Origin of the sequence: Crenobacter caeni (assembly GCF_010435965.1) — a bacterium.
In the GTDB taxonomy this organism is placed as follows: Bacteria; Pseudomonadota; Gammaproteobacteria; order Burkholderiales; family Chromobacteriaceae; genus Craterilacuibacter; species Craterilacuibacter caeni.
This window is the reverse complement of sequence record NZ_JAAGAA010000014.1, coordinates 1-56,016: the sequence shown is the minus strand read 5'-3', so window position 1 is coordinate 56,016 and position 56,016 is coordinate 1. Positions and strand designations below refer to the sequence as shown.

Genomic DNA, 56,016 nt, shown 5'->3' with positions numbered 1-56,016 from the left:
CTTGAAACTACCAACAAAAAACGCTGCCGATGGCAGCGTTTTTTGTTGGTAATGCAGTCGTTTGCCGGACATCAGGCGGTGGCGCGCCAGCTGCAGGCTGGCTGCTTCTTCGCCGACCCGTACAGCTTTTGGCAACGGGGCTGCAACGAGCATTTGAACGGGCTGGTACGACAACACTGACCGAAAGGAAAGACCGATTTTACGAAAGTGACGCAGACGGAGCTGGACGAGGTCGAGCGGAAGTTGAATCATCGACCGAGAAATCGGCTTGGCTGGCATTCGCCAGCCAAGGTCTTCCACGGGGGCAAGCCGGCCTGCAGCGCGTTCCACTTACTTTTTGAATCTACCAATCCGCAGACCTCTGCAGCCCCCATCTCGCGAGGGTGCCGATGATAGTGAAAGCGCAAAAAGCGCCGTACCCAATAGACGTATTGCTGCTCGGTGCGCAGGCTGTAATGCCTGACTCGCAGCGTCTCGCGCAACACATCGAGCAAGCGTGGCGCGGCAGTCCCATCTGGCTGTGTACTTTCAGGCATTGGCAAACCCAATGGCTTGTAAAACAATGAGAAATACGCATATCATACCGAGTTATACACACAGACAAACCAAATATACACCTACAAAGGTGTATATTTCACGCTAGATTGCTGATCATGAATGACCCAAGAACCGAACCACTTTTAGAATGGAACAGGCTCGCCAGAGAGAACACGGAGAATGCCATTGTTTCCTCTATGTTCGAGGCAACAGCCCAATCAAGCACTTCAGTTGAGAGCTTCTCGACTTGGCTTTTAGTTGGTACGGCAGCTGTTGCGTCATTCTTCATTACTAATGCGCAAGGAATCCTACCCTTTATAGGCAAAGAAGGGTTCTTGGTATGTGGTGCATTCCTATGTGGCTCCTGCTTTTTTGGCCTTCTCTCCAAGATTTATGCCCTCAGCTGCAAGATCGGAATTGAGGTTGGTGCATCCATTCGTAAAACCTTTCTAGAACATCTTGATAAGCATGAAGCAGAGGAAGAAAAAATTAATGAAAGTGCTGAGCATTGGGGAATCACCCTAGAAACGGGCGTCCGTATTGAGCGTATTCTTCATGAGTATTACTCTCCACAGCCAAAATATGTTGGGTGGCTAGCCTTCAGGCATTTTAAAAAGAATCAAGGCAATCCTCAGATTGGCCATTTACTTTCTATTAGAGCTCTTCACAAGCAAGGGTTATTCACAAGCTTACAGGCACTTTCAGTTCTTGGCTTTCTAATTGCTGGGTTCGTGTATGTAGCCGCAATCTAACAAGTCAATGCAGCCGACCCCGTACCGGGGCGGCTGATTTCCAACGTCAGGTAAAAGCATAAGGAGTCAGTTAAATGACTAGAAAACAGAAGGGAAAATGCCCATTCTGCCTAGAAAGCATCACTCCCGTTCTAATTGAAGAAAACACAATCCGTCGTGATAAGTGTAAATGCCCAAAATGCGACGAAGAAATTTATCTCTGTCGTTCTCCGGGGTGCCATGATTTTGCAAAAGGCACATCAGTTTATGATCACGAGCTCTGCCCTTCTTGCACTGATTCTGTTTCTTCAGCAGCTGGCGAGGTCGGGAAAGCTGCCCTCAAAGTTGGCGGAGCTGTTCTAACCGCAGTTCTAGTAGCTGCAGCAAGCAAAAAGAATAAATAGCCTTTTACCTAACAAGTCGTCCAAGCCGATGCCTAACGGCGCGACTTAACTCCAACGTTAGCGCTCAACACACAAGGAGTCTTAGTTGATCGATTTCATTCTGAAAAACAAAGAATGGTTATTTTCCGGTGTAGGAGTGAGTGCCATATTGGTAATTGGAGGCTGGCTATTTAAGCGTTCTAGGTCGGAGCCAATTTCAACCCAACCAAACCCCACTTCAGCGGTGCGGGTGGAAGTTGTTCAAACGCAACCTCTACCTGCTAAAAACATTCAGCCGAATTCAGAAGTCGCAAGCATCGTCAAGCGGTTCAACCAAGTTCTCGACCTGCTGAACGAGAAGAGAACTTATGGCAAATACACCATTGCTGGCTTGGCACAGCTGATGAAACTTCACTCCGTCGGCGAACTTGAGTGTGTGTTTCTTGGCAACAAAGAACCGTCATTTGAATTTATTGACCATTTTTGCGCCACATTTGGGGTAAATCGAAACTGGCTTATTGAGGGAAAGGAAGCACCTTTCAGAGAATCCGGCGGAACACATTTCGATCCGCTAGATTACTTGGATGAAATTGAGGCTCTGGCACCAAACAGGCTCTATTTCATTAGGTCGGCATCGGAAGCGGGAGAAGTCTTTCTGCTGCTTAAGTTGTCCGACTACAAGTACAAGATTGTCAGTCGAGTCTGGCACATTAGTGCCCATGTTGGCGCTGGTGGCCAAAGTCAAATATTCGGAATGTACCGACTAATACTGGCACTCCAAAAGAGTCGACTCAGCACCTCCTGCGGAGGAAGAATTCTGCCGGAAGATAAGTTCAACGATCTTCTCAGCGGAGAAGTATTTCCAGGATCGGTAATCGATTTTCCAGCGCAAGAAAATCCATGGTGGGATGACTTCGTCGATGTTCACCATAAATATCCGATTTCATCGAGCTACGAGGCGTGGTACGGAAAAGGGTTTATGGCTGCCCAATCAATAGTTCGCTGGAAGCTAAAGGAGAATACGGAGCGTCAAAGCGCTAACAATTTGCTCAACTCGGACGCGCCGTCAAGCGGCGCGCCGGTTAGCTAGTACGTTAGCTCGCCTCCCCCACCGCGACGCCGTGGCAGGCTTCCGGCGGGATGGACAGCGCGGCGACGCGCGCGCGCTTGGCGGCGAAAGCCTCAGTCTGGCAATGCGCGCGCCAGGCGTCCGGCGTGCCCTGCCCCTGCATGCGTGCGAGGCGCGCGGCGAGTGCCGGCAGCGCGGGCGGCTGCAGGGTCGCCAGCAATTCGTCGGCCAAATCCGGCTGGTTGCACACCAGCACCATGTCGCAGCCGGCGGCAAACGCCGCGTCGGCGCGCGCGCCGATATTGCCGACGCCGGCGGCGCCTTCCATGGTCAAATCGTCCGAGAAGATCACCCCGTCAAAACCCAGCTCGGTGCGCAGGATGTCCTGCAGCCACACGCGCGAGAAGCCGGCCGGCAGGCTGTCGACCGCCGGGTAGACCACGTGCGCCGGCATCACCGAAGTCATGCCGGCGGCGGCGAGCGCGGCGAAGGGCTTGAGGTCGTCGGCCCTGAGTGCATCGAGGCTGCGCGCGTCGACCGGGATCACGTGGTGGCTGTCGCCCTCGACAAAACCGTGACCGGGAAAATGCTTGCCGCAGCTGCCCATGCCGCCGGCGGCGAGGCCCTGCTGCAAGGCCACCGCCAGCTGGGTGACCACCTGCGGGTCGCGGTGGAAGCTGCGGTTGCCGATCACCGCGCATTGGCCCCAGTCAAGGTCCAGCACCGGCGTGAACGAGAGGTCGACCCCACAGGCGGCAAGCTCCGCCGCGAGCACTTCGCCGACGTCATGCGTGAGCGCGAGCGCCGCTTGCGGGTCGGCGTCAAACGCCTCGCCCAGCATCTGCATCGGCGGCAGGCGGGTGAAACCGGGCAGGAAGCGCTGCACGCGCCCGCCTTCGTGGTCGACCGCGATCAAGAGGTGCGGCGAGCGCAGCGCGCGGATTTCGGCGGTCAGCGCCATCAGCTGCTCGACCGACTCGAAGTTGCGGCGGAACAGGATCACGCCGCCGATGAGCGGGTGGCAAAGGCGCGCGCGCTCGGCGGCTGTCATGGTGCAGCCTGCGATATCGGCCATCACCGGGCCGCGCGGCAGCTTAAGAGTGGTATCCATCTGGGTATCCTTGGGCTTTGCGTTCACGGCGACTCGGCGACGACGAACGCGAGCGCGTGCGTCGTCTCGTCGCTGACGGAGAGGTGCAGCCGCGCGACGCCGCGCGCGGCGACGAAGGCGGCAAGTTCGGGCGACAGTTCAAACAGCGGCTTGCCCAGCGCGTCGTGGCCGACGGCGATGGCGGTAAGCAGCACCGGCGCGCGCACGCCGGTGCCCAGCGCCTTGGCCAGCGCCTCCTTGGCGGCGAAGCGCTTGGCGAGAAAGCGCGCCGGCTCGGCGCTGGCGGCAAAGTCGGCCTGTTCGGATGGCGCAAGCAGGCGCCGGCCGACAGCCAGCCCCCTGCGCGCGATCATCGCCTCGAAGCGGTCGATCCGCGCCAAATCGGTGCCGACGCCGACGATCATTCGCCGCGGCGCCCTTCGAGCATCAACTGCTTCATTTCCTTGACCGCCGCCGGGAAGCCGACGAACAGCGCGTGCGACACCAGCGCGTGGCCGATATTGAGTTCGGCGATTTCGGCGATGGCCGCCACCGGCTTCACGTTGTGGTAGGAGAGGCCGTGGCCGGCGTTGACGACGAAGCCCAGGTGGTCGGCGAACACCGCCGCCTCGCGGATGCGGGCAAGTTCGGCCAGTTGCTGCTTGCCGTGCGCGTCGGCGTAGGCGCCGGTGTGCAGTTCGATCACGCGCGCGCCGGTGTCAAAGCCCGCCTCGATCTGCGCGCGGTCGGCGTCGATGAACAGCGACACGCGGATCCCCTCGCCTTGCAGCACGCTGGTGAAGCGCTTGACCTCGTCGAAGTAGCGGATCACGTCGAGGCCGCCCTCGGTGGTCAGCTCCTCGCGCTTTTCCGGCACTAGGCACACGTCTTGCGGCATCACCTTGAGCGCGTTCTCCAGCATCTCTTCGGTCAGCGCCATCTCGAGGTTCATCCGCGTCTTGATCACCTGGCGCATCGCGAACACGTCGGCGTCCTGGATGTGGCGCCTGTCTTCGCGCAGGTGCAGGGTGATCAGGTCGGCGCCCGCGCTCTCGGCGACCAGCGCCGCCTCGATGGGGCTCGGGTAGCGGGTGCCGCGCGCCTGGCGCAAGGTGGCAACGTGGTCGATGTTCACGCCCAACTGGATCATGCTGAGTCTCCGTTCTTAGAGGGGCGGCGCGGGCAAGGGCTCCGGCGCCACCAAGGATGGGTCTGGCAGAAGCGCACGGCTGGCCAGGTGCGCGTCGCCCAGGATATTCGCGAGCATCAGGCGGGTGACCTGCCGCGCCTCGCGCCGGCTGTGCGCGTCGGCGAGCACGCCGCCGGCAAGCGCGAGCAGGGTCGAGCCGCGCACCACCGCGTGCTCGGCGGGCAAGGCGCCGCCTTCCCAGCGCTCGGGCGAGGCGTCGGCGTGCACGCGGTAGAGCGCGCCAGCGTCCAGCGGCACGCCTGCGGCGTCGCTTAAGAGCGCGGGTGCGTAACCCTGCGCCTGCAAGAGCTTGATCTCATAGCGGCGCAGCACCGCCGCGTGCGATGCGCCGGGGGACGAGAGCGCGCGCACCGCCTCGTCGTACGCAGCGAACAGCGCGTCGGAAGGCTCGTCGCGCACGCTCAGCCTCACCGTCAATTCGTTGAGATAGAAGCCGCACACCAGCGCCTGACCGGACAGCATGCGCACGCCGCCGACCCAGTCGGCGCCGTGTACGGTCTTCACCTCGTTCTTGCCGAACCAGGACAGGCGCAGCGGCTGGAACGGCATCAACAGCCCGCGCAGCTCGGCACGCGGGCGGCGCGCACCGCGCGCGACCAGGGCGACGCGGCCGTAGGCGGCGGTCAGCACGTCCAGCAGCAGGCTGGTTTCGCGGTAGGGCTGCGCGTGCAGGATATACGCGCGCTGCTTGTCGACCTTGCCCGGCTGCATCAGCCGTGCGTCCACGCGTGGTCGCGTTCGACGCGCGCCACCCGGGTAAACAGGGCCGTGTACCAGCGCGCGTAGCCTTCGGCCTGCGCAAGGCGATGGCGGCCTTCAGCCTTCCACGCGGCAATCGCCTCTTCGCTTGCCCAGTACGACACGGTGATGCCGAAGCCGTCCGCCCCGCGCACGCTCTCGACGCCGAGAAAGCCCGGCTGACACGCGGCCAACTCGACCATCTGGTCGGCGACGCGCGCGTAATCCGCGTCGACGTCGCTGCGTTGATTGGTGAAGATCACCGCCCAGTAAGGCGGCTTGGGCGTTTGCGCGAACATCGCTCAGTCGAGGCCGAATTCCTTCAGGAAGCGCACGTCGTCGGCCCAGCCCGACTTCACCTTGACCCACACCTCGAGGTAGACCTTGGTGTCGAACAGGGCCTCCATGTCGAGGCGCGCCTCGGTCGAGATCTTCTTAAGCTTCTCGCCGCCCTTGCCAATCACGATGGGCTTCTGCCCTTCCTTGTCGACCAGGATCGCCACGTGGATGCGGTAGAGCGCGCCGTCGACCTCGAACGACTCGACCTCGACGTTCATCGAGTACGGCAGCTCCTCGCCCAGGTAGCGGAACAGCTTCTCGCGCACGATCTCGGCGGCGAGGAAGCGCTGGCTCTTGTCGGTGACCATGTCTTCCGGGTAGAGCGGCACCGACTCGGGCAGCAAGGGCTCGACCTTGGCCAAGAGCTCGCTCAGGCGCTGGCCGTGCTTGGCGCTGACCACCTCGGCGTCGGCGAAGTTGAATTCGGCGCGCACGTCGTCGATGAAGTTGGCGAGCTCGACCTTGTCTTTGGCCTTGTCGACCTTGTTCACCACCAGGATCACCGGGATGTTCTTCGGCAGCAGCGCCATCACCTCGCGGTCGGCGGCGGAGAAGCGCTTGGCCTCGACCACGAACAGCACGCAGTCGACGTTGGACAGGGTGTCCTTGACGCTCTTGTTCAGCGCCTCGTTCAGCGCGCCCTTGTGGAAGGTCTGGAAGCCCGGCGTGTCGACGAACACGAACTGCGCGGCATCCGCCGTGTGGATGCCGGTGACGCGGTGGCGGGTGGTCTGCGCCTTCTTGGAGGTGATGCTGATCTTCTGGCCGATCAGGTGGTTCATCAGCGTCGACTTGCCGACGTTGGGACGGCCGACGATCGCGACAAAGCCGCAGCGGAAATCGGTTTCGCTCATTTGCTGCCTTTCTTGAACACGGACTCCAGACGCTCGAGCGCGGCCTCGGCGGCCTGTTGCTCGGCACCGCGACGGCTGCTGCCCTCGCCGGTGGTGTCGATGCCCAAGTCGCCCAGTTCGCAGGCGACGATAAAGTGTTGTTCGTGTGCCTCGCCGCTTTGCGAGACGATGCGGTAGCGCGGCAGGGGGTAGCGCCTCGCCTGCAGCGCTTCTTGCAGGCGGGTCTTGGCGTCCTTGGCGTGGCGGGTCGGGTCGATCGCGGCGACGCGCGCATCATACAGGCGCCGCACCACCGCCTCGGCAGTGCTGAAGTCGGCGTCGAAGGAGACGGCGGCGAAGGTCGCCTCCAGCGCGTCGGCGAGGATGGACGGCCGGTTGAAGCCGCCGCTCTTGAGCTCGCCCTCGCCCAGGTACAGCTCGTCGCCCAGCTTGAGCACGACGGCGATCTCGCTGAGCGTCTGCTGGTTGACGAGGTTGGCGCGCAAGCGCGAGAGCTCGCCCTCGCTCAGCGCGGGGAAGCGGTCGTACAGCATGCGGGCGACGGTGTAGTTGAGGATGCTGTCGCCGATGAATTCCAGCCGCTCGTTGTTCGGCGTGCCGAAGCTGCGGTGGGTCAGCGCCTGGCGCAGCCAGGCAGGTTCGGTAAAGCGGTAGCCGATGGCGTCGCTCAGCCGCCGGAACCGGGTATCACGTTGTTGGGTCACTGTAGGATTTGCTCGCCGGCCTTGTTGCCGGCTTTCACGTTGAAATCAAAGACGAGGCTTACGTTGTAGGCCAGCGGCACCTCGCGGCGCCACGCGGCCTGGATCACCGGGCTCACGCCGGCCGGCGCGACGATCAACAGGTCGTTCGCGCGCACCGACTTGATGTCGGCGACGCCGGCGCGCTGGGTGAAGTCCTTGCGCACGCCCCATTCGCCTTCGCGCGCGGGTTCCTTGACCATGTCGTTCAGTGCGTTCTTCACTTCGAAATATTCGGCGTACACCGGCACGACCTTGAAGAAGGTCAGCAGCACGGTGCCCGCGACCAGCAGGAAAGCGAGCAAGGACATCAGGGAAAGGCCGGCTTGGCGGTGGCGCATGGTGTCTCCGGTCAGGGTTGGGTAGGCGTCCATTCTAAACGTCCTCGGCGCTTTGCGCATGCGGCTACAAAAAGACAGACCCCGCCTGCGCGGGGTCTGCCGGCCGCCGGGACGGGCGCTTTAGTGGATCTTCTGGCCGATGCGCGAGAAGTCCTTGAAGTTCATCCAGATCAGGAAGGCCTTGCCGACCAAGAGGTCGTCGGACACGAAGCCCCAGTAGCGGCTGTCCAGGCTGTTGTCGCGGTTGTCGCCCAGCATGAAGTAGTGGCCGTCCGGCACCTTGCAGGTGAAGCCGTCTTCCTCGTACTTGCAGTTGTCGCGGTACGGGAAGTCGCGCACCTGCTGCGGGTCGTACACCGGCGTGTCCGGCGTGGTCACCACCTTGTAGCTGCGCGGTTGAGGCGCACTCGGCAGCTTCTCGACGAACTGGTCGGTGCGGATCATCGCGAGGCCCTGCTCGAGGTACTCGTAAGTACCGTCGTCGACGTCCGGCACGCTCTGCCCGTTGATGGTCAGGCGCTTGTTGCGGTACTCGACGGTGTCGCCGGGCAGGCCGATCACGCGCTTGATGTAGTCGACCCGCGGATTGGGCGGGAAGTTGAACACCACCACGTCGCCGCGCGCCACTTCGCCCACCGGCACCATCACCTTGTTGAGCACCGGCACGCGCAGGCCGTAGTCGAACTTGTTGACGAGGATGAAGTCGCCGACCACCAGCCCCGGCCGCATCGAGCTGGACGGGATCTGGAACGGCTCGACCACGAAGGCGCGCAGCAGGAACACCACCAGGATGATCGGGAAGAAGCCCTTGGCGTTGTCGATCACGTGGCCCGGCTCCTCGCCCGGCGCGCGGCGGCGCGCGAGGTAGAAGCGGTCGAGCGCCCAGCCGAAACCGGTGATCAGCACGATCACCAGCATCACCGCGCTGAAGCTCATCCAGTTGGACAGCACGCCGAAGAAACCGGCCAACAGCAGGATGTAGCCCCACTGCACCGACGCCGGCCACTCCTTCTCGCCGGGCGCCTTGTGCTTGCCGCCGGAGGCGATCATCAGCACGCCGGCGACCATCGCCACCACGAACATCCAGAAATAGCCGGCCACTTACTTGTCCCCTACCTGCAAGATGGCGAGGAACGCAGTCTGCGGAATTTCCACGTTGCCCACCTGCTTCATGCGTTTCTTACCGGCCTTCTGCTTTTCGAGCAGCTTGCGCTTACGGGTGATGTCGCCGCCGTAGCACTTGGCCAGCACGTTCTTGCGCAAGGCCTTGATCGTCTCGCGCGCGATGATGTGCGCGCCGATCGCCGCCTGCACCGCGATGTCGAACATCTGGCGCGGAATCAGCTCGCGCATCTTGGCGGCCACCGCGCGGCCGCGGAACTGCGCGCTCTGGCGGTGCACGATCAGGCTCAGCGCGTCGACCTTCTCGCCGTTGACGAGGATGTCGAGCTTGACGAGGTCGGACGCCTGGTACTCCTTGAACTCGTAGTCGAGCGACGCGTAGCCGCGGCTGGTCGACTTGAGCTTGTCGAAGAAGTCCATCACCACTTCGTTCATCGGCAAGTCGTAGGTGAGCATCACCTGGCGGCCGAGGTACTGCATATTCTGCTGCACGCCGCGCTTCTGGTTGCACAGCGTCATCACCGAACCGACGAACTCCTGCGGCAGCAGGATGTGCGCGGTGATGATGGGCTCGCGCAGTTCCTCGACCTTGGACGGGTCGGGCAACTTGGACGGGTTCTCCACGTGGATCACCTCGCCGTCCTTCATCAGGAGCTCGTACACCACCGTCGGCGCGGTGGTAATCAGGTCCATGTCGAACTCGCGCTCGAGGCGCTCCTGCACGATCTCCAGGTGCAGAAGACCGAGGAAGCCGCAGCGGAAGCCGAAGCCCAGCGCCTGCGACACTTCCGGCTCGAACTTGAGCGAGGCGTCGTTCAGCTGCAGCTTCTCCAGCGCGTCGCGCAGGTTGTCGTAGTCGTGGCTCTCTACCGGGTAGAGGCCGGCGAACACCTGCGACTGCACTTCCTTGAAGCCGGGCAGCGCTTCGCTTGCCGGCGTCTTCACCAGCGTGATGGTGTCGCCGACCTTGGCCGACTTGATGTCCTTGATGCCGGCGATGATGAAGCCCACCTCGCCCGCCTTCAGTTCCTGGCGCTGAACCGACTTCGGGGTAAACACGCCGACCTGCTCGACCAGGTGCTCGGCGCCGGTGGCCATGAACTTGATCTTGTCCTTCGGGCGGACCACGCCGTCCTTGACGCGCACCAGCATCACCACGCCAACGTAGTTGTCGAACCACGAGTCGACGATCAGTGCCTTGAGCGGCGCAGCCTCGTCGCCAGTCGGCGGCGGGATCTTGGCGATCACGGTCTCGAGGATGTCCTCGATGCCGATGCCGCTCTTGGCGGACGCGCGCACGGCGTCGGTCGCCTCGATGCCGATGATGTCCTCGATCTCCTGCGCCACGCGCTCGGGCTCGGCCGCCGGCAGGTCGATCTTGTTGAGCACCGGCACCACCTCGACGCCGAGGTCGATCGCGGTGTAGCAGTTGGCGACGGTCTGCGCCTCGACGCCTTGCGAGGCGTCGACCACCAAGAGCGCGCCCTCGCACGCGGACAGCGAACGGCTGACCTCGTAGCTGAAGTCGACGTGTCCGGGGGTGTCGATCAGGTTCAGGTTGTAGACCTGGCCGTCACGCGCCTTGTAATGCAGCGCAGCGGTCTGCGCCTTGATGGTGATGCCGCGCTCTTTCTCGATATCCATCGAGTCGAGCACCTGCGCGCTCATTTCGCGCAGCTCGAGACCGCCGCAGAACTGGATGAAGCGGTCGGCCAGCGTCGACTTGCCGTGGTCGATGTGGGCAATGATCGAAAAATTACGGATATGTTTCATCGGCTCGCAGGCAAAAAGATGAGGGCACCCCAGGCGCCCTCGTCGTTGGATTGTTGGTGGCGGATTCTAGCGGATTTCCCCGGCCTTTGCAGCCAGCACGGCGGCAAGCTTCGCCTCGTCAAGGTGCCAGTGGCAGATCGGCTCGCCGTCGATCTCCAGCGCCGGCACCAGCTCGTTGTAGCGCGCTTCGAGCACCGGGTCGTCGTCGACGTCGAGCACCGCCAGCTCGAAGCCGTAGCGCGCCTGCCACGGGGCGAGCGCGTCGCGCATCGCGTGGCACAGCGAACAGTACTCGCGAAAATACAGCGTCAGCTTCACGGTGTCCCCTTCGGTACTTCCAGCGGCACGAACAGCAGGTTGCCGCGCCGCCACAGCTGCAGCGCAACCACGTCGCCCGGCTTCACCACCGAGAGCAGTCGCTGGAACTGCGCGCGGCTGCTCAGCGCCTCGCCGGCTACGCCGACGATCACGTCGCCGCGGACGATCCCCGCACGCGCGGCCACGGCACCTGCGTTTTGCACCACCAGCGCGTACGGCACACCGACCTGCTTCAGTTGCGCGGCGTTAAGCTCCGCCAGGGTCAGGCCGAGCTTGCCCTGGTCGATGCGGCCTGCTTCCTCGGGCGCACGGTACTCGCGCTCGGCAAGCCTGGGATCGGCTTCCTTCAGTTCCTCGGCGCGCACCGACACAGCCAGCGGCGCGCGGTTGCGCCACAGCTGCAGGTTCACCGTACTGCCCGGGCGGATCATGCCGATCGCCCGCTGCAGGTCGGCGCCATTCGCGATCGGCTTGCCGTCGATGGCCAGCACGATGTCGCCGGCGCGCACGCCGGCGCGCGCGGCCGGGCCACCCGGCTCGACCGAATTGATCAGCGCGCCCTCGGGCCTGGCCAGCCCGAACGACGCGGCCAGGTCCTTGTTCACCTCCTGTACCGACACGCCGATGCGCCCGCGCGCGACCTTGCCGGACTTTTTCAGCTGGTCGGCGACGTCCAGCGCGACGTCGATCGGGATCGCAAAAGAGATGCCCATGAAACCGCCGGAGCGGCTGTAGATCTGCGAATTGACGCCGACCACCTCGCCCTTGAGGTTGAACAGCGGCCCGCCCGAGTTACCTGGGTTGATCGCCGCGTCGGTCTGGATGAACGGCACGTAGCTCTCGTCGGGCAACTGGCGCCCCTTGGCCGAGACGATGCCCGAGGTGACGGTATTCTCGAAGCCGAACGGCGAGCCGATCGCCAGCACCCACTCGCCGACCGCGACGTCGTCCGCCTTGCCCAGCCTCGCCGCGGGCAGGCCGGTCGCGTCGATCTTCAGGAGCGCGACGTCGGTACGCGCATCCGAGCCGACCACCCGCGCCTTGAATTCGCGCTTGTCGCCGAGCGTGACCTTGATCTCGTCGGCGCGCGCGATCACATGCGCGTTGGTCAGGATGTAGCCGTCCGGGCTCATGATGAAGCCCGAGCCCAGGCTGGATGCCTGATACTCGCGCGGCGGCTGCGGCGGCGCAAAGCGGCGGAAGAACTCGAAGAACGGGTCGCCTTCCAGCCCCTGCGGCAGGCCGGCCTGTTCGCGCACGGTCTGCGTGGTGCTGATGTTGACGACCGAGCGGCCTTCATTCTTGACGAGTTGGGTAAAGTCCGGCAAGGCGGCCGGGGCGGCAGCAACGCCGCCCGCAGACACCGCGCAGGCGAAGGCCAGCACGCTGGCCGCGGCTACTTTCCTGATCTGCATCTACGGGGCATCTCCATCGTTGACAAGGTGGGATCGAAACGGCGGGTGATCGCGGGCACGTAGCGCGCGTCACCCGCGAGAAGCGCTGCGCGGCGCCGCGCCCAGAAAAGTGCGGCTGCGGCGCCCAGCACCGCGCCGGCCACGGCGAAGGCTTCGCCGGCGATATTGCCGAGCAAGGCACCGGCGACAAGGCCGCTCAAAGGCGCGAGGTACATCAGGAGCGCACTGCCGAGCACACCACCCTCTGGCACGCTGACGAACACCTTGTCGCCCGGCGCAACGCCCAGCGGGTCGAGCACCCGAAAGCGGGTCGCGCCGCCGAACAGGCGGGCGATGCTCATCGAGCGGCAGCCGTTCACCGGGTCGCAATGGCCGCACGGCGAGTGCGGCTGCGGCTCGACCCAGGCGTGGCCGGGCTCGACCGACAGCACGCGTGCCTCGGCTTCGGTCATGGTTTCTTGCTGATGCGCAGGCCGCGCGCGATCGCGGCGAGCGAAGCCTCGGGCAGTTCGCCGACCAGCGTGAGCTGGTAGTCGCCCTCCGGGTCGGACACCACGGACAGCGCGCCGTAACCGTGCGCGCCGGTGGTGCGCGCCTGCGCGCCGGGCTCGGCAAACACCGACAGCATCACCAGCCCGTCGCTGTAGACAAAATGCTGAACCGGCGCCGCCCCCTCGTCGCCGGGCAGGCGGCGCTCGCCGGCCTGCACCAGCGTGAAGCCGGCCGGCATACCGCGCAACTCGAGCGCGGGGGTCGGCGTGTCTGCCGCCGCGCGCTGCGCCGACGACTTGGCCGACAGCTTGTAAGCGGGCTTGACGTCGACCTTCAGCTTGCCGACGTTGAGGTTCAGGTCGATGAAGCTGAACGACTCGACCACCTGCCCCTGCGGGGTCAGCGTCATCGTCTTGAGCGGCAGGTGCGACTTGCCGTCCACGCACAGGCGCAGCGCGTAACGCTGGCCGGCCTCGCGCGGCTTGAGTTCCAGCCACTGGCAATCGCGCATGGCGACGCGCGACTGCCCCAGCCGGGTCAGCGTGTAGCCTTGCTGCAGCGCGTCCACGCCCTCGGGCAACAGCGCAGGGAAGAGCTTGACCGAACTTGCCTTGGCTGCCTGCAACGCACGCGGGTCGGGCCCCGCGCTGACGACGGCGTCACCGTTGCGGATCACCTCGCGCGGCAGGCCGTCGAGCGAAACGCGCCGCTCGCGCACCTTGCCGTGCGCCTGCGCGCGTTCGATGCGGAAAGTCTCTGCGGCGCTGCCGACCTGGTGCAGATAACTGCCGGCGAGCGGCTGCGTGCGGGCAACAGCCGCGGCCTTGCCGAGCAAGGCCCAGTCGTCGGCTGCTGACGCATGAACGGAACCGGCACCCAGCAAGGTGACGGCAAAAGGCAACAACAAGCCGCGCATCAATGTGCCACCTTGGCACCGGCGGCCATGCTGACCCGGACCAGGCCGCCACCGGCGGCCTCCTGATGCGCGGCAAGGTAAGGCGCCTCGACGCCGGAGACCGGCGCGAACACGTCTTGAGAGACCGGGACGGCTTGTGCGACGACCACCTGGGACGCCGGGTCCTGCCCGAAGCCGACCCAACCGACCGCCGCGGCAAACGCGACCGTCGCGGCCATCGCCGCGTAGCGGCGCACCGGACGCTGGCGCAGCGGGGCGCGCGGCGAGAGCACCGTCGGCTCGTCACGCAACCGGGCAGATACTTTTTCGCGCACGTCCAGCGTCAGCACGCCGTTGCGGCGCATCGCCTCGCCGATCAGGTGATACTCGCTCCAGCACGCCGAGAGCGACTCTTCGGCGAGCAGCGCGTCGCTCACGTCGTCGACTTCGTTCGGCGAGAGCTCGCCGTCCATCAATGCGGATATTTTTTCGTTCATCTTTACCACCTTTTGTCTTTCGACGTATCCAGCAGCGGACGCAACTGCGTCGCGATCGCCTCGCGTGCCCTGAAAATGCGCGAACGCACGGTGCCGATCGGACACCCCATCACCTGTGCGATCTCGTCGTAGCTCAAGCCGTCCATCTCGCGCAGCGTGATCGCAGTGCGCAAATCCTCCGGCAGGGCCTCGACCGCCTGGTTGACCGTCGCGAGGATCTGCTGGTTCATCAGGTCCGCTTCGGGCGTGTGGAAGTCGGGGACCTGGCTCGACAGATCGAGCGTCTCCCCGTCCTCGTCCTCGACCCCGGCGTGGACCATGGGCTTTCGACCGTTGGCGACCAGAAAGTTCTTCGCCGTGTTGATCCCGATGCGGTAGAGCCACGTATAGAAGGCGCTTTCGCCCCTAAACGACGGCAGCGCACGGTACGCCTTGACGAAGGCTTCCTGCGTGACATCCTCGACGTCGGCGCTGTCCTTGATGAAGCGGGACAGCAACCGGCCGAGCCGTTTCTGGTACTTGGCGACCAACAGGTCGAACGCGCGCTTTTCCCCGCGCTGCACGCGTTCGACCAGCTGCTGGTCAAGTTCCCGCTCACTCATGGGCCGCGCGCGCCCCCTGCCGCAAACGCGGGCCGACGCGGCCGCCAATCAGTCTCTCAGGTGTGACTCGCATATATCCGATTAGTTCTTGCGCAAAAGTGCGCACACCTTAGCAGACCCTGCTGCAAAGCAAAACAGGCGCCGCCACGCGCTGCCCAACCGCAGGCTTCCTGCAGCATCCGCGCCAATATTCCGATTGTCATTTTCACCAAGCACTTGCTAGAATGTCGGACAAGCACCCAACCACATACAAAGGAAAGCCTCGATGTCGCTCTTACCGGGTCAACGCTTCCGCCTCGCCGTCGAGCAGGAGAAACCCCTGCAGGTCGTCGGCGCCGTCAACGCCTATTTCGCCCGCCTTGCCGAGCATTCCGGCTTCAAGGCGCTGTACCTGTCTGGCGGCGGCGTCGCCGCGTGCTCGTGCGGCATCCCCGACCTTGGCATCACCACGCTGGAAGACGTGCTGATCGACGTGCGCCGCATCACCGACGTGACCGACCTGCCGCTGCTGGTCGACATCGACACCGGCTGGGGTGGCGCCTTCAATATCGCGCGCGCCGTGCGCAACCTCGAGAAGGCCGGTGCCGCCGCCGTGCATATCGAAGACCAGGTCCAGCAAAAACGCTGCGGCCACCGCCCGAACAAGGCCATCGTCAGCAAGGACGAGATGGTCGACCGCGTGAAGGCCGCCGTAGACGCGCGTCGCCAGGACATGGTGATCATGGCGCGCACCGACGCGCTGGCGGTCGAGGGGCTGGACGCCGCGATCGAACGCGCGATCGCCTGCGTCGAGGCCGGCGCCGACATGATCTTCCCCGAGGCGATCACCGACCTTGCGATGTACAAGCAGTTCGCCGAAGCGGTGAAAGTGCCGGTACTCGCCAACATCACCGAATTCGGCTCGACCCCGCTCTATACCACCGAAGAGCTGGGCAAGAACGGCGTGGGCCTGGTGCTCTACCCGCTGTCCGCCTTCCGCGCCGCCTCCAAGGCCGCGCTTGGCGTGTACGAGACGCTGCGCCGCGACGGCACGCAGGCGGCGTCCGTGCCGGCCATGCAGACGCGGATGGAGCTCTACGACCACCTCGGCTACCACGCGTACGAGCAGAAGCTCGACGCGCTGTTCGCCGAAGGCAAGAACAAGTAAGGCGGCTACGCCGCAGCAAGCAACAACGAGAGCAAGGAGAACGCAATGAGCGAAGTGGTCATCACCGGCAAGCCGAAGAAGTCGGTTGCCCTCTCCGGCGTCGCCGCCGGCAATACCGCGCTGTGCACGGTCGGCCGTAGCGGCAACGACCTCAACTACCGCGGTTACGACATCCTCGACATCGCCGATCGCTGCGAATTCGAAGAAGTCGCCTACCTCTTGGTGCACGGCAAGCTGCCGAACAAGGCTGAACTTGCCGGCTACAAGCAGAAACTCAAGGCACTGCGCGGCCTGCCCGCTGCAGTGAAGGCCGTGCTCGAGGCGCTGCCGGCGTCCGCCCACCCGATGGACGTGATGCGCACCGGTGTGTCCGCACTCGGTTGCACGCTGCCGGAGAAGGACGACCACAACATCGCCGGCGCGCGCGACATCGCCGACCGCCTGATGGCGAGCTTCGGCTCGATGCTGCTCTACTGGTACCACTTCAGCACCAACGGCCGCCGCATCGAAGTGGAAACCGACGATGACTCGATCGGCGGCCACTTCCTGCACCTCCTGCACGGCGAGAAGCCGTCCGAGCTGTGGGTGCGCGCGATGCACACCTCGCTGATCCTGTACGCCGAGCACGAGTTCAACGCCAGCACCTTCACCGGCCGCGTGATTGCCGGCACGGGTTCGGACATGTACTCGAGCATCACCGGCGCCATCGGCGCGCTGCGCGGCCCCAAGCACGGCGGCGCCAACGAGGTGGCCTTCGAGATCCAGAAGCGCTACGAGACGCCTGACGAGGCGGAAGCCGACATCAAGGCCCGCGTCGAGAAGAAGGAAGTGGTGATCGGCTTCGGCCACCCGGTGTACACGATCTCCGACCCGCGCAACAAGGTGATCAAGGAGGTCGCGCGCGAGCTGTCCGAGTGTGCCGGCGACACCAAGATGTACGACATCGCCGAGCGTCTGGAGAGCGTGATGTGGGACATCAAGAAGATGTTCCCCAACCTCGACTGGTTCAGCGCTGTGTCCTACCACATGATGGGCGTGCCGACCGCGATGTTCACCCCGCTGTTCGTGATCGCCCGCACCAGCGGCTGGAGCGCGCACGTGATCGAGCAGCGCATCGACGGCAAGATCATCCGCCCGAGCGCGAACTACACCGGCCCCGAAGACCGCAGCTTCGTGCCGATCGAAGCGCGCTAAGCGCCCAGGCGTGATCGCCGCGTGTCGGGGAGCCGGGCCTTGCGCCCCGCTCCCCGCACGCGCTGAACCAACCGGACAACAAAGAACGAAACCATGAACCGTCAATACCGCAAACCGCTGCCGGGCAGCTCGCTCGACTACTTCGACGCTGCCGCCGCCGTCGACGCCATCGCCCCCGGCGCCTGGGCCCGCCTGCCGTACACCTCGCGCGTGCTCGCGGAGAACCTGGTGCGCCGCTGCGAACCGGCCGCCCTCACCGACTCGCTCACGCAGCTGATCGAACGCCGCCGCGACCTCGACTTCCCGTGGTTCCCGGCGCGCGTGGTCTGCCACGACATTCTGGGCCAGACCGCGCTGGTGGATCTGGCCGGCCTGCGCGACGCGATTGCCGACCAGGGCGGTGACCCGTCGCAGGTCAACCCGGTGGTGCCGACCCAGCTGATCGTCGACCACTCGCTCGCCGTCGAGTGCGGCGGTTTCGACCCGGACGCCTTCGCCAAGAACCGCGCGATCGAAGAGCGCCGCAACGAGGACCGCTTCCACTTCATCGACTGGACGCGCACCGCGTTCAAGAACGTCGACGTGATCCCGGCCGGCAACGGCATCATGCACCAGATCAACCTGGAGAAGATGTCGCCGGTGATCCAGGCGCGCGACGGCGTCGCCTTCCCCGACACCTGCGTCGGCACCGACAGCCACACCCCGCACGTGGACGCGCTGGGCGTGATCGCCATCGGCGTCGGCGGTCTGGAAGCCGAGACCGTGATGCTCGGCCACCCGTCGATGATGCGCCTGCCCGACATCGTCGGCGTCAAACTCACCGGCCACCGCCAGGCCGGCATCACCGCGACCGACATCGTGCTCGCGCTGACCGAGTTTCTGCGCAAGGAGCGGGTGGTCGGCGCCTACGTCGAATTCTTCGGCGAGGGCGCGGACAGCCTGTCGATCGGCGACCGCGCGACCATCTCCAATATGTGCCCGGAGTACGGCGCGACCGCGGCGATGTTCTACATCGACGCGCAGACCATCGCCTACCTGAAGCTGACCGGCCGCGACCCCGAGCAGGTCGCGCTGGTGGAAAACTACGCCAAGACCACCGGCCTGTGGGCCGACGCGCTCGTTAGCGCCGACTACGAGCGCGTGCTCGAGTTTGATCTGGCGAGCGTCGTGCGCAATATGGCCGGCCCGTCCAACCCGCACCGCCGTCTGCCGACGTCCGCGCTGCAAGAGCGAGGCATCGCGGACGAGACCAAGCTCGCCGCCGCCCGAGCCGAGGAAGCCAAGGGCCTGCTGCCGGACGGCGCGGTAGTCATCGCCGCGATCACCAGCTGCACCAACACCTCCAACCCGCGCAACGTGGTCGCCGCCGGCCTGTTGGCCAAGAAGGCCAACCAGCTGGGCCTGATCCGCAAGCCGTGGGTGAAGTCCTCGTTCGCGCCGGGTTCCAAGGTCGCCGAGCTGTACCTGAAAGAAGCCGGCCTGCTGGGTGAACTGGAGAAGCTGGGCTTCGGCATCGTCGCCTTCGCCTGCACCACCTGCAACGGCATGTCCGGCGCGCTCGACCCCAAGATCCAGCAGGAAATCATCGAACGCGACCTGTACGCGACCGCGGTGCTGTCGGGCAACCGCAACTTTGACGGCCGCATCCACCCCTACGCCAAGCAGGCCTTCCTCGCCTCGCCGCCCTTGGTCGTCGCCTACGCGATCGCCGGCACCGTGCGCTTTGACATCGAACAGGACGTGCTGGGCGTGGTCGACGGCCGCGAGATCCGCCTGCAGGACATCTGGCCGTCGGATGAAGAAATCGACGCCATCGTCGAGGCCAGCGTCAAGCCCGAGCAGTTCCGTCAGGTCTACATCCCGATGTTCGACCTGGGCGAGGCAGAGCAGGCGGAAAGCCCGCTGTACGCCTGGCGCCCGATGAGCACCTATATCCGCCGCCCGCCCTACTGGGAAGGCGCGCTGGCCGGCGAGCGCACGCTCCGTGGCATGCGCCCGCTGGCGCTGTTGGGTGACAACATCACCACCGACCACCTGTCGCCGTCCAACGCGATCCTCGCCAGCTCCGCCGCCGGCGAGTACCTGGCAAAGATGGGCCTGCCCGAAGAGGACTTCAACTCGTACGCGACGCACCGCGGCGACCACCTCACCGCGCAGCGCGCGACCTTCGCCAACCCCAAGCTCGTCAACGAGATGGCGGTAGTGAACGGCGAGGTCAAGCAAGGCTCGCTCGCCCGCGTCGAGCCGGAAGGCCGGGTGATGCGCATGTGGGAAGCGATCGAGACCTATATGGGCCGCAAGCAGAACCTGATCATCGTCGCCGGCGCCGACTACGGCCAGGGCAGCTCGCGTGACTGGGCGGCCAAGGGCGTGCGTCTGGCCGGCGTCGAGGCCATCGTCGCCGAGGGCTTCGAGCGCATCCACCGTACCAACCTGGTCGGCATGGGCGTGCTGCCACTGGAGTTCAAGCCGGGCACTGACCGCAAGACTCTACAACTTGACGGCACCGAGACCTTTGACGTCAAGGGCGAGATCGTGCCGCGCGGCGAGCTGACGCTGGTCATCCACCGCAAGGGTGGCGAGACGGTCGAAACCAAGGTCACCTGCCGCCTCGACACCGCAGCCGAAGTGCGCGTCTATAAGGCCGGCGGCGTGCTGCAGCGTTTCGCGCAGGACTTCCTGGCGTCGACCACACGCGAAGCCGAACCGGCGTAAGCCTCATGGGCAGGCGGCTCGCCGCCTGCCCAACCCCAACCTTTCAGGATTGATGCCATGAGCCATCCTCCCCAGCAACGCGTCCCCGCGACGTATATGCGCGGCGGCACCAGCAAGGGCGTGTTCTTCCGCCTGGAAGACCTGCCCGCCGCCTGCCAGAGCCCCGGCCGCGCGCGCGACGAACTCTTCATGCGCGTGATCGGCAGCCCCGACCCCTACGCCGCGCATATCGACGGCATGGGCGGCGCCACCTCCAGCACGTCCAAGTGCGTGATCCTGTCGCGCGCCAGCGTGCCCGGGCACGACGTCGACTACCTGTACGGCCAGGTTTCGATCGACAAGCCCTTTGTCGACTGGTCGGGCAACTGCGGCAACCTGTCCACCGCCGCCGGCGCCTTCGCCATCCACGCCGGCCTGATCGACCCCGCGCGCGTGCCTGACAACGGCGTCTGCACGGTACGCATCTGGCAGGCCAATATCGGCAAGACCATCATCGCCCACGTGCCTGTGAGCAACGGCCAGGTGCAGGAGACCGGCGACTTCGAGCTCGACGGCGTGACCTTCCCGGCCGCCGAAATCGTGCTCGAATTCATCAACCCGTCCGACGACGGCGACGACGGCGGCGCGATGTTCCCGACCGGCCATCTGGTCGACCAGCTGGAAGTGCCCGGCGTCGGCACCTTCCCGGCGACCATGATCAACGCCGGCATCCCGACCGTGTTCGTCAACGCCGAGGACATCGGCTACACCGGCACCGAACTGAGGGAAGACATCAACACCGACGCGGCAGCGCTTGCGCGCTTCGAGGCGATCCGCGTCGCCGGCGCCTTGCGCATGGGGTTGATCAAGACTGCGGACGAAGCCGCCACGCGTCAGCACACGCCGAAGATCGCCTTTGTCGCGCCGCCGAAAAACTACACCGCCGCCAGCGGCAAGCCGATCGCCGCGACCGACGTCGACCTCCTGGTGCGCGCGCTGTCGATGGGCAAGCTGCACCACGCGATGATGGGCACCTGTGCGGTGGCCATCGGCACCGCCGCGGCGATTCCAGGCACTCTGGTCAACCTCGCCGCCGGCGGCGGCGAGAAAAGCGCGGTGCGCTTCGGCCACCCGTCGGGCACCCTGCGCGTCGGCGCCGAGGCGAAGCTGGTTGATGGAGAATGGACCGTCACCAAGGCGGTGATGAGCCGCAGCGCACGCATCCTGATGGAAGGCTGGGTGCGGGTGCCCGGCTGACGGCTGCCCGGCACTGTGGTATCGACGCCTGCCTTGTGCAGGCGTTCTTTATCAAGCTTTACCTAAGACATATATGCTGATTTAATAGCGTCGAATTTAATCCATTTTTTTGAAGTGGGCATCGCCTATGCGCAAACTCGCCGACTGGCCGATCTGGCTGCGCCTTACCCTCGCCATCTGGTGCTGCCTAGCCGTCGCCTGGGGCAGCCTGATCGCCTGGGAGGTCAAGGTCAGCCGCGAGATCGCCGTCGACCAGGCCAAGGATCTCGCGCACAGCATGAACGAGATGACGCTGGCCGGCCTCACCGGGATGATGATCACCGGCACCGTCGGCCAGCGCGACGTCTTCCTCGACCAGATCCGCGAACTGTCCGCCGTGCACGACTTGCGCGTGCTGCGCGGCGACGGCGTGAACAAGGTGTTCGGTCCGGGCAACGCCGGCGACAAGGCCAAGCCGGGCGACGACGTCGAACGGCAGGTGCTCGCGAGCGGCCAGCCGCATGTGGCGATCGAAAGCACGCCCGAAGGCGAGATGCTGCGCGTGGTCTACCCGACCCTCGCGTCAAAGAATTACCTGGGCAAGGACTGCATCAGCTGCCACCAGGTCGCCGAGGGCACGCCCTTGGGTGCGGTCAGCATGCGGGTATCGCTGGCCAAGACCTACGGCGCGGTCGACGACTTCCGCAACCAGAGCATCGCCTTCGCCCTTTTCCTGTCGCTGCCGCTGATGGGCGTCGTCTATTTCTTCATCCGCCGCTTCGTCAGCCAGCCGCTCAAGCGGATGTCGCAGGGGTTGGCCGAACTGGCCGAGGGGGACGGCGACCTCTCCCGCCGCCTGCCGGTCACCCGTCGCGACGAGATCGGCGTCGCCGCGTACCGCTTCAACCGCCTGCTCGAGACCATCACCGCGCTGGTCGGCGACGTCAGCCGCACCGCCGGCGCGGTCGCCGCCTCCGCCCGCACGCTGACTTCGCACGCGGGCAACCTGACCGAAGGCTCGGCCCGGCAAAAGGCGCAGTCGGCAGCCGCCTCCGGCGAAGTCGACGCGCTCGCCCGCCATATCGCGCAGATCGCCGAACAGGCCGACCAGGTGCGCGAAGGCTCGTCGCAAAGCGCCGGCCACGCCAGGGCCGGCCGCGACAGCATGCAGAAGCTGCAGGAGGAAGCCGAAGCAGTCGAACGCGCGATCCGCCTGATGGCCGACGCCGAAAACGACTTCATGCAGTCGACGCACGCGATCAACGACATGACTCGCCAGGTGCGCGAGATCGCCGAGCAGACCAATTTGCTCGCGCTGAACGCCGCGATCGAGGCGGCACGCGCCGGCGAAGCCGGCCGCGGCTTCGCGGTGGTCGCCGACGAGGTGAGGAAGCTTGCCGAAAAATCCGCCGCGTCCGCCGCGCAGATCGACCGCGTCACCACCGCGCTCGGCCCCCAGTCGGCGACGGTGCGCAAGGCGCTCGAAGAGAGCCTGGGGCTGCTGGAGGCGAGCCGCCACTCGACCGAGACGGTCGCCGGCCGCCTGACCGCATCGAGCGAGGCGGCCAGCGAAGTGAGCCGCGAGCTCGACGCGATCGTCGGCGTCACCGAGCAGCAGTCGCAAAGCAGCGCGGCGGTATCGCGCCACATCGAAGCGATCGCCGAGCGCGCGCAGGAAAACGACGCGTCGATCGCGCAGGCGGTGCAGTCGGTCGACGAACTGTCGCGTCTGGCCAAGGAGTTGCAGGCGTCGGTCGCGCGCTTCAAGGTGTAAGAGCGTGTTCACGGTCTCGCGAGCGAGGGCGAGACCAGGCGAAAACGGCTGAGAAAGCGGAATGTACAGCTCGTACATGAGCCTCGAAGCCGTTTTTAACGCCGTATCGGCGATGCGCAGCAGACCGTGAACAGGCTCTAAGCCGGACCGGGTGCTGCCATGCACCACCCGTGCGCCTTCGGCACCTTGCTGCACCATGAAGAGGCATGCACGACGCTGGGCTGGCACACTGCAGCGCACGGCGCAGGCATGGACTTTGCGTGAATCGGGCATTACCGATCAGGAGGCCTTCATGACACTCCCCCTGAAAAGCCGGCGCATGGCGCTTTCCGAGGCAGAGCGCGGCTGGCTGCCCGTATTCGGCCGCACCGGCAAACTCGCGATGCGCGCCGCCTGCGCGCTCAACCGCGACCGCTACCCGGAGCTCGAGGACATCTTCGAGAATTTCGCGCGCACCCGCGTGCGCATCCTGCAATCGTGGGCCACCCAGCAGTGGCAGGCACTCGAGGCGCTCTCCCGCCAGTTGCAGGCAACGCCGGCGGCCGAGCAGGCGTCCCTGCTGCAGGACGCGCTCGCCCAACTTGGCGACGCCACCGAACTCTACGTGGCGACGCTGGACGGACGGGTGCTGTTGTCGAGCGCCGCAGCACGACAGGGGCAGACGGTTGCCGAGCCGCGCGCCTGCCGCCAGGGCTGCACGGCACCACTCCTGCATGGCCCGTACATCGACCCGGTCACGCTAACGCTTGGCGCGCGCAGTTCGGCCTTCCACGACGCGGTCACCCTGGTGTTCCACCAGCCGCAGCCCTGCGGCACCCGCTGCCTGTGCGCGCGCGTCCCCAACGACGTGCTGGGCGACCTGATCCAGCGCGAGGCCGGGCATATCTTCCACGAGTCGGGCGACAACTATTTGTTCATGGTGCGCGCCAACTTCGACCCGTCCATCCGTCCGGGCACCGCGCTGTCGCGCTCGCGTTTCGAGGACAGGACCTTCAGCGGCGGCGACAACCTGAAGGACGGCGTGCGTACCGCCTACGGCACCGTGCGCGTGGCCGCGCACACCGAGTTCGAACTGGTGTTCAACGACCCGGCGACCGGCCGGCTGCACCCGGGCGTGCGCGAGACCATACGCGCGGGCGAAAACCTGTTCGTCACCTACCCCGGCTACGCCGACTACCGGCATATCCCGGTGGTCGGCAAGGGGGTCACCTTCTCGCTGCCGGGCTCGCCGGACAGCTGGGGCATGATGTGCGAGGCCGACCTTGCCGAGGTGTACCGCTACCGCTCGGTCGCCGACAAGCTCACCTTCAGCTTCGCGCGCGTGCAACTGGCGTTGTGCGCGGCCTTCCTCGCGCTCGATGCGCTAACCGAACTGTCCACCGCGGGCAAGGCGGCGGCGCTGGCCGCGCTTGCATTCTCCGGCACCCTCGCCTTTCGCGCGCTCAACGCCCGGCCGCTCAGCACCCGCCTGCGCGCGGTGAGCGCGATGCTGAGCGACATCGTCGACGGCGAGGGCGACCTCAGGCGTCGCGTCGACAGGCGGCAACTGCCCGCCGACGAGACCGGCGTGATGGCGCAGTGGGTGAACAGCCTGATCGACCAGCTCGATTTGATGCTCGGGCGCGTGCTCGCGCACAGCCAGCGCCTCGGTGAACACAACCTGAAGATGAGCCGGCACGGCGGCGAAGCCGGCGCCGCGGTCGGCGAGGTGTGCGACAGCGCCCGGCACAGCGCGCACGCCGGCGAGCGCCAGCGCGAGATGCTCGAGGAGGCCGACCGCTACGCCGAGCATGTGCGCGAGGCCACCGCCCGGCAACTGGCCGCCTCGCAAAGCCAGATGCAGAGCGTCGGCGGGCGCACCCGCTCGATCCGGCAGACCGTCGCCGCGTCGGCGTCGACCATCGATTCGCTGGGAGAAGGCACGCGCCGGATCGGCAGCGTGGTCGAACTGATCCAGGAAGTCGCCGAGCAGACCAACCTGTTGGCGCTGAACGCCGCGATCGAGGCCGCACGCGCGGGCGAGGCCGGCCGCGGCTTCGCGGTGGTCGCCGACGAGGTGAGGAAACTCGCCGAACGCACGCGCGGCAATACCGAGGAAATCCGGGCGATGATCGGCCAGGTACAGGCGCAGGCGCAGCAGGCCGTCGGCAGCATGCAGTCGGGCATGCGGGATCTGGAGGAAGGCCTGCAACTGGCCGAGTCGTCGAACGGGGAAAGCCAGGCGCTCTACGCGCTGATCGACGGACTGATCGACACTATCGCCCGGCTGTCGGACGCCGCGCGCGACGGTACGCGCGAGGTGGAGAAAATCGGCACGGCCAGCGCGACGCTGGCGGCCAGGCAAACCCGGCTGTCGGCCAGCGTCGAGGTGACCGGCCAGGACATCCAGCGCCTGCTCGCCGAGACCGGCCACTTCAAGGTCAGCCAGGCACCAGCGCCCTGAGGAACAGGGCCCGGCGGCGCAGCGGATGCGGCGCCGGGTCGTAAGGCCGCCGGCGCGGCCAGCGGAAGGCAAAGCTTGCTATAACAGACGCATAGACCGACTTGGCCTGCCCGCTCCCTCTCCTTGCCATGCCTAACCATCTCCTCCCAGACGTGCAGCCCTCGCCCGGCGAGCGCTACCACCACCAGAAATCGGCGCTGCCGAGCAAACCCTGCACGACATGCGGGCGCCCGATGCGCTGGCGCCGCCGCTGGGCGAACAACTGGGGCGAAGTGAAGTACTGTTCGGACGCCTGCCGGCTCGCGAAGGGGCACCGTGCGTAGCCCGCGCCATCCCGTGGTGGTGCCGGGCGCGGCGTCGCCGATTGCGCGGCGACCGATTGCCTGCTCCCTGCCGTGCGAGCGTCTTGCACCGGGTTCCCGAGGAAGTGGCGCGCGACGACCGTCGGCGTTCCCGCCGCAACCGGCTTGCTGGCAAGGCAAGCTCCCCCCATCTCGTGACTGGAAGGCCAGCGCATGACTTCGATCGTGATGATTACCGGCGCAAGCGGCGGCATCGGCCGCGCCCTCGCCCGCCAGCTAACCGCCGCGGGGACGCGCGTCGTCGCCGTCGGGCGGGACGCCACCCGGCTGGACGACGTGGACGCGGCGCTGCGGATAGTCGCCGACGTAAGTAGCGCCGAAGGCGCGGCGCTCGCGCTTGCGGCGTGCCGGGACGCGCTGGGCACCGCACCCGACGGCCTCGCGCATTGCGCGGGCAGCACCCTGATCGCGCCCTTGCACCGCACCAAGGCGGAAGCCTGGCAGGCCATTTTGCACGCCAACCTGGACAGCGCCTTTTACACCCTGCAGGCGTGGCACGCGGCGCTAAACGGGCAAGCCGGCGCCGCCGTGTTCTGCAGCTCGGTGGTGGCCCGCATCGGCGTCGCCAACCACGAAGCGATCGCTGCAGCCAAGGGGGGCGTCGAAGCGCTGGTGCGCAGCGCCGCCGCGACCTACGCCGCACAGGGCTTGCGCGTCAACGCGGTGGCGCCCGGCATGACCGACACGCCAATGACGGCGCCGCTGCTTGGCTTGCCCGCATTGCGCGAAGCCGCCGCCCGCCAGTACCCGCTGGGCGGCTTGCAAAGCGCCGATCAGGTCGCCGGGGTGATGGCGTGGCTGCTAGGACCGCAGGCGAGCCGCATCACCGGCCAGGTCATCGCGGTGGACGGCGGCTTCACCACCATCCGGCCACTGGTGAAGTAGGGGCAAGCAATTCTGCTGGAGACGCGCCGCTGATCAGCCGCGCGAGGCTGCGTCTTTAAGCCGGGCGCGCAATGCGGCGAGCGCGGCGATGGTCGCCGGCGTGGTGCGGCAGCAGCCGCCGATCAGGCGGGCGCCGGCAGCGAGCCAGCCGGGCGCGTCACCGGCAACATCGTCGCCGTGGCCGTGCCAGCTTTGCAGAGCCGCATCCCAGCACTCGCCCGAGTTCGGGTAGGCGATCAAAGGCTTGCCGGTGACGCCGCGGGCAGCGCGCAAGAGCTGTGCGACAAAGCCCGGCGCGGTGCAGTTGACGCCGACGGCGAGCACCTGCGGGCACGCATCGATCGCGGCAAGCGCGTCGGCCAATGGCGTGCCGTCGGCGAGCGACGCGCCGTCGCGGCAGGAAAAGGCGAGCCAGGCCCGCGCGTCGGGGAATTCTGCGGAGAAGAGCCGCGCGAGCGCGACCGCCTCTTCGGCGCACGGCAGCGTCTCGCAGGCGAGCAAGTCCGGCCCCGCCGCGATGAGAGAAGCCAGACGCTCGCGGTGAAAGTCCATCAGTTGCTCGACGCTCAGGCCGTAACCGCCGCGGTATTCGGAGCCGTCTGCGAGGGTTGCGCCGTACGGGCCGACCGACGCGGCGACCAAGGGGTAGCCGCGCCCCGCGCGGTTTTCCGGCACCGCCCAGAATGCGTCGCGTGCCTCGCGCGCGAGTTCGATGGCGCGCGCCATCAGCCGGGCGGCGGCGTCATGCGCAAGCCCCGCGCGCGCGAAACCGGCGAACGACGCCTGGTAGCTTGCGCTGGTGATGATGTCGGCACCGGCGCAGAGATAATCCGCGTGCACCGCGCGGATCAGCTCGGGCGCGTCGGTCAGCACCCGCGCCGACCACAGGCCGCCAGAAAGGTCGGCGCCGCGCGCCTCAAGCTCGGTCGCCAGCGCGCCGTCCAAGAGCACGAAAGGCTCACGCGCGAGCAGCGCTTCAAGCGGGTTCGCCGTCATCGCCGCCCCCTTTCGCTTCCGGCACCCGGCTGGCGAGCACCTTGTCGATGCGCAGCTCGTCCATGTCGACGATTTCGAGCCGCCAGCCCTGCCAGTGCAGCACGTCGCCGGTGCGGGCGACGCGCCCCAACAGCAGCATGACCATGCCCGACAGTGTGTGATAGCGCCCCTTGTCCTCTTCCGGCGTCTCCTTGAGTTCAAGCTTGTCCTTGAACTCTGGCACCGGGATCGAGCCGTCGAGCAGCCACGAGCCGTCGGCGCGCTGCAGCGCCCACGCGTCGTCCGCGTCGCGCGGCGTGAATTCGCCGGTCACCGCCTCCAGAAGGTCGTGCAGGGTGACGATGCCTTCGATCTCGCCGTACTCGTCGACCACGAAGGCCATCTGCGTGCCGCCGGCACGGAACTGCTCGAGCAGTTCCATCCCGGTCAGCGTCTCCGGCACGAACAGCGCGGCCTGGGTCAGCGCCGCCCAGTCCGGCTCGCCGCCGCTCAAGGCGGCGGTCAGCACATGCTTGGCGTTGACGACGCCGGAGAGCGTGTCGAGCGCCCCGGCGCACACCGGGTAGCGCGTGAACTCCGAGCCGCTCATGCGCGCAAGGTTGTCGGCGAACGGCAAGGTGGTGTCCAGGCTGACCACGTCGGCGCGCGGGATCATCAAGGAGGAGAGCTGGCGGTCGTCCAGGCGGAACACGTTGCGCAGCATCTCGTGCTGGTGGGTGTCGATGGTGCCGCTCTCGCTACCCTCGTCGAGCATGGTCTGGATCTCTTCCTCGGTCACCCCGCTGGCGACCTGGTTGCGCACGCCCATCAGCTTGAGCAGCGCCTCGGTCGACAACGACAACAGGTGGACAAACGGCCGGGTCGCCACGGCCAGCAACTGCATCGGACGGGCGACCAGCCGCGCGATCGACTCGGGCGCGAGCTGGCCAAGCCGCTTGGGCACCAGCTCGCCGATCACGATGGAGACGTAGGTGATGACGATCACCACGCCGACGGTCGCGCCGATGGACGCGGCGTGCCCGGGTACGCCCAGCGAGACGAGCCAGCGCGCGAGCGGCTCGGCGAGCACGGCCTCGCCGAAGATCCCGTTGAGGATGCCGATCGAGGTGATGCCGATCTGCACGGTGGAGAGGAAGCGGGTCGGCTCTTCGCCCAGCTTGAGCGCGGCGGCGGCGGCGTGGTCGCCGTCTTCGGCGAGGCGGGTCAGGCGGGCGCGGCGGGCGGTCACCAGCGCGATCTCGCTCATCGCGAACACGCCGTTGAGGACGATCAGTCCGATCAGGATCAGCACTTCCACGGGCTCACCTCCGGACGGGGGCGCGCGGCAAAAGCGGCGGGCAGGACAAAAGACGGTGCAGGACGGGAAACAGCGGGGTAAGGGTCCATACGGCGGCGGATTCTTCCGCGGCAATCCTTGAAGACGAACACCCGCCGATGATAGCGGGATTTGCCATGACACGCACGATGCTTAATGCGGGTCCACGTAACGCGCGGCGATCTCGGCGAACGCCGCGCGGCACGCCAGGAAGGCGTCGACCACGTCCGGGTCGAAGTGGCTGCCCCGCCCTTCCTCTATCATCCGGCACGCCTCTTCATGGCTGAACGGCGGCTTGTACACGCGCCGGCTGATCAGCGCGTCGTAGACGTCGGCCAGTGCCATCAGCCGCGCCGACAGCGGGATCGCCTCGCCGGCAATCCCCTGCGGGTAGCCGCTGCCGTCCCACTTTTCCTGGTGGCCGTAAGCGATTTCCTTCGCGTAGTCGAGAAAGGGCAAGCGCATGCCGAGGCGCTGTTCGGCCTCGACGATGGCGTCGCGCCCGAGCGTGGTGTGCTGCTTCATGATTTCGAATTCGTCGGGGCTAAGCTTTGCGCCCTTGAGCAGGATCGCATCGGGGATGCCAACCTTGCCAATGTCGTGCAGCGGCGCCGACTTGAACAGGGCGTCGATCACTTCCGGCGTCAATTCGGCCGCGTAGCGCGGCGTGTGCGCGAGCGCCTGCGCCAGCGCCCGCACGTAGAACTGGGTGCGGCGGATATGGCCGCCGGTCTCGTTGTCGCGCGTCTCGGCGAGGCTCGCCATCGCGTGGATGGTGACGTCCTGCACCGCCTGCACTTCGGCGGTACGCCGCGCGACCTCCGCTTCGAGGTAGCCGTTCTTGTCGCGCAGGAAGTCGGCGGCTGCCTTCAGGCGCAGGTGGGTGTCGACGCGCGCGAGCACGATGGGCGGGCTGACCGGCTTGGTGATGTAGTCGACCGCGCCGAGCGACAAGCCGAAGGTCTCGTCGTCGACCTGGCTCAGGGCGGTCAGGAAGATCACCGGGATGTCGCGGGTGGCGGCGCCGGCCTTCAGGCGGCGGCACACCTCGTGACCGTCGACGCCGGGCATCATCACGTCGAGCAGGATCAAATCAGGCGGCGTACCGCCCGCACAGATCGCCAGCGCGCGCTCGCCGCTGTTGGCGACCTTGACCCGGTAACGGTCGCGCAGCAAGGCGCCCATCAGCGCGAGGTTCTCCGGCGTGTCGTCGACGACCAGCACCAGCGGTTTTTGCGTGTCATCCATCGGGCGTCCCTTCCAGCGTATCGAGCAGCGCGAGCGCCGCCGGGTAGTCGTAGCGTTCGATCGCGGCGGCAAGCTGTGCCCCCGCCGCGCCCGCAGGCAGCAGGTCACGGTGCGCCGAGAGCCACGCGGGTGCGTCCGCGTCGTCGTTTTCCAGCAAGTGGCGCAGCGCGGCAAGCGTCGCCGGCGCAAGCCCGGCCCTGTCGCCCGCTGGCGGCACCGGATCTTGCTGCGCCGCGAGCGCTGCGGGCAGCACAGCCATCGCCGCAGCGAGTGCCGCCAGCGCTGCCCCGTCTGCAGCCCCCCGCACGAGCGACGCCTCCAGCGTGCTGGCCGCGGCGGCGACCGCAACCGCGCCCAGGTTGGCGGCGCTGCCGCGCAGCGCGTGCACGGCAAAACGCGCGTCGTCCAGCCGCCCCTCGGCGATCAGCCTTTCCACCCGCGACGGCGTGTCCGCCTCGCGCGACACGAACTGGCCGGCCAGTTGCTGCCACAGCGCCGCGTCCCCGCCCAGGCGTGCCAGCGCCCCGGCTCGGTCGAGCACGGCCGGCGCGCCGCCGGCAGCCGCAGGCTCTTCCCCGGGGCGTGCCGCGGCTGGGGTGCTCCCCCTGGCTGCGCGCACGCGCGCAAGGGTCGACAGCAGCGCTTCGGGCTCGACCGGCTTGGCGACAATGCCGTCCATCCCAGCCGCCAGACACGCCGCCTGCTCCTCGGGCAAGGCGCTGGCGGTCATCGCGAACACCGGCAGGCCGGATAGCGAGGGGTCGGCACGGATCGCCCGGGTCGCCGTGAGCCCGTCCATGCCCGGCATCTGCAGGTCCATCAGCACCACGTCCGCACGCTTGCGGGCAAGCTCGGCCAGCGCCGCGGCGCCGTCGCCGGCGATGCGCACCTCGCCGCCCGCACGCTCGATCAAGCCACGCGCGACCTCCTGGTTGAGCGGGTTATCCTCGGCCACCAGCACGTTAAGGCCGGTGAGCCGCGCGCGGCTGTCTGCCGGTGTTTCAATGACCGGCGCCTCCCCCAGATGCGCGAGCGTGTCGAACAGCAAGGACGCCGAAACCGGCTTGCCCAGCACGCGCGCAAAGCCCGCCTCATCCGCCTGCGCGAACGCCTCGTCGCGCGCGAAGGCGGTCACCAGCACGCGATCAGGTTGCCGGGCGAGCGGCAGCGCCGCGATGCGCCGCCCGACCTCGACGCCGTCGGCACCCGGCATCCGCCAGTCGAGCAGCACCACATCAAACGGGCGCCCCGCCGCGTCCGCCTCGCGCACCGCCGCGAGTGCCGCCTCGCCGTCAGCCACCGTTTCCACCTCGACACCGAAACGAGACAGCGTCGCACCCAGCGTGCGCAGTGCGCTCTCGTTGTCGTCGGCCACCAGTGCCCGCATCCTCTCGAGGCGCGGCGTATCCTGTTCGGCGGCGACGCCGAGGCGGGCCGTCGCCCAGAAGGTGCTGCCCTGCCCCGGCGTGCTGTCGACCCCGGCCTCGCCGCCCATCAATTGCGAGAGGCGGCGCACGATGGCAAGCCCAAGCCCGGTGCCGCCGTAACGGCGGGTCGTCGACGCATCGGCCTGCTCGAAGGGCTGGAACAGCCGCTTTTGCGTCGCCGCGTCGAGCCCGATGCCGGTGTCGCGCACGTAAAAGCGCAGGGTCACGCCGTCTCCTTCGCCCGCGACGCGCTCGACGCCGAGCACGATCTCGCCGTGTTCGGTGAACTTGACCGCATTGCCCGCGTAGTTGACCAGGATCTGCCCGAGCCGCAACGGGTCGCCGACCAGCCGTGCCGGCACGTCCTCTCCCACCTCGACGACCAGCTCCAGCCCCTTGTCGGACGCGCGCCCGGCGATAAGGCTGGCCGCGTTGTCGAGCACGTCCGCCAGCGAGAACACCGCGGACTCGAGCGCGAGCCGGCCGGACTCGACCCGCGAGAAGTCGAGGATGTCGTTGATGATGGACAACAGGTAGCGGCCGGAGCGTTCGACCTTCTGCAGGTAGTCGCGGGTGCGCGGCTCGGCGCAACCGTCGAGCGCCAGATGTGCCATGCCGAGCACGGCGTTGAGCGGGGTGCGGATCTCGTGGCTCATGTTGGCGAGAAAGTCCGCCTTGGCGCGCGCGGCCGAACGCGCGGCCTCGCGGGCGGACACCAGCTCGTCGACGTCGACGTTGATGCCGATCACCCGCCGCGCGCGGCCATCCTCGCCGCGCAGGATGCGCGCGTTCACGTGCACCCAGCGCGTCTCGCCGTCGGCACGCACGATGCGCCAGTCGTCCTCGAAGCTCTCGCACGTGCCCGAGAGCGCCGCGCGCAGGCGGCGGGTCGCCGCGGCGCGGTCGTCCGGGTGCAGCAGCGCCTGCCACGCCTCGAGCGTGCCGGCAAAGCCGCCCGCCGGCAGCCCGAACACCTGCTCGAGCTCGGGCGTCCAGTAGTTGTGCCCGCTCAAGAGATCGAGGTCGAACACGCCGGCGCGACCGGCCTGCTGCGCGAGCGACAGCCGCTCGCCCGCCTCGCGCAGGCGGGTTTCCATCGCCTTGCGCTCGCTGATGTCGACGAAGCTGCCGACCAGGCCCGCCGCGCGGCCGTCGGCGTGGCAAAAGCCGGCAACCCAGTACAGGGTGTCGTGGTCGGCGCCGTCGGCAAAGCGGATCGAGCGTTCGCGCGAGAGCCGCGAGCAGCCGGCGATCACCGCCGTATCCTCGGCCTGGTAGCGTTCGCGCTCGTCCTCGGGCAGCGCGGCCAGCTCGAGCACGGTCTTGCCCAGCATGTCCTGCCGGCGCACGCCGAGCGCCGCCTCGTACGCGCGGTTGACGCCGAGAAAGCGGTTGTCGGGCCCCTTGTAGAACAGCGGATAGGGAATGGTGTCGATCAGCGCGTCCTGGAAGGCGATCTGGTCGGCCAGCGCCACCTGATGCTGCCTGAGCGCCTCGGCCTGCTCGCCCAGTTGCTGCGCCTGCTTGCGGGTCGATTCGAGCAGGTAGCGTGCCTTGTGCGCGCGCTCGAGGATCTCGACCGCCATCGCCAGTTGCGGCAACAGCCCCTCGACCAGCTTGAGCGCGGCAGGCGGCGGCGCACCGGCAAAGCCCAGTTCGAGCACGCCGACCAGCCGCTCGCCCAGCAGCACCGGCCACACCCGCACGCACAATTCGAACGCGTAGCCCAGCTCGTTGCCTTGCGCGCCCTCGACCGTGCGCGGCTGCCTGTCCTCGGCGCACTGCCCGGCGAGGCGCTCGCCGTAGGCGAGCGCGGCCGGCGACGCGCCCTCCAGCGCGTAGCCCGCCAATAGCGACAACTGGGCGCGCGAGGGACGGTCGAGGTAGAACGCGCCGCGCACGGCAGCGGTGGACGGTGCCAGCGCCGAGAGCGTGGTCCTGCCAAGCTCGGACAGGGACGACGCGCGCTGCATCACCGAGGACAGGTTGGAGAGCGCGCCGAGCACCCAGCGCTCGGCACTTGAAGTCCGGCACTGCTCGCGCAAGCGCCCAAGCTCGGCACTGAGTTCGCCGTATTCACGCGCGAGCCACGGCGGCCCCCGCCAGTCGAAGTCGCCGTCGGCCAGTGCGCTGAGCGCCTGGCCGAGCGCCGCGCGCGGCGCGCGCAAGGCCCGCGCCAGCGACCACAATGACCAGACAACCAGCAGCGCGAACAGCGCGAAGGCGCCAGCCAACAGCCACGTGCGCTCGCGCGCCGCCTGCGACCGCTCGGACTCGACGCCGGCCTTGAGTTGCTGTGCGTCGACCGACAACCGGTCGAGCGCGCGGGCGAGCGTCAGCGAGGCGCGCGCGGCCTCGTCTTCGCCCAGCATGCGCCAGGCACCCTCGCGCGTCGCCGCCGACAGCGCGATCACCGGCGAGCGGCTGGCCCAGTAGTTGCGCAGGGCCTCTTCGGCGTCGGCCGCCTGCACCGGAAAGGGGCCGGCAGACAGCGCGCGCAGCGCGGCGCTCGCGTCGGCGTCGCTGCGGGTCAGCTGGGCGACCAGGGTCTGCCGGCTGGCCGGCTCCGCCGCCATCACGAGTTCGCGCAAGGTGAGCCCGCCCTCGGCGACCGCCTCGCGCGCCTCGCCGATCAGCCGCTCTGCGTCGCTTGCGCGCGCCATCGCCTCGAAGCGCGCGTCCTCCCGCCCGTTCAGCACCGACACCAGGAGCAGCAAGGCGGCAAGGGCCAGCATCAGCAAGGCGCCATGCAGCAAGGTACGCTTGGGAAGCGTCAGGTGGGGGGTATTCGCGCGCGCGTTCATCGGGCGGCCAGTCCTCGGTCGTCTATCCCTTATGTATAGGCGACCGCCGCCTTGATGACATCATCGTTAAAAGCGACCACGGAGAATGCCATGCCCAGCCCCGACCCCTCGCTGAGCGCCCTGCTTTCCCGCATCCGCGCGTGCCGCCTGTGCGCGGCGCACCTGCCGCTGCCGCCGCGCCCCGTCGTGCAGGCCGGCGAGCACGCGCGCATCCTGATCGCCGGGCAGGCCCCGGGGCTCAAGGTGCAGCAAAGCGGCATCCCCTTCGACGACGCGTCCGGCGAGCGCCTGCGCGCGTGGATGGGTATCTCCCGCGACACCTTCTACGACCTGTCCCGCGTCGCGATCGCGCCGATGGGCTTTTGCTACCCGGGCAAGCGCGGCAGCGGCGACGCGCCACCCAGGCCGGAATGCGCCCCCGCCTGGCGCGCGGCACTGCTCGCGAAACTGCCCGAAATCCGCCTGACCCTTGTCGTCGGCCAGTACGCGACGCGCTGGCATCTGGGCCAGACGCTCACGCTGACCGAGGCGGCGACGCGCTGGCGGGAATTCGCGCCGGAGCGTTTCGTGCTGCCGCACCCGAGTCCGCGCAACCGGCCGTGGCTCGCCGCCCACCCGTGGTTCGAGGCCGAGGTCGTGCCGGCGCTGCAAACTGCGGTGCGCGCCGCGCTGGCCTGACTTGCCGGCGGCGGGCGGCTTGATTAAAGTGGCGCACCGGCAAAAGTGCCCGCTCGCCAACCTGCGGCGCGCCGACAAAAAATCCAGGAGACAGGCATGGCCATCAGCGTATTTGACCTTTTCAAGATCGGCATCGGACCGTCGAGCTCACACACCGTCGGCCCGATGCGCGCGGCGCGCACCTTTGTGGCCCGTTTGCAACGCGACGGCCTGCTCGGCCGCGTCGCGCGCGTGCGCGCGCAGATGTACGGATCGCTTGGCGCGACCGGCAAGGGGCACGGCTCCGACGTCGCCGTGCTGCTCGGCCTCTCCGGCGAAGAGCCGCAACTGATCGACCCTGACACCGTGCCGGCCAAGCTCGAGCGCATCCGCGCCGAACGCGAGATCCGCCTGCAGGGCGCGCACCCGGTCGCCTTCAACGAGGCGGACGACCTGATCCTGCACAAGACGGCGACCCTGCCCTACCACCCGAACGGGATGACGTTCGAGGCGTGGGACGACGCGGGCGAAATGCTCGCCAAGCGCGCCTACTACTCGGTCGGCGGCGGCTTCGTCGTCGACGAGGCGGCCATCGACGCGGGCTTCACGCCGCCGGGCAAGTCCGAACTCACCCATCCGTTTGCCAGCGCCGCAGAGCTGCTCGCGCTGTGCCGCACCCACGGCAAGCCGGTCAGCCAGATCATGCTCGAGAACGAGCTGGCCTGGCGCAGCGAGGCCGAAATCCGCGCCGAGCTTTTGAAGATCTGGCAGGTGATGCAAGGCTGCGTCACCCGCGGCTGCCAGCGCGACGGCATCCTGCCCGGCGGCATGAAGGTCAAGCGGCGCGCCGGCCAGCTGTACCGCCAGCTGGTGGAGCGCCCCGAGGCGGCGCTGTCCGACCCGCTGACCGTGATCGACTGGGTCAACCTGTACGCGCTCGCCGTCAACGAGGAAAACGCCGCCGGCGGCCGGGTGGTCACCGCGCCGACCAACGGCGCAGCCGGCATCATCCCGGCGGTGCTGCACTACTACGCGCGCTTCGTGCCCGGCGCCAACGACGACGGCGTGGTGCGTTTCCTCTTGACCGCCGGCGCGATCGGCATCCTGTTCAAGCTCAACGCGTCGATCTCGGGCGCCGAGGTCGGCTGCCAGGGCGAAGTCGGCTCGGCGTGCTCGATGGCGGCAGGCGCCTTGGCCGAGGTGATGGGCGGCACGCCCGAACAGGTCGAGAACGCGGCCGAGATCGGCATGGAACACAACCTGGGGCTGACCTGCGACCCGGTCGGTGGCCTGGTGCAGGTGCCGTGCATCGAGCGCAACGCGATGGCGTCGGTCAAGGCGATCAACGCCGCGCGCATGGCGCTGCGCGGCGACGGCAAGCACTTCGTCTCGCTCGACCGCGTGATCAAGACCATGCGCGACACCGGCGCCGACATGCACAGCAAGTACAAGGAAACCGCGCGCGGCGGCCTCGCCATCAACGTGATCGAGGTGCCGGTCAGCGTCGTCGAGTGCTAAAGGCTTGACAGCTACTGCGCCTGTCTTTATAGTTCGGCCTTCTTCCCGCGACGCGGGCAAGACGGGGGTATAGCTCAGTTGGTAGAGCGCTTGCATGGCATGCAAGAGGTCAGCGGTTCGATCCCGCTTACCTCCACCAGAACACCAAAGCCGGAATCGTCAGATTCCGGCTTTTTTCATGCGCGCGCCGCCTCGGCCTGCGCGGCGGCAAGCTGGGCATCCAGCGCGTCAAAGCGCCGCCCAGACACCCGGCCGAGCAATCCGCGCGCCGCCGACAGCCGGCCGAGCAGGCGCACGCAGCGAGCCCGGCTGTCTGGCCAGCCGCCGTAGAGGACCAAGCGCGCGGCGACCGCCCGCCACTCGTCGACCATCCATTCAAGCTCCTGCCCCAGCGCGACGCAGCGCGCCAGGTCCGCGCCGAGCAGCGCCGTATCCAGACCCCCCGCCGCGTCCTCGAGCAGCGCCAGGCGGGCAAGCGCCCCGGCCAGCTCGCCGTCGGCGGCGTCCCGCGCGTGCGCGCGCTGGCGCGCATCCAGCGTCTCCTCGAAGGGTTCGCCCTCGGTCTCCCCCTCCCGCCGGGCGAGCCCGGCCGAATGATCGCGCCGCACGTCGCGCGGCGTACCCGAGGCGAGCGCGGCGACCGGCGACTTGGGTTCGACCCTCAGCGGCTTGTCCATACGCTTAACTCGAACAGCTCAATTGCAGCGACGCCGCCCAAGCCGGCGGCAGCGCAGAGAGGTCGTCGAACTCGGCATCGTCGTCAAACGGGCGCGACAACGCGCGCGACAGGCGTTCCAGCACCGACGCGTCGCCCGCCTCGGCCGCGCGGATCGCCTGCTCGGCCAGATGGTTGCGCAACACCAGCCGCGGGTTAGCGCGGCGCATCGCCGCGCGGCGCGCGTCCGCCGGCTGCGCCTCGTACACCAGCCTGTGCGCGTAGCGCGAGAGCCAGGCGCGCACGCCGGCGTCGGGCACGAAGCCCGCCCCCGCGAAGTGGGCGGCGGCGTCGCGCGCCGGGTCGTACTCCCCCAACAACCGGAAGGTCAGCGTGAAGTCGGCGCCCAGCCTGTCCATCCACGACAGCAACTCGGCAACGAGCACGGCGTCTTCGTCCTGCCCGGCCAGCAAGCCGAGCTTCTCGCGCATGCGCGCCAGAAATGCCGCCTGGTAAAGGTCGGGCCACGCGTCCAGCACCTCGCGCAGGGCGTCTTCCGTGGCCAGCGGCAACAGGCTGGACGCGAAACAGTACAGGTTCCACAGCACGACGTCGCTCTGGCGCGCGTACGCGTAGCGCCCGCTGCTGTCCGAGTGGTTGCACACATAATCGAGACGCGTCGCGTCGAGAAAGCCGAACGGCCCGTAGTCGAGCGTCAGCCCAGTCAGCGACATATTGTCGGTATTGAGCACACCGTGGCAGAAACCGACCGACTGCCACAGGGCGGCAAGCTCGGCGCTGCGCCGGGCGACTTCGGCGAACATCGCCAATGCCGGAACCGGCGCCGCCTTGCACGCAGGGAAGTGTTGCCCGATCGCGTAGTCGACCAGCGTGGATAGCGCCGCGTGCTCGCCCTTGTGGTACAGCAGCTCGAAGTGGCCGAAGCGCAGGAAGGAGTCGGCGCTGCGGCACAGCACGGCGGCCCGCTCTTCCCGCTCGCGCCACACCGGCTCGCTGGACACCACCAGCGACAGCGCGCGGGTGGTCGGGATGCCCAGCGCGTGCATCGCCTCGCAGCCGAGGTACTCGCGCACGCTCGAGCGCAGCACCGCACGGCCGTCGCCCATCCGGGAGAACGGCGTCTGCCCGCCACCCTTGAGCTGCAGCTCGACCCGCGCACCGCCCAGGCCTGCCTCGCCGATCAGCAGTGCCCGTCCGTCCCCCAACTGGCCGGCCCACACCCCGAACTGGTGGCCGCCGTAGCGGCTTGCCAGCGGCTCACCCCAACTGGGCGCTGCGTTGCCCGAGATCACGCCGAGCAGCGTGTCCTGCCAGCCCTGCGGCCAGCCAAACGATGCGGCGAGCGCGTCGTTGCCCGCAAGCAGGCGGGCGTCCGGCAGCGGTGTGGCCGCCACCTGCACCACAAAAGGCGCACCCAGCCGCGCGAGGGCGGGCGCCTGCAACAAGTCATGTGTCATGACCGGATTCTAGCGGCAGACGCGGGCGGATACACCCGGCAAGCGGCAGGGTCTTCCCCGGCCGCGTCAGGCGGCCGTCTCCCACACGGGCATCAGCTCGGCGAGCAGCGCCTCGAGGATCAGGTCGCCCTCGCGCTCGGCCGGGTAGACAAACAGCAGGTCGGCCTCCTTGCGGATGTCGGGCACTACCAGCAAGCGCCCCTCGGCCTCGGCGGCCAGCGCGTGGTCCTCACGGATCAGCGCGAGGCCGATCCCCGCACACACCAGCGCCTCGACCGCCGAGAGGTGGTCGCATTCGGTGACCTTGCGCGGCGAGATATTCAGCTCCCGCCACAACTCGCTGCTGATCTTGGACAGACTGGAGAACTGCGACAGGCCGATCCACGGCAGCTTGCCCAGCGCCTTCGGGCTCATCTGCGCCACCCTGTCCTGCCAGCCGTTCGGCATCACCACGCGGAACGGCACGCTGCCCAGCACCCGGGTCGCGACGTTCACGTACGGGTTCTTGCCCAGGTAAAAGCCGCAGTCGAGTTCCTTCTTGCGCACCAGGTTCAACACGTCGCCGGTCACCCCGTGGTGCAGGCGCAAGTCGAGCAAGGGGTAGCGCTCGGTCAGCCGCGCGACCCACGGCCCGATGCGCAGGGTGTCCGGCGTCAGCGTGATGCCGATATTCGCCTTGCCGGTGAGTTGGCCCTTCAGGCTCTTGGCGTGGTTGAGCAGCTCGCGCGACGCGGCGAGGATGGCCTGCGCCTGCGGCAACAGCTCCTGCCCGGCCACGGTCAGGCTGACACCACCCGCGCTGCGCTCGAACAGCGGCATGGCGACCTCTTCTTCCAGCGCCTTGATCTGCGCGGTGACCGCCGGCTGCGACAGGTGCAACAGTTCGGCCGCCTGCGTCAGGTGCCCCTGCTGGGCGACCGTCACGAAGGTGCGCAACTGGTAAATTTCCATCGGTTCCCCTTGAAACGCTTGTCAGGCACCCGGACACGGCGCCAAGTATTCCGATTGGATTTTCTAGGACGCGCGCGACGACCGCAAGCCCGCCGCCATGCAAAATCCCGCTGGGCACACGATCCGGCCCGGCCATTCATCGAGGCGTCACACCAAAGCGCGGCCTCTCGGCAGAATGCAGCCCTTTCCCGAGAGGCACGCGCCTGCAACCCCCTTCCCGGTGAGCGCCCACAACGACTGCAGCGAGGCCGCGCCCTGATCGGCCGCCGACTGTCAGCCGCGCCGCCACGCAGTACCGACGGCACCGCAGCCCGCCAGAAAGCCCGCCGAAACCGCAGTGCGGGCGGCGGCCCTGCCCGGAAACACCATCATTTCGGACATTGATAATCGATTTGGCATACCGACTATAGAGTCCAAACTCCACTGCAAGTCATTGTTTTTGATTTGTTATTGCGACGCATCATTCGTCTAACAAATTCACCCAATCAGAAAAAGCGATTAGCCCCGCCACGAACCCTTCCGTACAGTCCGCCTTACGCAGGCGCACGCCTCGCGTCCGACAACAAGGAGGAACTCATGAACGAGGACGTACTCATCAAGGTACAGTCCAACCCCAAGTTCAAAGAACTGGTCCGCAAGAAGACCAGTCTGGGTTGGCAACTATCGCTGGTCATGCTGGCCATCTACTACGGCTTCATCCTGGTACTGGCCTTCAACCCGCACAGTCTGGGCACCCCGATCGCCCAGGGCTCGGTGATCACCATCGGCATCCCGATCGGCATTTTCATCATCGTCTCCGCCTTCCTGCTGACCGGCATCTATGTCCGCAAGGCCAACAGCGAGTTTGACGCCCTCAATCAGCAGATTGTCGAGGAAGCCCGCAAATGAAATCCCGTATCGCATCCCTGTACGCAGGCCTGCTGACCGCGCTGCCGACGCTTGCCCTGGCAGGCGAAGCCATGACCGGCGAAGTCGAGAAGCAGCCGCTGAACATCTCGGCCATCGTGATGTTCTTCATCTTCGTCGCCGCCACCCTGTTCATCACTTACTGGGCGGCGCGCAAGACCAAGTCGGCATCCGACTTCTACACAGCCGGCGGTGGCATCACCGGCTTCCAGAACGGTCTCGCCATCGCCGGTGACTACATGTCCGCGGCGTCCTTCCTCGGCATCTCGGCGATGGTGTACGAGAAGGGCTACGATGGCCTGATCTACTCGATGGGCTTTCTGGTCGGCTGGCCGATCATCCTGTTCCTGGTCGCGGAGCGCCTTCGCAACCTCGGCAAGTTCACCTTCGCCGACGTGGCGTCCTACCGCCTCTCGCAGACCCCGGTACGCATGTTCGCCGCGACCGGCACCCTGGTCGTCGTCGCGATCTACCTGATCGCGCAGATGGTCGGCGCCGGCAAGCTGATCCAGCTCTTGTTCGGCATGAGCTACGGCTCGGCGGTGGTGCTGGTCGGCATCCTGATGGTGATGTACGTGCTGTTCGGCGGCATGCTGGCGACCACCTGGGTGCAGATCATCAAGGCGATCATGCTGCTCTCCGGCGCCTCGTTCATCGCCTTCATGGTGCTGGGCAAGGCCGGTTTCAGCCTGAACCACATGTTCGAGATGGCCGTCGACACCCACAACAAGGGCATGGCGATCATGGAGCCGGGCGGCCTGGTGGCCAACCCGATCGACGCCGTGTCACTGGGCCTTGCGCTGATGTTCGGTACCGCCGGCCTGCCGCACATCCTGATGCGCTTCTTCACCGTGTCCGACGCCCGCGAAGCGCGCAAGTCGGTGTTCTACGCGACCGGTTTCATCGGCTACTTCTACATCCTGACCTTCATCATCGGCTTCGGCGCGATCTTCCTGCTGACCAACCAGCCGGGCATGATGGAAACCGTGATGAAGAACGGCAAGGAAGTCACCCAGCTGGTCGGCGGCAACAATATGGCGGCGATCCACCTGTCCGAAGTGGTCGGCGGCAACCTGTTCCTGGGCTTCATCTCGGCGGTGGCGTTCGCGACCATCCTCGCAGTGGTGGCTGGCCTGACCCTGTCGGGCGCCTCGGCGGTGTCGCACGACATCTACGCGTCGGTGATCAAGAAGGGCAAGGCCAACGAAGCGGACGAGATGCGCGTCTCCAAGATCACGACCCTCGCGCTCGGCGTGATCGCCATGCTCTTGGGCATCGTGTTCGAGAAGCAGAACATCGCGTTCATGGTCGGCCTCGCGTTCTCGATCGCAGCGTCCGCCAACTTCCCGGTGCTGTTCCTGTCGATGTTCTGGCGCGGCCTGACCACCCGCGGCGCCGTGCTCGGCGGCGCGATCGGCCTGGTGACCGCGGTGGTGCTGATCATCCTCGGCCCGGCCGTGTGGGTTGACGTACTGAAGAATGAGACTGCACTCTTCCCGTACAAGAACCCGGCGATCTTCTCGATGACCCTGGCCTTCTTCTTCACCTGGCTGTTCTCGGTTACCGACAGCTCGCGCCAGGCGCAGGAAGAAAAAGCGAAGTTCGACGCCCAGTTTGTCCGCGCGATGACCGGTATCGGCGCCGCCGGTGCGTCCAAGCACTAAGCCCTAATACGCTGTAGATTGCCGCGCCCCTCGCGGGCGCGGCCTGAAAATACCAAGTCCACAAGGAGACCCCATGTCCACCCTCGAGTCGATCCTGAAAGAAACCCGCAGCTTCCCGCCGTCCGACGAATTCCGTCGCAAGGCCACGGTGTCGGGGATGGAGGCCTACAACACGCTGTGTGAAGAGGCCGACGACCACTACCTGTCGTTCTGGGGCGACCTCGCCCGCGAGATGATCAGCTGGAAAAAGCCGTTCTCCCGCGTGTTCGACGACAGCAACGCACCGTTCTTCAAGTGGTTCGACGACGGCGTGCTGAACGTCTCGTACAACTGTATCGACCGCCACCTGCCGCTGAACGCCAACAAGATCGCGCTGATTTTCGAAGCGGACGGTGGCGAAGTCACCCGCCTGACCTACGCCGAGCTCTACCACCGCGTCTGCCAGTTCGCCAACGGCCTGAAGAGCCTCGGCATCCAGAAAGGCGACCGCGTGGTCATCTACATGCCGATGGTGGTCGAAGCCATCGTCGCCATGCAGGCGTGCGCGCGCATCGGCGCGATCCACTCGGTGGTGTTCGGCGGCTTCTCCGCCGGCGCGGTGCGTGACCGCATCCAGGACGCCGGCGCCGTCGCCGTGATCACCGCCAACGAAGGCCTGCGCGGCGGCAAGACCGTCCCGCTGAAAGCCACCGTCGACGAGGCACTGGCACTCGAGGGCTGCGACTCGGTCAAGAACGTCATCGTCTACCAGCGCACCAACGGCGGCGCGCACTGGGTAGAAGGCCGCGATACCTGGTGGCACAAGCTGACCGAAGGCCAGAGCGAGCACTGCGAACCGGAGTGGATGAACGCCGAAGATCCGCTGTTCATCCTCTACACCTCCGGCTCGACCGGCAAGCCCAAGGGCATCCAGCACAGCAGCGCGGGTTACCTGCTGGGCGCGGCCAACAGCTTCCGCTGGGTATTCGACTACAAGCCGAACGACGTATTCTGGTGCACCGCCGACGTGGGCTGGATCACCGGCCACTCCTACGTCTGTTACGGCCCGCTGGCCAACGGCGCGACACAGGTCATCTTCGAGGGCGTGCCGACCTACCCGGACGCCAGCCGCTTCTGGAGCATGATCGAGAAGCACAAGGTCACCACCTTCTATACCGCGCCGACCGCGATCCGCTCGCTGATCAAGCTGGGCGCCGACCTGCCCAAGCAGTTTGACCTCTCCAGCCTGCGCCTGTTGGGCACGGTGGGCGAGCCGATCAACCCCGAAGCGTGGATGTGGTACTACGAGGTGGTCGGCGGCGGCCGCTGCCCGATCGTCGACACCTGGTGGCAGACCGAGACCGGCTCGGCGATGATCGCCCCGCTGCCGGGCGCGGTCGCGACCAAGCCGGGTTCTTGCACCCTGCCCCTGCCGGGCATCATCGCCGACATCGTCGACGAATCCGGCGCGCCGGTCGAACCGGGCCGCGGCGGCTTCCTGGTGATCAAGAAGCCGTTCCCGTCGCTGGTGCGCACCATCTGGGGCGACGCGGACCGCTTCAAGAAGACCTACTTCCCCGAGGAGTTCAACGGCCAGTACTACCTGGCAGGCGACTCGGCCAACCGCGACGAGAACGGCTACTTCTGGATCATGGGCCGCATCGACGACGTGCTGAACGTGTCGGGCCACCGCCTGGGCACCATGGAGATCGAGTCGGCGCTGGTCGCCAACCCGCTGGTCGCCGAGGCCGCCGTGGTCGGCAAGCCGCACGACGTCAAGGGCGAGGCCGTGGTCGCCTTCGTGGTACTCAAGGGCAACCGCCCGGAAGGCGACGACGCCAAGAAGATCGCCACCGAGCTCAAGAGCTGGGTCGCCCACGAGATCGGCAAGATCGCGCAGCCGGACGACATCCGCTTCGGCGAGAACCTGCCCAAGACCCGCTCCGGCAAGATCATGCGCCGCCTGCTGCGCTCGATCGCCAAGGGCGAGGAGATTTCGCAGGACGTCTCGACGCTGGAAAACCCGCACATCCTGAGCCAGCTGCAACAGGGCGTCTGATTCCACCGCCTTTGCAACGAGGCACTGACCGCCGGCACCGCCGGCGGTTTTTTTTTGCGTTTGCGCAACGCACTTGCGCCGTGTACGCGCGGCGACAGCAGGCTGCAAGCTAGAATGCCCCTTTCAACACCGGGAAACGCCACGATGGTATCCAGCCTGCTTGCCCTGCTCGACGATATCGCCACCTTGCTCGACGACGTGTCGCTGATGACCAAGGTCGCCGCCAAGAAGACCGCCGGCGTGCTCGGCGACGACCTCGCGCTCAACGCGCAGCAGGTCTCCGGCGTCGACGCCAGCCGCGAGCTGCCGGTGGTGTGGGCGGTCGCCAAGGGCTCCTTCGTCAACAAGCTGATCCTGGTGCCGGCGGCGCTGGCGATCAGCGCGTTCGCGCCGTGGGCCATCGTGCCCTTGCTGATGGCCGGCGGCGCCTTCCTCTGCTACGAGGGCGTCGAGAAGCTCGCGCACAAGTTCTTACACGGCAAGGAAGACGCGGCGCACGAGGCCGAACTCGCCGCCGCGCTCGCGCACCCGGAAGTCGACCTCGCCACGCTGGAAAAGGACAAGGTGAAGGGCGCGATCCGCACCGACTTCATCCTGTCGGCCGAAATCGTGACCATCGCGCTGGGCACCGTCGCGGCGGCGACCTTCATGGAGCAGGTCGCGGTGCTCGCCGGCATCGCGGTAGTGATGACCATCGGCGTGTACGGGCTGGTCGCCGCCATCGTCAAGCTCGACGACGCGGGGCTGTGGCTGATGCAAAGGCCCGGCCTCATGGCGCAAGGCTTCGGCCGGGCGCTGCTCGCCGCCTGCCCGTGGCTGATGAAGGGCTTGTCGGTCGCCGGTACGGTTGCGATGTTCCTGGTCGGCGGCGGCATCCTGGTGCACGGCATCCCCGCACTGCACCACCTGGCGGCCGCGCACCAGGCCGGCATCATCGGCGCGCTGGTTCCCTCCTTCGTCAACCTCTTCACCGGCCTGGTCGCCGGTGCGCTCGCGCTTGGCGCGGTGACGCTGATCTCGCGCGTGCGCCGCGCCTGAATCAGGCCGGCGGCGTCGGCATGCGCCAGGCGTTGCTCCCGCTGCGCTTGGCCGCGCATGTCGGGTCATCAAACGCGCACGGACCACACTGCGCGGTTTGTGTCCGGGACGGAAAGCTGTTGCGTTTTTGCATGCAGGCGCGGCTGCACCTCACAGCCCAGGCATGCCCCAATCGGGGAAGCCGCGCGCGCTAAAACTTGTAGCGATTGCTCGAAATCCGGATAATTTGCGCCTTTCGCAATACCCGCGCCGCCATGGACCTCAGCCACTACCTGCCCATCCTGGTCGCCACCGCCCTCGTCAATAACGTGGTGCTGGTGCGCGTGCTCGGGCTGTGCCCGTTCATGGGCGTCTCCAAGAAGCTCGAGGCGTCGATCGGCATGGGCATCGCCACCGCCTTCGTGCTGACGCTCGCCTCCGGCACCAGCTACCTGATCAACGCGCTGCTGGTCACGCTGGGCCTAGAATTCCTGCGCACGCTGTCCTTTATCGTGGTGATCGCCGCCATCGTGCAGTTCACCGAGATGGTGATCCACAAGACGAGCCCGCTGCTCTACCAGGTGCTCGGCATCTACCTGCCCTTGATCACCACCAACTGCGCGGTGCTGGGCATTCCGCTACTGAACGCCCAGGCACAGCACGGCTTCGCCGAGTCGCTAATCTTCGGCCTCGGCAGCGCGCTGGGCTTCTCTCTGGTACTGGTGCTGTTCGGCGCGATGCGCGAACGCCTCGAAGGTGCCGACGTCCCCGCGCCGTTCCGCGGCCCGGCCATCGCGCTGGTGACCGCCGGGCTGATGAGCCTTGCCTTCATGGGCTTTGCCGGCCTCGTCAAATGAGAAACACGACCGTATGAACATCCTGTTGACCGCGCTTGGCGTGATGGCCGTGCTGGCCATCTTGCTGGGCGCCATCCTGGGCTTCGCCTCGGTACGCTTCCGGGTCGACGCCGACCCCTTGGTCGACCAGATCGACGCGATCCTGCCGCAGACCCAGTGCGGCCAGTGCGGCCACCCCGGCTGCCGGCCGTACGCCGAGGCGATCGCCAGCGGCGAGGCCGACATCAACCAGTGCCCGCCCGGCGGCGAGGACGGCATCCGCAAGCTCGCCGAGCTGCTCGGCGTCGACTTCAAGCCGTTTGACGGCGACGCGGCCGAACCCAAGCCCAAGTCGGTCGCGCGCATCGATGAAGCCACCTGCATCGGCTGCACGCTGTGCATCCAGGCCTGCCCGGTCGACGCCATCGTCGGCGCGGCCAAGCAGATGCACACGGTGATCGAGAGCGAGTGCACCGGCTGCGAGCTGTGCCTGGCGCCCTGCCCGGTCGACTGCATCCGCATGGTGCCGCTAGGCACCAGCGTCGAGACCTGGAAGTGGCGCTACCCGGTGATCCCGATCAGGACGATCAAGGCATGAGACAGCTGTACCGCTTTCACGGCGGCATCCACCCGCCCGAATTCAAGGAACTCTCCAACGGCACGCCGATCGTGTCGCCGCCCTTGCCCGCTCGCTTGGTGGTGCCGGTGTCGCAGCATCTGGGCGCGCCGGCCAAGCCCTGCGTCGCTGTGGGCGAGGCCGTACTCAAGGGCCAGCTGATCGCCTGCGCGGACGGGCGCGTGTCCGCCGCCGTGCACGCGCCCACTTCGGGGCGGGTGGTCGCGGTGGGTGAGGCCGACGTCGCCCATCCGTCCGGCCTGCTGCAAACCTGCATCAGCATCGAGACCGACGGGCTCGACGCGTGGATCGAAAAGACGCCGCTGCCTAACTGGCAGGAAGCCGACAACGAGACGGTGCGCGCCTTCCTGCGCGACATGGGCGTGGTCGGCCAGGGCGGCGCAGTATTCCCGACCGCGCTCAAGCTCGGCGTCAGCCACCTCGACACCCTGATCGTCAACGGCGCCGAGTGCGAACCCTTCATCAGCTGCGACGACAGGCTGATGCGCGAGCGCGCGCAAGAGATCGTCGAGGGCGTCAGGATCGCCGGCACGCTCACCGGCGCGCGCGAGATGCTGATCGGCGTCGAAGACAACAAGCCCGAGGCAATCGCAGCGCTTACGGCCGCGTGCGCAGGCACCCCGATCGAGGTGGTCAGCGTGCCGACGCTCTACCCGTCCGGCGGCGCCAAGCAGCTGATCCGCATCCTGACCGGCAAGGAAGTGCCGCACGGCATGCGCTCGACCGACTTTGGCGTGCAGTGCTTCAACGTCGGCACCCTTTACTCGCTCAAGCGCGCCATCGTCGACGGCGAGCCGGTGATCAGCCGCATTGTCACGCTGACCGGCGAGCTCGAACGCTGCGGCAACGCCGAGGTGCTGCTGGGCACGCCAGTCGAGCACCTGCTCGCGTGGGCCGGCGTCAATACCCGCTGCGACGGCGTGATCGTCGGCGGGCCGATGATGGGCTTTCCGCTTGAATCGCGCGTGGCAGGCGTGGGCAAGGCGGTCAACTGCCTGATCGCCAGGAGCGATACGCTGCTGCCACCACGCCCGCCCGCGATGCCGTGCATCCGCTGCGGCGCGTGCGCCGACGCCTGCCCGGCACAGCTGCAACCGATGGAGCTTTACTGGCACGCCAAGGCGCGCGAATTCGGCCCGGCGCAGGAAGCCAACCTGTTCGACTGCATCGAATGCGGCGCGTGCAGCTACGTGTGCCCGAGCCAGTTGCCGCTGGTCGACTTCTACAAGTTCGCCAAGGACGAGATCTGGGCGGCCGAGCGCGACAAGAAGGCCGCCGACCGCGCGCGTGCGCGCCACGAGTTCCGCCAGTTCCGTATCGAGCGCGACAAGACCGAGAAGGCGGAACGGCTCGCCGCGCGCGCGGCAACGCCTGCCCCGGCCGCAACCCCCGACGCGGCCAAGGCCGACGCGATCCGCGCGGCGATGGCCAAGGCGGCCGAGCGCAAGGCGGACGTCGCGCCGCCGACCGAGGACGCCAAGCGTGCCGCCATCAAAGCGGCGATGGCGCGTGCCGCGGCGAAGAAGGCCGAACAGCAAGACGCCGGCACCCCACCCAAGCCTGCGCTGGACGATGCCAAGCGCGCCGCCATCGAGGCGGCGATGGCCCGCGCGGCAGCGAAGAAGGCCGAGCAGCAAGGCACGGCGACCTCCGAAGCCGAAGCGGTGCCCGCGCCCGCCCCCAAACCCGCGATCGACGACACCAAACGCGCCGCCATCGAGGCGGCGATGGCGCGTGCCGCGGCAAAGAAGGCCGAGCAGCAAAGCACGGCGACCTCCGAAGCCGAAGCAGTGCCCGCGTCCGCCCCCAAGCCTGCGATCGACGACGCCAAGCGCGCGGCGATCGAGGCGGCGATGGCCCGTGCGGCGGCGAGGAAGGCCGAGCAGCAAGGCGCGGCAGCAGCCGAGGCCGAAGCGGCACCCGCGCCAGCCCCCAAACCCGCGATCGACGACGCCAAGCGCGCGGCGATCGAGGCGGCGATGGCCCGTGCGGCAGCGAAGAAGGCCGAACGCGAAGCCCAGAAAGGACAAGACCCGCAACCATGATGTACGCGCCCTACCTCGCCCGCCCGACCACGGTGTCGACGGTCATGTTCAAGGTGCTCGCCGCGCTCTTGCCGGCGATCGCCACCAGCGTATGGGTGTTCGGCGTCGGCGTGCTCGTCCAGCTCGCGCTCGCCAGCGTCACCGCACTCGTCACCGAGGCGCTGATGCTGCGCGCGCGCGCCGTGCCGGTGGCGCCCTTCCTGAAGGACGGCAGTGCCCTGCTCACCGCCTGGCTGCTCGCGCTGTCGATGCCGCCCCTGGGCGTGTGGTGGCTGATCGTGGTCGCCACCGCCTTCGCCATCGTGTTCGGCAAGCAGTTATACGGCGGGCTCGGCAACAACCCGTTCAACCCGGCGATGGTCGGCTTCGCGATGGCGATCGTCGCCTTCCCGGCACAGATGGCGGCCTGGGGCATCCCGCACGGCCCCCTGTCCGCGCTCGACCAGCTTGGCTGGATCTTCGCTCGCGAACTGCCCGCGCACCTGACACTCGACGCCATCAGCAGTGCGACCCCGCTCGACTACCTGAAGACGCATATCGCGCCGGACATGTCCGCGACCCAAGTGATGGCGAGCCCGCTGTTCGGCCATTTCGGCGGCGCGGGCAGCGAGTGGGTCGCGTTCGCCTACGTGGCCGGCGGCCTCTACCTGCTGCAGCAAAAAGTAATCGCCTGGCACACGCCGGTGGCGATGCTCGGTGCGCTGGGCCTGATCGCCGCTTTGATGCACCTGGCCGACCCGTGGTACTACAGCGGCGCGCCCTTCCACCTGGCCGCCGGCGCGACCATGCTCGCGGCCTTCTTCATCGTGACCGACCCGGTCAGCGCGCCGGTCAGCGCGCGCGGCAGGCTGATCTTCGGCGCCGGCGTCGGCGTGCTGGTCTACGTGATCCGCGTGTTCGGCGGCTACCCGGACGCGGCGGCGTTCTCGGTGCTGCTGATGAATATCGCCACCCCGCTGATCGACCGCTACACGCGCCCGCCGTCGTTCGGCGCGGCCAACCGCAAGCGCAAGGAAAAGAGCCGATGACCCGCCGAGCCGCCACCCAGGCCCGCGTGAGCGCACTCACCCTGCTCGCGTTCACCTTCGCCGCGACGCTGATCCTCGCGCTGAGCTTCATCGCGACCCGCGAGCGCATCGCGGCCAACGAAAACGCGGCGCGCGCCGCGCTGATCGCGCAGACGCTGCCCGCGGGCAGTTTCGACAACGATCTGGTCGCCGACACTGTCCCGCTGACCGGCACCGAGGCGGCCGCGCTCGGGCTCGCCCCCGGCGCCGTCGCCCATGTCGCCCGCAAGGAAGGCGTACTCGTCGCCCGCGTGTTCGAGGTCGAAACCGGCCGCGGCTACGGCGGCCGCATCCGCCTGCTGGTCGGCGTCACCGCCGACGGACGCGTCAGCGGCGTGCGCGTGGTGGCGCACAAGGAGACGCCAGGCCTGGGCGACTATATCGACCGCGCCAAGAGCAACTGGGCCGACCAGCTGGCCGGCCGCGGCATGGAAACCCGCTGGCGCGTGAAGAAGGACGGCGGCGACATCGACTCGGTGAGCGGCGCGACCATCTCGGCGCGCGCCGTCACCGGCGCGGTCGGCCAGGCCGTGGGCGTCGCGGACCAACTCGCCGCCCGGCTGAAGGAGCAGAAATGAGTGACGCCAAGCCCACCGCCCGCTGGCGGGAAATCGCCCATAACGGCCTGTGGAAGCAGAACGCAGGCGTCGTCCAGCTGCTCGGGCTGTGCCCGGTGCTGGCGGTCAGCACCAGCGTGATCAACGGCGTCTCGCTGGGGCTGGCCACCACGCTGGTGACCGCGCTCTCCGGCGCTTCGGTCGCGCTACTTCGCCAGTTCATTCCGAACGAGATCCGCAACCCGGTGTTCATCATGATCATCGCCGCGCTGGTCACCTGCGTCGACCAGGCGATGAACGCGTGGATGCACGGGCTGTACGCGGTGCTCGGCATCTTCATCCCGCTGATCACCACCAATTGCATCGTGATGGCGCGCGCCGAGGCGTTCGCCTCGCGCAATACCGTGCCCGAGGCCGCACTGGACGGCGCGATGATGGGGCTGGGCCTCACCGGGGTGCTCGCCGTGCTGGGCGCGCTGCGCGAACTGATCGGCCGCGGCACGCTGTTCTCGGGCGCCGAACTGGTGTTCGGCGACGCCGGCCGAGCGCTGGTGCTGCACCTGGTGCCGGCCCAGATGAACTACCAGTACCTGCTCGCGCTGTTGCCGCCGGGCGCCTTCATCGGGCTGGGTCTGATGGTCGCCGGCAAGCAGTGGCTGGACGCGCGCGCGCGCACCCGCGCGGCCCTGCAACAAGCGGCCGCACAGCTGCTACCCGAGGCGGAGGGCGCGCGATGAACGCAGCCAAGCGCCGCGCGATCTTCGAGCGGCTGCGCGAGGACAACCCGGCGCCGACCACCGAGCTTCTGTACGACACACCGTTCCAGCTGCTGATCGCCGTGCTGCTCTCGGCACAGGCGACCGACGTCGGCGTCAACAAGGCGACCCGCCGCCTGTTCCCGCTGGCCCCCACCCCCGAGGCGATGCTCGCGCTGGGCGAGGAACGCCTCGCCGAAACCATCCAGACCATCGGCCTCTACCGCACCAAGGCGAAAAACACCCTCGCCACCTGCCGCATCCTCGTCGAACAGTACGGCGGCGAGGTGCCCCGGACCCGCGAGGCGCTCGAGGCCTTGCCCGGTGTCGGCCGCAAGACCGCCAACGTGGTGCTCAACACCGCCTTCGGCCAGCCGACCATCGCGGTCGACACCCATATCTTCCGCGTCGCCAACCGTACCCGCCTCGCGCCGGGCAAGGACGTGCGCGAAGTCGAGGACAAGCTTACCCGGCTGACCCCGCCGGAATTCCGGCTGGACGCCCACCACTGGCTGATCCTGCTCGGCCGCTACGTGTGCAAGGCGCGCAAACCCGAATGCGCGCGCTGCCCGATCCAGGATCTCTGCGAGTACCCGGCAAAGCCGGTATGATTGAATAAGCTGCTTGAAAATGGCGGTGGCAGGCAGCATCTGCCAAAGCCGGGCCCGCCCGCCTGCGTCGGCCCGCCAAGACTGGAAATGTAAAAGTGAACACGCAATTGCGCAAAATGGCTGTGCTGGCCCTCGCCGTCGTCGCCCTCTCCGGCTGCGACAGGGTCAGCCAGTGGATCAAGGGGGAAGAGCCGATCGCCAAGGTGGCGGTACCGGCCAAGGCGGACGGCAGCGTACAGATGCTGCTGCCCGACTTCACCATGCTCGTCGAGCGGGAAGGCCCGGCCGTCGTCAACATCCAGGCGACGCGCAGCAGCGGCGGGCCTGGCAGCGCACAGCCCTCGCGCCTGCCCGGCATCCCCGAAGACGACCCGTTCTACGACTTCTTCCGCCGCTTCATGCCGCCCGAGCAACAGGACGCGCCGCCGGACGAAGGCGTGTCCTTCGGCTCGGGCTTCGTGATCAGCGAGGACGGCTACATCCTGACCAACGCGCACGTGGTTTCCGGTGGCGACCAGATCAAGGTCACGCTGACCGACCGCCGCGAGCTGAAGGCCAAGCTGGTCGGCCTCGACAAGCGTACCGACGTCGCCGTGCTCAAGGTCGACGCGCAGGGCCTGTCCTCCGCCAAGATCGGCAACCCGGCCGCGCTGAAGGTCGGCGAATGGGTCGCCGCGATCGGCGCGCCGTTCGGTTTCGACAATACCGTGACCGCCGGCATCGTCTCGGCCAAGGGCCGCAGCCTGCCTGACGAGAGCTACGTGCCCTTCATCCAGACCGACGTCGCGATCAACCCGGGCAATTCGGGTGGTCCGCTCTTCAACCTGAAGGGCGAGGTGGTCGGCATCAACTCGCAGATCTACAGCCGCTCCGGCGGCTTCATGGGCATCTCCTTCGCGATCCCGATCGATATCGCGATGAATGTCGTCGAACAACTGAAGAGCAAGGGCAAGGTTAGCCGCGGCCAGTTGGGCATCCACATCCAGGAGCTGACACAGGAACTCGCCGCCTCCTTCGGCCTCGACCGCCCGCACGGTGCGCTGGTTGTCCGCGTGGAACCCGACGGCGCCGCCGCCAAGGCCGGCGTGCAGACCGGCGACATCGTGCTCAAGCTGAACGACAAGGAAATCGCGAGCTCGCGTGACCTGCCCATCCTGGTCGGCGCGATGCAGCCGGACACCGAGGTCAAGCTCACACTGTGGCGCAAGGGCAAGGAAAAGGTCGTCATCGCCAAGTTGGGCGAACTCAAGCAGGATGAAGAGGCGCCTGCCGACAAGAAGGGCGGCAACGGCGGCGAGCCGCAGTCGTTCAACTTCGACAAGATCGGCCTGATCGTCAGCGAGCTGACCGCCGAGCAAAAGAGCACGCTCGGCATCAAGGGTGGCCTGCTGGTGCAGAAGGTTGCGGGCGTCGCCGCCCGCTCGGGGCTCGCCACCGGCGACGTGATCGTCGGCGTCAACCAGACCGAGGTCGGCTCGGTGAAATCGTTCGAGCGCGAACTGAACGCCGCGCGCGGCAATATCGCGCTTTTGGTGCGGCGGATGGACAACACGCTGTTCATTCCGCTGCAGATCCAGTAAATCCAAGCCGCCCGTAGAGGCGGCTTTTTTTCGCGCAATTTTTTTCGCGCAAAAAGGGGACCCGTCATGAAAGGCATCGCAGTCTTCCAGCATTACCCGGGCGAAGGGCCCGGTTACTTCGCGCGCTTCGCCGAGCGCGCCCACCTCAAGCTCCACCTGTTCCAGGGCCACCTGGGCGAGACGCTACCCGCTTCGATCGCAGAGTACGCCGGCATGGTCGTGCTCGGCGGGCCGATGAGCGCCAACGACCGCCTGCCCTTTGTCGAACACGAGAAAGCGCTGATCGCCGAGGCGATCGCGCTGGACATCCCGGTGATCGGCCACTGCCTGGGCGGCCAGCTGCTCGCCGAAGTGCTCGGCGGCACGGTGTGCGCCAACCCGAACGGCGCCGAAATCGGCTGGCACCCGGTACGCGCGGCGGACGCCGCCAACCCGTGGTTCGGCGACGCGACCGGCACCGAACTGATGCACTGGCACAGCGAATACTTCACCCTACCCGACGGTGCGACGCTGCTCTTGGACAGCGCACACTGCCCGCACCAGGCGTTCAGCCACGGCATCCATCTGGGCATGCAGTTCCACCTGGAGATGGACGAGGCGATGCTCTCGCACTGGAGCGAATGCGTCGACGAGATCGCGCCCTACGCCGAGCACCCGGGCGTGCAGGCGATCGAGGCGATGCTCGCGCACAGCGAAAGCAAGCTGATCGCGTCGAACGCGCTGGCCGACCGCGTCTACCGCACCTGGGCGCGCGCGCTCAAGCTCTGATCGCACCCATAAAAAGGCGATGTCCCACACGAATGGGTCAGATTGTGCTCGGGTTTTGTGTCCGCTACGCGGACGTGTTTGGGTGCCGCTTCCGCGCTGACCGAGCGCGGCAAGCGTAGCGGCGCGAGGGAATACGAACGGGCAAGGGGCTTGTAGCGACAAGCCCCTTGCAACCCAAACGCCCCCGGAGGCTCGCGACTTCCCCGTCAACAAAGACGCTGGCGAGGCGCTGGCCAACTCCATGCGTGCGAATCTTTGATTCGCCCAGCGGGGTATTCGCTACCGTCGAATCGCTCGAACAAGGGCCAGCTTAAAACCTCGCCAGCGCCTTTGCTGCCGGCGCGAGCCTACGCGGAAGGGTGGCTGACGCAAAAGCACCGCACATCGCCAGCAAACAAGCACCTGCTTTTAATTGAGACATCGCCAATAAAAATCCACCACAACTGCAAACGGAGAAAACCATGGAATTCCTGACCACCGACCTGTACGACGCCCACGAGGGCCAGGTCAACGTCGCCACCCCCCTGCTGCAGCGCTACGGCGGCCGCGCGCGCTTTAGCGGGCAGATCGTCACGCTCAAGCTGTTCGAGGACAACACGCTGGTGCGCGAAGTGCTGGGCACGCCGGGCGCGGGCAAGGTGCTGGTCGTCGACGGCGGCGGCTCGCTGCGCTGCGCGCTGATGGGCGACCAGATCGCCGAACTCGCGGTGAAAAACGGCTGGGAAGGTGTGCTGATCTGGGGCTGCATCCGCGACTCGGTCGCCATCGCCGCGCTCGACCTTGGCGTACGCGCACTGGCGACCAACCCCAAGAAGTCGGTCAAGCGCGGCGAAGGCCAGCAAGGGCTGGCCGTACGCTTCGCCGACGTCGACTTCACCCCCGGCCACTGGCTGTACGCCGACGAAGACGGCGTGCTGGTCTCGCCCACCAAGATCGCCTGACATGGACGAGGCGGGGCTTGCGCGCTTCGTGCGGGCGCAGGATGCTGTCTACCCGGCGGTACTCGCCGAGTTGGCCGCCGCTCGCAAGCGTTCGCACTGGATGTGGTTCGTGTTCCCTCAACTGGACGGCCTCGGCCACAGCGCGATGGCCGAGCGCTACGCGCTCGCGGATCTTGCCCAGGCGCGTGCGTACTGGGCGCACCCGACGCTCGGCCCCAGGCTCGCCGAGTGCCTGCGCGCCCTGCTCGCGCACCGCAGCCAAGCCATCCGCGACATCCTGGGACGGCCGGACGACTTGAAGCTGTGCTCGTGCGTCACCCTGTTCGGCCGCGCCGTGCCGGAAGAGCCGCTGTTTGCCGCCACCCTCGCCGCCTTCTACGGCGGCAAGGAAGATCCGCTGCCCCTGCGCCTGCTCGGGCTGTAACAGGCTGCTTGCTCGGCAAAAACAAAGGGGCGTGTCCATCAGGACACGCCCCTTTGTTTATTTAAGTGGGTGATACTGGAAAGCAGTGGAATGCAGAAGCACGCTATGGATTTCCCGCGCGCAAAGCAAAACCCCCAGCTCATTGAGCTGGGGGTCTGCGGATGGGGCGTCTGGCGGTGTCCTACTTTCACATGGCGAATGCCACACTATCATCGGCGCTAAGGTGTTTCACGGTCCTGT

The 56,016-nt window shown here is 67.1% G+C and carries 53 protein-coding genes and 1 tRNA gene (1 of these 54 only partly in view); 30 read left to right on the top strand and 24 right to left on the bottom strand.

Annotation, left to right across the window (positions count from 1 at the left end; translation table 11 throughout):
* Positions 1 to 5, top strand: partial view of a multidrug effflux MFS transporter gene (locus GZH52_RS14360; protein ID WP_163317407.1) — the 3' portion only. Its footprint begins 238 nt before the window's first position; only the last 5 of its 243 coding nucleotides appear in the window; its start codon lies beyond the left edge, outside the window; it ends in the stop codon at positions 3 to 5.
* Positions 6 to 248: 243 nt separating this feature from the next.
* Here the strand turns inward: GZH52_RS14360 and GZH52_RS17130 are convergent, their stop codons facing one another.
* The gene (locus GZH52_RS17130) at positions 249 to 536 is read right to left on the bottom strand and encodes a phage integrase N-terminal SAM-like domain-containing protein (RefSeq protein ID WP_163317405.1); all 288 of its coding nucleotides are present in this window, start codon (positions 534 to 536) and stop codon (positions 249 to 251) included.
* 117 nt (positions 537 to 653) lie between these two features.
* Between GZH52_RS17130 and GZH52_RS14350 the strand changes: the two genes are divergently transcribed.
* From GZH52_RS14350 to GZH52_RS14340, 3 genes are all read left to right on the top strand, one after another.
* Positions 654 to 1,289, top strand: coding sequence for a hypothetical protein (locus tag GZH52_RS14350; RefSeq protein WP_163317403.1), 636 nt, complete (start codon positions 654 to 656; stop codon positions 1,287 to 1,289).
* Between the two features lie 74 nt (positions 1,290 to 1,363).
* The gene (locus GZH52_RS14345) at positions 1,364 to 1,672 is read left to right on the top strand and encodes a hypothetical protein (protein WP_163317401.1); all 309 of its coding nucleotides are present in this window, start codon (positions 1,364 to 1,366) and stop codon (positions 1,670 to 1,672) included.
* An 85-nt stretch (positions 1,673 to 1,757) separates the two neighbouring features.
* Positions 1,758 to 2,741, top strand: coding sequence for a hypothetical protein (locus GZH52_RS14340; protein WP_163317399.1), 984 nt, complete (start codon positions 1,758 to 1,760; stop codon positions 2,739 to 2,741).
* Positions 2,742 to 2,745: 4 nt separating this feature from the next.
* Here the strand turns inward: GZH52_RS14340 and nagZ are convergent, their stop codons facing one another.
* The 16 genes from nagZ to rpoE all read right to left on the bottom strand — a co-directional run bounded on the left by nagZ (position 2,746) and on the right by rpoE (position 15,146).
* Positions 2,746 to 3,831 carry a beta-N-acetylhexosaminidase gene (gene nagZ, locus GZH52_RS14335; RefSeq protein WP_163317397.1) on the bottom strand — a complete coding sequence of 362 codons (1,086 nt, stop codon included), beginning with the start codon at positions 3,829 to 3,831 and terminating at the stop codon, positions 2,746 to 2,748.
* A 23-nt stretch (positions 3,832 to 3,854) separates the two neighbouring features.
* Positions 3,855 to 4,235, bottom strand: coding sequence for a holo-ACP synthase (gene acpS / locus GZH52_RS14330; protein WP_163317395.1), 381 nt, complete (start codon positions 4,233 to 4,235; stop codon positions 3,855 to 3,857).
* Complete coding sequence (gene pdxJ / locus GZH52_RS14325; RefSeq protein ID WP_163317521.1) at positions 4,232 to 4,957, bottom strand: pyridoxine 5'-phosphate synthase; 726 nt, start codon at positions 4,955 to 4,957, stop codon at positions 4,232 to 4,234. Before pdxJ ends, acpS begins: the two co-directional genes overlap by 4 nt.
* 18 nt (positions 4,958 to 4,975) lie before the next feature.
* On the bottom strand, positions 4,976 to 5,746 hold the full coding sequence (gene recO, locus GZH52_RS14320; protein WP_349290663.1) for a DNA repair protein RecO: 771 nt from the start codon (positions 5,744 to 5,746) through the stop codon (positions 4,976 to 4,978).
* Positions 5,731 to 6,057, bottom strand: a complete 327-nt coding sequence (locus tag GZH52_RS14315; protein ID WP_163317393.1) for an antibiotic biosynthesis monooxygenase family protein — start codon at positions 6,055 to 6,057, stop codon at positions 5,731 to 5,733. The genes recO and GZH52_RS14315 overlap by 16 nt, the downstream gene beginning before the upstream one ends.
* A gap of 3 nt (positions 6,058 to 6,060) precedes the next feature.
* A complete protein-coding gene (gene era, locus GZH52_RS14310) occupies positions 6,061 to 6,951 on the bottom strand; it encodes a GTPase Era (protein WP_163317391.1) in 891 nt (296 codons plus the stop codon).
* Positions 6,948 to 7,655 (bottom strand): ribonuclease III, encoded by a 708-nt coding sequence (gene rnc / locus GZH52_RS14305; RefSeq protein ID WP_163317389.1) that lies wholly within the window; start codon positions 7,653 to 7,655, stop codon positions 6,948 to 6,950. Before rnc ends, era begins: the two co-directional genes overlap by 4 nt.
* Complete coding sequence (locus tag GZH52_RS14300) at positions 7,652 to 8,065, bottom strand: DUF4845 domain-containing protein (protein WP_163317387.1); 414 nt, start codon at positions 8,063 to 8,065, stop codon at positions 7,652 to 7,654. The genes rnc and GZH52_RS14300 overlap by 4 nt, the downstream gene beginning before the upstream one ends.
* A gap of 87 nt (positions 8,066 to 8,152) precedes the next feature.
* Positions 8,153 to 9,115 carry a signal peptidase I gene (lepB, locus tag GZH52_RS14295; protein WP_163317517.1) on the bottom strand — a complete coding sequence of 321 codons (963 nt, stop codon included), beginning with the start codon at positions 9,113 to 9,115 and terminating at the stop codon, positions 8,153 to 8,155.
* An 18-nt stretch (positions 9,116 to 9,133) separates the two neighbouring features.
* On the bottom strand, positions 9,134 to 10,927 hold the full coding sequence (gene lepA, locus GZH52_RS14290; protein ID WP_136551274.1) for a translation elongation factor 4: 1,794 nt from the start codon (positions 10,925 to 10,927) through the stop codon (positions 9,134 to 9,136).
* Between the two features lie 66 nt (positions 10,928 to 10,993).
* On the bottom strand, positions 10,994 to 11,245 hold the full coding sequence (locus GZH52_RS14285; RefSeq protein WP_163317385.1) for a glutaredoxin family protein: 252 nt from the start codon (positions 11,243 to 11,245) through the stop codon (positions 10,994 to 10,996).
* A complete protein-coding gene (locus GZH52_RS14280; RefSeq protein WP_163317383.1) occupies positions 11,242 to 12,660 on the bottom strand; it encodes a DegQ family serine endoprotease in 1,419 nt (472 codons plus the stop codon). Before GZH52_RS14280 ends, GZH52_RS14285 begins: the two co-directional genes overlap by 4 nt.
* On the bottom strand, positions 12,642 to 13,112 hold the full coding sequence (locus GZH52_RS14275; RefSeq protein WP_163317381.1) for a SoxR reducing system RseC family protein: 471 nt from the start codon (positions 13,110 to 13,112) through the stop codon (positions 12,642 to 12,644). The genes GZH52_RS14280 and GZH52_RS14275 overlap by 19 nt, the downstream gene beginning before the upstream one ends.
* Positions 13,109 to 14,068 carry a MucB/RseB C-terminal domain-containing protein gene (locus GZH52_RS14270; RefSeq protein WP_163317379.1) on the bottom strand — a complete coding sequence of 320 codons (960 nt, stop codon included), beginning with the start codon at positions 14,066 to 14,068 and terminating at the stop codon, positions 13,109 to 13,111. Before GZH52_RS14270 ends, GZH52_RS14275 begins: the two co-directional genes overlap by 4 nt.
* Positions 14,068 to 14,544 (bottom strand): sigma-E factor negative regulatory protein, encoded by a 477-nt coding sequence (locus tag GZH52_RS14265; protein ID WP_163317377.1) that lies wholly within the window; start codon positions 14,542 to 14,544, stop codon positions 14,068 to 14,070. The genes GZH52_RS14270 and GZH52_RS14265 overlap by 1 nt, the downstream gene beginning before the upstream one ends.
* A 2-nt stretch (positions 14,545 to 14,546) precedes the next feature.
* Positions 14,547 to 15,146, bottom strand: a complete 600-nt coding sequence (gene rpoE / locus GZH52_RS14260; protein WP_163317375.1) for an RNA polymerase sigma factor RpoE — start codon at positions 15,144 to 15,146, stop codon at positions 14,547 to 14,549.
* A gap of 265 nt (positions 15,147 to 15,411) precedes the next feature.
* Between rpoE and prpB the strand changes: the two genes are divergently transcribed.
* The 8 genes from prpB to GZH52_RS14220 all read left to right on the top strand — a co-directional run bounded on the left by prpB (position 15,412) and on the right by GZH52_RS14220 (position 26,881).
* Positions 15,412 to 16,293: a methylisocitrate lyase gene (gene prpB, locus GZH52_RS14255; RefSeq protein WP_163317373.1), complete on the top strand. Its 882-nt coding sequence runs from the start codon at positions 15,412 to 15,414 to the stop codon at positions 16,291 to 16,293.
* Positions 16,294 to 16,338: 45 nt separating this feature from the next.
* Entirely contained in the window at positions 16,339 to 17,487 is a 1,149-nt protein-coding gene (gene prpC / locus GZH52_RS14250; protein ID WP_163317371.1) for a bifunctional 2-methylcitrate synthase/citrate synthase, read from the top strand.
* Between the two features lie 93 nt (positions 17,488 to 17,580).
* Positions 17,581 to 20,202 carry a Fe/S-dependent 2-methylisocitrate dehydratase AcnD gene (gene acnD, locus GZH52_RS14245; protein WP_163317369.1) on the top strand — a complete coding sequence of 874 codons (2,622 nt, stop codon included), beginning with the start codon at positions 17,581 to 17,583 and terminating at the stop codon, positions 20,200 to 20,202.
* A gap of 57 nt (positions 20,203 to 20,259) precedes the next feature.
* Positions 20,260 to 21,438, top strand: a complete 1,179-nt coding sequence (gene prpF, locus GZH52_RS14240) for a 2-methylaconitate cis-trans isomerase PrpF (protein ID WP_163317367.1) — start codon at positions 20,260 to 20,262, stop codon at positions 21,436 to 21,438.
* A gap of 127 nt (positions 21,439 to 21,565) precedes the next feature.
* A complete protein-coding gene (locus GZH52_RS14235; RefSeq protein ID WP_163317365.1) occupies positions 21,566 to 23,191 on the top strand; it encodes a methyl-accepting chemotaxis protein in 1,626 nt (541 codons plus the stop codon).
* Positions 23,192 to 23,483: 292 nt separating this feature from the next.
* Positions 23,484 to 25,634, top strand: coding sequence for a methyl-accepting chemotaxis protein (locus tag GZH52_RS16915; RefSeq protein WP_239058141.1), 2,151 nt, complete (start codon positions 23,484 to 23,486; stop codon positions 25,632 to 25,634).
* Positions 25,635 to 25,762: 128 nt separating this feature from the next.
* Positions 25,763 to 25,957 carry a DUF2256 domain-containing protein gene (locus GZH52_RS17030; RefSeq protein ID WP_163317347.1) on the top strand — a complete coding sequence of 65 codons (195 nt, stop codon included), beginning with the start codon at positions 25,763 to 25,765 and terminating at the stop codon, positions 25,955 to 25,957.
* A gap of 192 nt (positions 25,958 to 26,149) precedes the next feature.
* Positions 26,150 to 26,881 carry an SDR family NAD(P)-dependent oxidoreductase gene (locus tag GZH52_RS14220; RefSeq protein ID WP_163317345.1) on the top strand — a complete coding sequence of 244 codons (732 nt, stop codon included), beginning with the start codon at positions 26,150 to 26,152 and terminating at the stop codon, positions 26,879 to 26,881.
* Positions 26,882 to 26,914: 33 nt separating this feature from the next.
* Here the strand turns inward: GZH52_RS14220 and mmuM are convergent, their stop codons facing one another.
* The 4 genes from mmuM to GZH52_RS14200 form a co-directional block, all read right to left on the bottom strand.
* Entirely contained in the window at positions 26,915 to 27,877 is a 963-nt protein-coding gene (mmuM, locus tag GZH52_RS14215; RefSeq protein ID WP_163317343.1) for a homocysteine S-methyltransferase, read from the bottom strand.
* Positions 27,858 to 29,174 carry a CNNM domain-containing protein gene (locus GZH52_RS14210; protein WP_163317341.1) on the bottom strand — a complete coding sequence of 439 codons (1,317 nt, stop codon included), beginning with the start codon at positions 29,172 to 29,174 and terminating at the stop codon, positions 27,858 to 27,860. The genes mmuM and GZH52_RS14210 overlap by 20 nt, the downstream gene beginning before the upstream one ends.
* 171 nt (positions 29,175 to 29,345) lie before the next feature.
* On the bottom strand, positions 29,346 to 30,440 hold the full coding sequence (locus GZH52_RS14205) for a response regulator (RefSeq protein ID WP_163317339.1): 1,095 nt from the start codon (positions 30,438 to 30,440) through the stop codon (positions 29,346 to 29,348).
* A complete protein-coding gene (locus GZH52_RS14200; protein WP_163317337.1) occupies positions 30,433 to 34,671 on the bottom strand; it encodes a response regulator in 4,239 nt (1,412 codons plus the stop codon). The genes GZH52_RS14205 and GZH52_RS14200 overlap by 8 nt, the downstream gene beginning before the upstream one ends.
* A gap of 90 nt (positions 34,672 to 34,761) precedes the next feature.
* Between GZH52_RS14200 and GZH52_RS14195 the strand changes: the two genes are divergently transcribed.
* The 3 genes from GZH52_RS14195 to GZH52_RS14185 all read left to right on the top strand — a co-directional run bounded on the left by GZH52_RS14195 (position 34,762) and on the right by GZH52_RS14185 (position 36,985).
* A complete protein-coding gene (locus tag GZH52_RS14195) occupies positions 34,762 to 35,349 on the top strand; it encodes a uracil-DNA glycosylase family protein (RefSeq protein ID WP_163317335.1) in 588 nt (195 codons plus the stop codon).
* 96 nt (positions 35,350 to 35,445) lie between these two features.
* Positions 35,446 to 36,846, top strand: a complete 1,401-nt coding sequence (locus GZH52_RS14190; RefSeq protein WP_163317333.1) for an L-serine ammonia-lyase — start codon at positions 35,446 to 35,448, stop codon at positions 36,844 to 36,846.
* Positions 36,847 to 36,909: 63 nt separating this feature from the next.
* A tRNA-Ala gene (locus tag GZH52_RS14185) sits at positions 36,910 to 36,985 on the top strand.
* A gap of 37 nt (positions 36,986 to 37,022) precedes the next feature.
* Here the strand turns inward: GZH52_RS14185 and GZH52_RS14180 are convergent.
* The 3 genes from GZH52_RS14180 to GZH52_RS14170 all read right to left on the bottom strand — a co-directional run bounded on the left by GZH52_RS14180 (position 37,023) and on the right by GZH52_RS14170 (position 39,930).
* Positions 37,023 to 37,523, bottom strand: a complete 501-nt coding sequence (locus GZH52_RS14180; protein WP_163317331.1) for a hypothetical protein — start codon at positions 37,521 to 37,523, stop codon at positions 37,023 to 37,025.
* Positions 37,524 to 37,527: 4 nt separating this feature from the next.
* Entirely contained in the window at positions 37,528 to 38,979 is a 1,452-nt protein-coding gene (locus GZH52_RS14175) for a protein adenylyltransferase SelO (RefSeq protein ID WP_163317329.1), read from the bottom strand.
* Positions 38,980 to 39,045: 66 nt separating this feature from the next.
* Positions 39,046 to 39,930 (bottom strand): LysR family transcriptional regulator, encoded by an 885-nt coding sequence (locus GZH52_RS14170; protein ID WP_163317327.1) that lies wholly within the window; start codon positions 39,928 to 39,930, stop codon positions 39,046 to 39,048.
* 576 nt (positions 39,931 to 40,506) lie between these two features.
* On the opposite strand from GZH52_RS14170, the gene GZH52_RS14165 reads away from it, so the two are divergent.
* The 15 genes from GZH52_RS14165 (at position 40,507) to GZH52_RS14095 (ending at position 55,776) form a co-directional block, all read left to right on the top strand.
* Positions 40,507 to 40,818, top strand: coding sequence for a DUF485 domain-containing protein (locus tag GZH52_RS14165; RefSeq protein ID WP_163317325.1), 312 nt, complete (start codon positions 40,507 to 40,509; stop codon positions 40,816 to 40,818).
* Positions 40,815 to 42,500 (top strand): cation acetate symporter, encoded by a 1,686-nt coding sequence (locus GZH52_RS14160; RefSeq protein WP_163317323.1) that lies wholly within the window; start codon positions 40,815 to 40,817, stop codon positions 42,498 to 42,500. The genes GZH52_RS14165 and GZH52_RS14160 overlap by 4 nt, the downstream gene beginning before the upstream one ends.
* A 73-nt stretch (positions 42,501 to 42,573) precedes the next feature.
* A complete protein-coding gene (gene acs, locus GZH52_RS14155; protein ID WP_163317321.1) occupies positions 42,574 to 44,538 on the top strand; it encodes an acetate--CoA ligase in 1,965 nt (654 codons plus the stop codon).
* A 144-nt stretch (positions 44,539 to 44,682) separates the two neighbouring features.
* On the top strand, positions 44,683 to 45,576 hold the full coding sequence (locus GZH52_RS14150; RefSeq protein WP_163317319.1) for a DUF808 domain-containing protein: 894 nt from the start codon (positions 44,683 to 44,685) through the stop codon (positions 45,574 to 45,576).
* A gap of 254 nt (positions 45,577 to 45,830) precedes the next feature.
* The gene (rsxA, locus tag GZH52_RS14145; RefSeq protein WP_136551304.1) at positions 45,831 to 46,412 is read left to right on the top strand and encodes an electron transport complex subunit RsxA; all 582 of its coding nucleotides are present in this window, start codon (positions 45,831 to 45,833) and stop codon (positions 46,410 to 46,412) included.
* A 13-nt stretch (positions 46,413 to 46,425) separates the two neighbouring features.
* Entirely contained in the window at positions 46,426 to 46,989 is a 564-nt protein-coding gene (gene rsxB / locus GZH52_RS14140; protein WP_203525773.1) for an electron transport complex subunit RsxB, read from the top strand.
* Positions 46,986 to 49,073, top strand: coding sequence for an electron transport complex subunit RsxC (rsxC, locus tag GZH52_RS14135; RefSeq protein ID WP_163317317.1), 2,088 nt, complete (start codon positions 46,986 to 46,988; stop codon positions 49,071 to 49,073). The genes rsxB and rsxC overlap by 4 nt, the downstream gene beginning before the upstream one ends.
* On the top strand, positions 49,070 to 50,101 hold the full coding sequence (locus GZH52_RS14130; protein WP_163317315.1) for an RnfABCDGE type electron transport complex subunit D: 1,032 nt from the start codon (positions 49,070 to 49,072) through the stop codon (positions 50,099 to 50,101). The genes rsxC and GZH52_RS14130 overlap by 4 nt, the downstream gene beginning before the upstream one ends.
* Positions 50,098 to 50,718: an RnfABCDGE type electron transport complex subunit G gene (locus GZH52_RS14125; protein ID WP_163317313.1), complete on the top strand. Its 621-nt coding sequence runs from the start codon at positions 50,098 to 50,100 to the stop codon at positions 50,716 to 50,718. The genes GZH52_RS14130 and GZH52_RS14125 overlap by 4 nt, the downstream gene beginning before the upstream one ends.
* Positions 50,715 to 51,434 (top strand): electron transport complex subunit E, encoded by a 720-nt coding sequence (locus GZH52_RS14120; protein ID WP_163317311.1) that lies wholly within the window; start codon positions 50,715 to 50,717, stop codon positions 51,432 to 51,434. The genes GZH52_RS14125 and GZH52_RS14120 overlap by 4 nt, the downstream gene beginning before the upstream one ends.
* Positions 51,431 to 52,063 (top strand): endonuclease III, encoded by a 633-nt coding sequence (gene nth, locus GZH52_RS14115; protein WP_163317309.1) that lies wholly within the window; start codon positions 51,431 to 51,433, stop codon positions 52,061 to 52,063. The genes GZH52_RS14120 and nth overlap by 4 nt, the downstream gene beginning before the upstream one ends.
* A 116-nt stretch (positions 52,064 to 52,179) precedes the next feature.
* On the top strand, positions 52,180 to 53,643 hold the full coding sequence (locus GZH52_RS14110) for a DegQ family serine endoprotease (RefSeq protein WP_163317307.1): 1,464 nt from the start codon (positions 52,180 to 52,182) through the stop codon (positions 53,641 to 53,643).
* Between the two features lie 66 nt (positions 53,644 to 53,709).
* Complete coding sequence (locus GZH52_RS14105; RefSeq protein ID WP_163317305.1) at positions 53,710 to 54,411, top strand: type 1 glutamine amidotransferase; 702 nt, start codon at positions 53,710 to 53,712, stop codon at positions 54,409 to 54,411.
* Between the two features lie 461 nt (positions 54,412 to 54,872).
* On the top strand, positions 54,873 to 55,352 hold the full coding sequence (gene rraA / locus GZH52_RS14100) for a ribonuclease E activity regulator RraA (RefSeq protein ID WP_163317303.1): 480 nt from the start codon (positions 54,873 to 54,875) through the stop codon (positions 55,350 to 55,352).
* Between the two features lies 1 nt (position 55,353).
* Entirely contained in the window at positions 55,354 to 55,776 is a 423-nt protein-coding gene (locus GZH52_RS14095; protein WP_163317301.1) for a DUF1810 domain-containing protein, read from the top strand.
* Positions 55,777 to 56,016 lie beyond the last annotated feature (240 nt).

Excerpts from the sequence above, each read along its gene's own strand:
- rsxA (WP_136551304.1), top strand. The coding sequence starts at position 45,831 with ATGGACCTCAGCCACTACCTGCCCATCCTGGTCGCCACCGCCCTCGTC.
- GZH52_RS14200 (WP_163317337.1), bottom strand. The coding sequence starts at position 34,671 with ATGAACGCGCGCGCGAATACCCCCCACCTGACGCTTCCCAAGCGTACC.
- GZH52_RS17130 (WP_163317405.1), bottom strand. The coding sequence starts at position 536 with ATGCCTGAAAGTACACAGCCAGATGGGACTGCCGCGCCACGCTTGCTC.
- lepA (WP_136551274.1), bottom strand. The coding sequence starts at position 10,927 with ATGAAACATATCCGTAATTTTTCGATCATTGCCCACATCGACCACGGC.
- mmuM (WP_163317343.1), bottom strand. The coding sequence starts at position 27,877 with ATGACGGCGAACCCGCTTGAAGCGCTGCTCGCGCGTGAGCCTTTCGTG.
- GZH52_RS14170 (WP_163317327.1), bottom strand. The coding sequence starts at position 39,930 with ATGGAAATTTACCAGTTGCGCACCTTCGTGACGGTCGCCCAGCAGGGG.
- rraA (WP_163317303.1), top strand. The coding sequence starts at position 54,873 with ATGGAATTCCTGACCACCGACCTGTACGACGCCCACGAGGGCCAGGTC.
- acpS (WP_163317395.1), bottom strand. The coding sequence starts at position 4,235 with ATGATCGTCGGCGTCGGCACCGATTTGGCGCGGATCGACCGCTTCGAG.
- GZH52_RS14095 (WP_163317301.1), top strand. The coding sequence starts at position 55,354 with ATGGACGAGGCGGGGCTTGCGCGCTTCGTGCGGGCGCAGGATGCTGTC.
- GZH52_RS14110 (WP_163317307.1), top strand. The coding sequence starts at position 52,180 with ATGGCTGTGCTGGCCCTCGCCGTCGTCGCCCTCTCCGGCTGCGACAGG.
- GZH52_RS14275 (WP_163317381.1), bottom strand. The coding sequence starts at position 13,112 with ATGACCGAAGCCGAGGCACGCGTGCTGTCGGTCGAGCCCGGCCACGCC.
- prpB (WP_163317373.1), top strand. The coding sequence starts at position 15,412 with ATGTCGCTCTTACCGGGTCAACGCTTCCGCCTCGCCGTCGAGCAGGAG.
- GZH52_RS14190 (WP_163317333.1), top strand. The coding sequence starts at position 35,446 with ATGGCCATCAGCGTATTTGACCTTTTCAAGATCGGCATCGGACCGTCG.
- GZH52_RS14315 (WP_163317393.1), bottom strand. The coding sequence starts at position 6,057 with ATGTTCGCGCAAACGCCCAAGCCGCCTTACTGGGCGGTGATCTTCACC.
- prpC (WP_163317371.1), top strand. The coding sequence starts at position 16,339 with ATGAGCGAAGTGGTCATCACCGGCAAGCCGAAGAAGTCGGTTGCCCTC.
- GZH52_RS14180 (WP_163317331.1), bottom strand. The coding sequence starts at position 37,523 with ATGGACAAGCCGCTGAGGGTCGAACCCAAGTCGCCGGTCGCCGCGCTC.
- era (WP_163317391.1), bottom strand. The coding sequence starts at position 6,951 with ATGAGCGAAACCGATTTCCGCTGCGGCTTTGTCGCGATCGTCGGCCGT.
- prpF (WP_163317367.1), top strand. The coding sequence starts at position 20,260 with ATGAGCCATCCTCCCCAGCAACGCGTCCCCGCGACGTATATGCGCGGC.
- GZH52_RS17030 (WP_163317347.1), top strand. The coding sequence starts at position 25,763 with ATGCCTAACCATCTCCTCCCAGACGTGCAGCCCTCGCCCGGCGAGCGC.
- GZH52_RS14120 (WP_163317311.1), top strand. The coding sequence starts at position 50,715 with ATGAGTGACGCCAAGCCCACCGCCCGCTGGCGGGAAATCGCCCATAAC.
- GZH52_RS14195 (WP_163317335.1), top strand. The coding sequence starts at position 34,762 with ATGCCCAGCCCCGACCCCTCGCTGAGCGCCCTGCTTTCCCGCATCCGC.
- GZH52_RS14300 (WP_163317387.1), bottom strand. The coding sequence starts at position 8,065 with ATGGACGCCTACCCAACCCTGACCGGAGACACCATGCGCCACCGCCAA.
- rsxC (WP_163317317.1), top strand. The coding sequence starts at position 46,986 with ATGAGACAGCTGTACCGCTTTCACGGCGGCATCCACCCGCCCGAATTC.
- nth (WP_163317309.1), top strand. The coding sequence starts at position 51,431 with ATGAACGCAGCCAAGCGCCGCGCGATCTTCGAGCGGCTGCGCGAGGAC.
- GZH52_RS14220 (WP_163317345.1), top strand. The coding sequence starts at position 26,150 with ATGACTTCGATCGTGATGATTACCGGCGCAAGCGGCGGCATCGGCCGC.
- acs (WP_163317321.1), top strand. The coding sequence starts at position 42,574 with ATGTCCACCCTCGAGTCGATCCTGAAAGAAACCCGCAGCTTCCCGCCG.
- GZH52_RS14165 (WP_163317325.1), top strand. The coding sequence starts at position 40,507 with ATGAACGAGGACGTACTCATCAAGGTACAGTCCAACCCCAAGTTCAAA.
- GZH52_RS14105 (WP_163317305.1), top strand. The coding sequence starts at position 53,710 with ATGAAAGGCATCGCAGTCTTCCAGCATTACCCGGGCGAAGGGCCCGGT.
- acnD (WP_163317369.1), top strand. The coding sequence starts at position 17,581 with ATGAACCGTCAATACCGCAAACCGCTGCCGGGCAGCTCGCTCGACTAC.
- nagZ (WP_163317397.1), bottom strand. The coding sequence starts at position 3,831 with ATGGATACCACTCTTAAGCTGCCGCGCGGCCCGGTGATGGCCGATATC.
- GZH52_RS14125 (WP_163317313.1), top strand. The coding sequence starts at position 50,098 with ATGACCCGCCGAGCCGCCACCCAGGCCCGCGTGAGCGCACTCACCCTG.
- GZH52_RS16915 (WP_239058141.1), top strand. The coding sequence starts at position 23,484 with ATGACACTCCCCCTGAAAAGCCGGCGCATGGCGCTTTCCGAGGCAGAG.
- GZH52_RS14205 (WP_163317339.1), bottom strand. The coding sequence starts at position 30,440 with ATGGATGACACGCAAAAACCGCTGGTGCTGGTCGTCGACGACACGCCG.
- GZH52_RS14235 (WP_163317365.1), top strand. The coding sequence starts at position 21,566 with ATGCGCAAACTCGCCGACTGGCCGATCTGGCTGCGCCTTACCCTCGCC.
- GZH52_RS14280 (WP_163317383.1), bottom strand. The coding sequence starts at position 12,660 with ATGCAGATCAGGAAAGTAGCCGCGGCCAGCGTGCTGGCCTTCGCCTGC.
- GZH52_RS14270 (WP_163317379.1), bottom strand. The coding sequence starts at position 14,068 with ATGCGCGGCTTGTTGTTGCCTTTTGCCGTCACCTTGCTGGGTGCCGGT.
- GZH52_RS14345 (WP_163317401.1), top strand. The coding sequence starts at position 1,364 with ATGACTAGAAAACAGAAGGGAAAATGCCCATTCTGCCTAGAAAGCATC.
- GZH52_RS14150 (WP_163317319.1), top strand. The coding sequence starts at position 44,683 with ATGGTATCCAGCCTGCTTGCCCTGCTCGACGATATCGCCACCTTGCTC.
- rpoE (WP_163317375.1), bottom strand. The coding sequence starts at position 15,146 with ATGAGTGAGCGGGAACTTGACCAGCAGCTGGTCGAACGCGTGCAGCGC.
- GZH52_RS14175 (WP_163317329.1), bottom strand. The coding sequence starts at position 38,979 with ATGACACATGACTTGTTGCAGGCGCCCGCCCTCGCGCGGCTGGGTGCG.
- rsxB (WP_203525773.1), top strand. The coding sequence starts at position 46,426 with ATGAACATCCTGTTGACCGCGCTTGGCGTGATGGCCGTGCTGGCCATC.
- GZH52_RS14130 (WP_163317315.1), top strand. The coding sequence starts at position 49,070 with ATGATGTACGCGCCCTACCTCGCCCGCCCGACCACGGTGTCGACGGTC.
- lepB (WP_163317517.1), bottom strand. The coding sequence starts at position 9,115 with ATGTTCGTGGTGGCGATGGTCGCCGGCGTGCTGATGATCGCCTCCGGC.
- GZH52_RS14265 (WP_163317377.1), bottom strand. The coding sequence starts at position 14,544 with ATGAACGAAAAAATATCCGCATTGATGGACGGCGAGCTCTCGCCGAAC.
- GZH52_RS14350 (WP_163317403.1), top strand. The coding sequence starts at position 654 with ATGAATGACCCAAGAACCGAACCACTTTTAGAATGGAACAGGCTCGCC.
- GZH52_RS14160 (WP_163317323.1), top strand. The coding sequence starts at position 40,815 with ATGAAATCCCGTATCGCATCCCTGTACGCAGGCCTGCTGACCGCGCTG.